Origin of the sequence: Streptomyces sp. NPDC050504 (genome assembly GCF_044458065.1) — a bacterium.
GTDB lineage: Bacteria > Actinomycetota > Actinomycetes > Streptomycetales > Streptomycetaceae > Streptomyces.
This window is the reverse complement of sequence record NZ_JBITHO010000008.1, coordinates 402,313-457,670: the sequence shown is the minus strand read 5'-3', so window position 1 is coordinate 457,670 and position 55,358 is coordinate 402,313. Positions and strand designations below refer to the sequence as shown.

Sequence of the window (55,358 nt, the reverse complement as noted above, 5' to 3'; positions counted from 1 at the left end):
TCGACGCCATGGCGCAGGACGACAAGGAGGCCGAGGTCTCCGACGAAGCCGGTGAGGTCGGCTTCTTCGCGCCGCACAGCTGGCAGCCGCTGTCGCTGGCCGTCGGCGGCGCACTCGCCTTCATGGGAGTCGTCTTCGGCTGGTGGCTGCTGTACTTCTCGCTGCCCGTCATCCTGGTCGGCCTGTTCGGCTGGGTCTTCGAGTTCTACCGCGGCGAGAACCAGAACCAGTAGGTTCCCCCGCACGGCCCGAACGAGGGGCCCGGCATCTCACCCGAGATGCCGGGCCCCTCGTTTGCAGTCATTTGCGTGTGGCCGACGCGCTGGAACGGATGAATCTTCATACCGTGTGACCATGAGTCACGCGCCGCGCATCCGCACCGTACTGAGCTGCAGTCTGCTGGTCACGACCCTCGCGGTGGCGACGACCGCCTGTTCGGAGTCGGAGCCCCATCCGCTCTCGGCCAAGCCCTACGACGCGGCGGCCCAGATCTCCTTCAACGGCCCCGTGGGCAGCGCCAAGGCCGACCCGGACAAGCCGCTGGAGATCGGCGCCAAGGGCAAGGAGTCGCGGATCACCGACGTCACGGCCACCGACGCGCTCGGCCGTTACCTCGCGGGCGAGCTCACCGCCGACGGCACCCGCTGGCGCTCCACCGCCCCGCTCGTCGCGGGCGCCCACTACACGGTCAAGGTCAGCACCGAGGACGACGGAGGCGCGCCAGGCACCCGGACGCTGGCGTTCGACACGGCACCGGCCCGAAAGGTCCTCAAGGTCGAGTTCGGCCCCGAGAAGGGCACCTACGGCGTCGGACAGCCCCTTACGGCGGAACTCAGCGCTCCGGTGAAGACGAAGGCCGCCAGGGCCGTCGTCGAACGCGCACTCAAGGTCAGCTCGAAGCCCGCCGTGCAGGGCTCCTGGTACTGGGTCGACGACGAGGTCCTGCACTACCGGCCCAAGAGCTACTGGCCCGCGAACGCCACCGTCACCGCCGAGAGCTCCCTGGAGGGCATCAAGGTCTCCGACGGACTCCACGGCGGCGCGTCCGAGCCCCTGAGGATCTCCATCGGCGACCGCGTCGAAGCGATCACCGACGCCTCGTCGCACTACATGACCGTCAAGCGCAACGGAAAAGTGATCAACACCATTCCGGTGACCACGGGCAAGCCCGGATTCTCCACCCGCAACGGCGTCAAGGTGGTGCTGGGCAAGGAGTACTTCGTACGGATGCGCGGCACCAGCATCGGCATCCCGACCGGCAGCCGCGACTCCTACGACCTGCCCGTCTACTACGCGACCAGGGTCACCTGGAGCGGCGAGTACGTGCACGCCGCGCCCTGGTCCGTGGGCTCGCAGGGCTACGCGAACGTCAGCCACGGCTGCACCGGAATGTCCACGGGCAACGCGGCCTGGTTCTACGAGAACGTCCGCGAGGGCGACCTCGTCGAGGTCGTCAACAGCTGGGGCGACACCATGACGCCCTTCGACAACGGCTTCGGCGACTGGAACGTCCCCTGGGCCAAGTGGCGCAAGGGCAGCGCCCTCGACACCGGCGCCCGGGAGGGCCGCACCGCGACCGACGCGGCGCGGCTGCGCCCGGAGATCTGAGCGGGCCCGGCGCGCCCCCGGCCCCGACGGGACCGGGGGCGCCGTCGTCAGGCGCGCACGGTCCCCACGGCCCCCGCGGCCCCCGCGCCCGCCCCGCGGCGCAGCAGGGCGGCCAGGGACTGCGCGAACTCCACCGGCTCCACCGGCAGGGTCACCGCCGCGTCCGCCCGGCTCCAGGTGGCCAGCCAGGAGTCCTGCGGGCGCCCGATCAGCACCAGCACCGGCGGGCAGCGGAAGACCTCGTCCTTGATCTGGCGGCACACGCCCATGCCGCCGGCGGGCGCCGCCTCGCCGTCCAGCACGCAGACGTCGATGCCGCCCCCGTCCAGCGCCTTGAGGACCGCGGGCAGCGTGGCGCACTCGATGAACTCGACCGGGGGAACGTCGGCGGCCGGCCTGCGCCCCGCCGCCAGCCTGACCTGCTCGCGGGTGTTGGCGTCGTCGCTGTAGACCAGCACGGTGGCGCTCGACTGCATGGTTCCTCCGCGTCATTGGGGCACGAGTCGTTGCGCGGATGCTACTCCGTCCGACAGGCCGTCAACACCGGTTCGGACCGTGCTTCGATGGGCCGTTCGGGCTGGACACACCACCCAGACACTCCGAACGGCACCCCCCGGAGTGAGGGCGGGATAAGCGACCGACATAATGTCGGTCGTGGCGACAGCAACGACAGTAGAAACCGGGCACGCGCACCCGTCGGTCAATCGGCCGAACCTCACCAGCGTCGGAACCATCATCTGGCTGAGTTCCGAGCTGATGTTCTTCGCGGCCCTCTTCGCGATGTACTTCACCCTGCGATCGGTGACGGGCGCAGAGCACTGGAAGGAAATGGCGTCCAGCCTGAACTTCCCGTTCTCCGCGACGAACACCACGATCCTGGTGCTCTCCTCCCTGACCTGCCAGCTCGGCGTCTTCGCCGCCGAGCGCGGGGACGTGAAGAAGCTCAGGACCTGGTTCATCATCACGTTCGTGATGGGTGCGATCTTCATCGGCGGTCAGGTGTACGAGTACACCGAGCTGGTCAAGCACGAGGGCCTCTCGCTCTCGTCCGACCCGTACGGCTCGGTGTTCTACCTGACCACCGGCTTCCATGGTCTGCACGTGACAGGCGGTCTCATCGCCTTCCTGCTGGTACTCGGCAGGACGTACGCGGCCAGGAGATTCACCCACGAGCAGGCAACCGCCGCCATCGTCGTGTCCTACTACTGGCACTTCGTCGATGTCGTGTGGATCGGCCTCTTCGCCACGATCTACATGATCAAGTAATCGGGCCAACCGCCCGAACACATCCCGCAACATCGACGCAGAAGATCCTGACACCGGGGTAATCCGTGAAAAAGCTCTCCGCACGACGACGCCATCCGCTGGCGGCGGTCGTCGTCCTACTCTTCGCGCTGGCGGCCACTGGGGGGCTGTACGCCGCGTTCGCGCCCGCGGGCACGGCGAAGGCCGATGACACCGCCCAGTCCCTCGCCATCGAGGAGGGCAAGAAGCTCTACACCGTCGGCTGCGCCAGCTGCCACGGCACCGGCGGTCAGGGCACCACTGACGGCCCGTCCCTGGTAGGCGTCGGCTCCGCGGCCGTGGACTTCCAGGTCGGCACGGGCCGCATGCCGGCCCAGCAGCCCAGCGCCCAGGCCCCGCGCAAGAAGGTCATCTACGACCAGGCGCAGATCGACCAGCTCGCGGCCTACGTGGCATCGCTGGGCGCCGGTCCGATCACGCCCAAGCCGGGCCAGTACAACCCCGCGGGAGCGGACATCGCCAAGGGCGGCGAACTCTTCCGCACCAACTGCGCGCAGTGCCACAACTTCACCGGTGAGGGTGGCGCCCTCACCAACGGCAAGTACGCCCCGAGCCTCGAAGGCGTCTCGCCGAAGCACCTCTACGAGGCCATGCAGACCGGCCCGCAGAACATGCCGTCCTTCCCCGACACGACGATGCCGGAGAAGGAGAAGAAGGACATCATCGCGTATGTCAACGCCGTGAACGGTGACCAGACCCCGAGCCCCGGCGGCTTCGGTCTCGGTGGTCTCGGACCGGTCAGTGAGGGTCTGTTCGCCTGGATCTTCGGTCTGGGTTCGCTCGTCGCAGTCGCCGTCTGGGTCGCGGCCCACACCGCTAAGGCCAAGAAGTCATGAGTAGCCAAGACATTTCAGAAGAGAACCTGCCCAGTGAGCAGGGCTCCGCGCACGGCGCGGTAGAGGTCGCGGACGACCCGTTCGCCGACCCGGGGCTGCCGGCCCACAAGCCGCGCATCCAGGACATCGACGAGAAGGCCGCCCGGCGCTCCGAGCGCACGGTCGCGTTCCTCTTCACGCTGTCGATGCTGGCGACGATCGGCTTCATCGCCTCCTACGTGGCGTTCCCGGTCGACAAGATCGTGTACATCTGGCCGCTGGGCCACGTGAGCGCGCTCAACTTCGCCCTGGGCACGACGCTGGGCGTCGCGCTGTTCTGCATCGGCGCGGGCGCGGTCCACTGGGCCCGCACCCTGATGTCCGACGTGGAGGTCGCCGACGAGCGCCACCCGATCGCGGCCGAGCCCGAGGTCAAGGCCAAGGTCATGGCCGACTTCAGGGCCGGTGCCGAGGAGTCCCAGCTGGGGCGCCGCAAGCTGATCCGCAACACCATGTTCGGCGCGCTGGCCCTCGTACCGCTCTCCGGCGTCGTGCTCCTGCGCGACCTGGGCCCGCTGCCCGAGGACAAGCTCCGCAAGACGCTGTGGGCCAAGGGCAAGCAGCTCATCAACATGAACACCAACGAGCCGCTGCGTCCCGAGGACGTCGCCATCGGCTCGCTGACCTTCGCCATGCCCGAGGGCCTGACGGAGGAGGACCACAACTTCAACAACGAGATCGCCAAGGCCGCCCTGATGATCGTCCGGATCCAGCCGGCCGACATCAAGGACAAGCGCGAGCTCGAGTGGTCCCACGAGGGCATCGTCGCCTTCTCCAAGATCTGCACCCACGTGGGTTGCCCGATCTCCCTGTACGAGCAGCAGACCCACCACGTCCTCTGCCCGTGCCACCAGTCCACCTTTGACCTCTCCGACGGCGCCAAGGTCATCTTCGGCCCGGCCGGTCACGCCCTTCCGCAGCTGCAGATCGGCGTGAATGACGAGGGATATCTCGAAGCGCTCGGCGACTTCGAAGAGCCCGTCGGTCCTTCCTTCTTCGAGAGGGGCTGAACTGATGAGCACCGCGACCGAAACCCAGAACAAGAAGAAGGCTCCCGCCGGTGAGCGGGTGGCCGACTGGGCGGACGGCCGACTGGGGATCTACTCCCTGGCCAAGGCCAACATGCGCAAGATCTTCCCGGACCACTGGTCCTTCATGCTCGGCGAGATCTGCATGTACAGCTTCATCATCATCATCCTCACGGGTGTGTACCTGACGCTGTTCTTCCACCCGAGCATGAACGAGGTCGTGTACCACGGCTCGTACGTGCCGATGCAGGGCATCCGGATGACGGAGGCCTACGCGTCGACCCTGGAGATCAGCTTCGACGTCCGCGGCGGTCTGCTCATCCGGCAGATCCACCACTGGGCGGCGCTGATCTTCCTCGCGGCGATGTTCGTGCACATGATGCGCGTCTTCTTCACGGGTGCCTTCCGCAAGCCGCGCGAGGTCAACTGGCTGTTCGGCTTCCTGCTGTTCGTCCTGGGCATGTTCACCGGTTTCACCGGCTACTCGCTCCCGGACGACCTGCTCTCCGGCACCGGTGTCCGCTTCACGCAGGGCGCGATCCTGTCCATGCCGGTCGTCGGCACGTACATCTCGATGTTCCTGTTCGGCGGCGAGTTCCCCGGTCACGACATGGTGGCCAGGTTCTACTCGATCCACATCCTGCTGCTGCCCGGAATCATGCTCGGCCTGATGGTGGCCCACCTGATCCTGGTCTTCTACCACAAGCACACGCAGTTCGAGGGTCCGGGCCGGACCAACAAGAACGTCGTGGGCATGCCGCTGCTGCCGGTCTACATGGCCAAGGCCGGAGGCTTCTTCTTCCTGGTCTTCGGCGTCATCGCGGTCATCTCCGCGATGTTCACCATCAACCCGGTGTGGGCCATCGGCCCGTACCGCCCGGACCAGGTGTCCACCGGCGCCCAGCCCGACTGGTACATGGGCTTCGCCGAGGGCCTCGTCCGCGTGATGCCGGGCTGGGAGATCGTCATCTGGGGCCACACCCTGGCCCTGGGCGTCTTCATCCCGCTGGTGGTCTTCGGTCTGGTCCTGGTCCTGATCGCGGTCTGGCCGTTCCTGGAGTCGTGGGTCACGGGCGACAAGCGCGAGCACCACATCGCGCAGCGTCCGCGCAACGCGCCGACCCGCACCGCCTTCGGCGTCGCCTGGATCACCGCGTACATGATCATGCTCGTCGGTGGTGGAAACGACCTCTGGGCGACGCACTTCCACCTGTCGATCAACTCGATCACCTGGTTCGTGCGCATCGGCTTCTTCGTCGGCCCGGTCGTCGCGTTCATCGTCACCAAGCGGATCTGCCTGGGTCTCCAGCGCCGCGACAAGGACAAGGTGCTGCACGGCCGCGAGTCGGGCATCATCAAGCGCCTGCCGCACGGTGAGTTCGTCGAGGTCCACGAGCCGCTTTCGCAGGGCGAGCTGCACCGCCTCACCGCGCACGAGCAGTACGAGCCGCTGGAGATCGGCCCGACGGTCGACGAGAACGGCGTCGAGCGCAAGCCTTCGGCGCTGCTCAAGGCCAGGGCCAAGCTCAGCAAGGGCATGTACGGAGAGGGCAACCAGATCCCGAAGGCCACTGCCGAGGAGTACAAGGAGATCACCAGCGGCCACGGCCACCACTGATCTCCCGCCTGTTCGCCACAGCCGGAGCCCCCGTCCACGCAATGGACGGGGGCTCCGGCCGTTCCCGGGCTGGATAGGGTGGGTTCCACCATTCAGGCGCACACGACAGGAGCGGCCATGAGCGCTTTGACCCCCGCAGGAGGCGACACCGCGGCGGGCCGGTCCTGGCCCTCCGTGCTCAACGGCATCCTCACCGGACACGACCAGAGCGCGGACGACACCGCGTGGGCGATGGACCGCATCCTGCGGGGCGAGGCGACCGACGCGCAGATCGCCGGGTTCATGGTGGCGCTGCGGGCCAAGGGCGAGACCGTCGAGGAGATCACCGGCCTCGTGCGGACCATGTACGCGCACGCCAACGTCATCGAGGTGCCGGGCCCGAGCGTCGACATCGTCGGCACCGGGGGCGACGGCGCCAAGACCGTCAACATCTCCACGATGGCCTCGATCGTCGTCGCGGGCACCGGCGCGAAGGTCGTGAAGCACGGCAACAGGGCCGCCTCGTCGGCCTCCGGCTCCTCCGACGTGCTGGAGAAGCTCGGCGTCAACCTGTCGCTGACCCCCCAGCGGGTCGCCGAGGTCGCCGAAGAGGCCGGCATCACCATGTGCTTCGCGGTGAAGTTCCACCCCGCGCTGCGGCACGTGGCGGCGGCGCGCGGCCAGCTCGGCATCCGGACCACGTTCAACGTGCTCGGTCCGCTGACCAACCCGGCGAAGGTGACGGCGCAGGCCGTGGGCGTCGCCGACGCGCGGATGGCGCCGATCGTGGCCGGGGTCTTCGCCGAGCGCGGCAACTCCTCGCTGGTGTTCCGCGGCGACGACGGGCTCGACGAGCTGACGACCACCGGCACCTCCCGGGTGTGGGTGGTGCGGGACGGCGCGGTGACCGAGGAGGTCTTCGACCCCAGGGACGTCGGCATCGACCTGGTGCCCATCGAGGCGCTGCGCGGCGAGGACGCCTCGTACAACGCGGACGTGGCGCGGCGGCTGCTGGCGGGGGAGACCGGTCCCGTGCGGGACGCCGTACTGCTGAACGCGGCGGCGGCGCTGGTGGCGCTGGAGCGCGGCGAGGGCACGCTGGAGGAGCGGATCGCGGCGGGCATCGCCAAGGCGGCCGAGTCCATCGACTCGGGCGCGGCACGCACGACACTCGAACGGTGGATCGCGGCGAGCAATCGCTAGGAGCGGTCCGTACGGCCCTGCGGGGCAAGGGAGTTGAGAGGCGGGCGCCGGTGTGGCGCCCGTCTCTTCGCGTTCCGCGATGCGGTACGGGGTTGCGTGCGGGCGATCACGTGACGTACGTTCTCGACAGGTCATGAGTGACAGCGACTACGGCCCCGGCCCGCTGTCCGGCAACCCTCCGTCCGTGGCGGGGTGCCCCGGGTGAAGACCAGGTCGCAGGCAGCGAGGTCTGCGGCAAGCGCGGACCCCTGCACACCCTGGGGTCCTGGTCCCGAGGGAGCAGTCTCGTGAGCAAGCGAATGCGATAGGGCTTTCCGGCCCCTTTTCCATGACACCCTCCGTGCGGCGCCCTTCCGTCGCGCGTTGAGCAACACCCGTGTACGGCACGGTGGTTCGTGCTGCCTCCGCGGGTCCTTCATGCCTTCGTTCGCCCTGGCCCACCGGGAGATTCCGCCATGTCCGCTCAGCCGACCGCCGCCGCCGTTTCCGCCGCCCCCGCCGCTGCCGCGGGCTCCGCCGACTGCTCCGCCGACCCCTCCTGCGAGCCGCTGCCGGTCCTCGGCCGGGACGTCACCGTGCCGCTGGTCACCGGCGGCGAAGTCACCTACGCGGCCCTCGACTACGGCGCCAGCGCCCCCGCCCTCCAGCGCGTCTGGGACGACGTCGCGGCCTACGCCCCGTACTACGGCAGCGTCCACCGCGGCGCCGGATACCTCTCGCAGCTCTCCACCGACCTCTTCGAGAACAGCCGCGAGGTCGTCGCCGACTTCCTCGGCTGCCGCCCCGGCGACCAGGTCGTCTTCACCCGCTCCACCACCGACTCGCTGAACCTGCTGGCCCAGGTGCTGCCCGCCGACTGCCAGGTCTTCGTCTTCGAGACCGAGCACCACGCCTCGCTGCTGCCCTGGCGCGACGCCCGCGTCACCTACCTCAACGCCCCGCGCACCCCGCAGCAGGCCGTCGAGACCCTGGAGCGCGCCCTCGCCGACCGCGACCCCCACGGCCCCGCGCTGGTGTGCGTGACCGGCGCTTCCAACGTCACCGGCGAGCTGTGGCCCGTGCGCGAGCTGGCCGCCGCCGCGCACGCCCACGGCGCCCGCATCGTGCTCGACGCCGCCCAGCTCGCGCCCCACCACCCGGTGGACATCGCGGAGTTGGACGTCGACTGGGTCGCCTTCTCCGGCCACAAGCTGTACGCGCCCTTCGGCTCCGGCGTCCTCGCGGGCCGCGCCGACTGGCTCCAGGAGGCCGAGCCGTACCTCGCGGGCGGCGGGGCCTCCCGCAAGGTCGCCCGGCGCACCGACGGCGGCGTGGACGTCGAGTGGCACACCACCGCCGCGCGCCACGAGGCCGGCTCGCCCAACGTCATCGGCGTCTACTCCATCGCCTCCGCCTGCAAGGCGCTGACCGAGGCCGGGTTCGACGCGCTCGTGGAGCGCGAGCAGCGGCTGGTGCGCCGGGTGCTCGACGGGCTCGCGGAGGTCGAGCAGGTCAAGGTGCTCTCGCTGTTCGGCGAGGACGCGGCCCGGGTCAGCGTCATCTCCTTCGTGGTCGAGGGCTGGAACTCCTCGCACTTCGCCGCCGCGCTCTCCGCCGAGTACGGCATCGGCGTGCGCGACGGCCTGTTCTGCGCCCACCCGCTGGTCCGCACCCTGCTCGGCAGCTCCCCGCAGGACCCGGGCGAGTGCGGCGCGCCCGAGGGCGACCCGGGCGAGCGGTCGCTGAACGCGATCCGTGTCTCCTTCGGCGCGGGCACGCCCGACGAGCACCTGGAGCGCTTCCTGCGCGCGGTGAAGGAGCTCGTCACGGACGGGGCCCGCTGGAACTACCGTACGGAGGAAGGGCGTTGCGTGCCCGACACCTCCGCTGCCGGGACGGCCGGCGCGGCTGCCTGAAGCGTCGCCGCCCGGGGCAGGCCCGCGCCGAGCAGGACCATCCGCAGGGCCCGCTCGGTGGCGTCGGTCAGGAACTCCGCGCCCCGGTCCAGCGCCTCGTCCAGCGATACAGGGGCGGGCAGGATCGAGCTGTAGGCGTCCACGCCGACGTCCCGCACGGACTGCGCGCCCGCCCCGATCGTGCCCGCGAGCGCCAGCACCGGGCGGCCGAACCGCTTGGCGCGGCGCGCGACCTCGGCCGGGACCTTGCCGCGTCCGCTCTGGTGGTCGATGGCGCCCTCGGCCGTGACGACCAGGTCGGCGACGGCCAGGCGGGTGTCCAGGTCCAGGTGGTCGAGCAGCACGTCGAAGCGCGGGCGCAGCCGGGCGCCGAGCGCGGCGAGGCCCGCGCCGAGCCCGCCGGACGCGCCGGTGCCGGGCGCGGTGCGCAGATCGACCGCGGGGGAGAGGTCCCGGGTCAGGACGTGTGCCCAGCGCTCCAGGGCCGTCGACAGCTCCTCGACCCGGCCGGGGCTCGCGCCCTTCTGGGGGCCGAAGACCCGGGCGACGCCGCGCTCGCCGCACAGGACGTTGTACGGGTTGCAGGCGACGAGCAGTTCGGCGGCGGCGAGCCGGGGGTCGAGGCCGCTCGGGTCGATGTGGTGAAGCTCCGTCAGGTACCGTCCGCCGTGCGGGAGTTCGTGTCCGTAGCGGTCCAGGAGGCGGGCGCCGAGCGCCTGGAGCGCGCCGGCGCCGCCGTCCGACGTGCCGGAGTCGCCGCAGCCGACCAGGACGCGGCGCGCGCCGGTGTCCAGCGCGGCGCGGATCAGTTCGCCGACGCCGTACGTGGTGGTGGCGCCGGGGTCGCGGGCGGTGCGCGGGACGAGCGAGAGGCCCGCGACGGCGGCCATCTCCACGACGGCGGTGTCGTCGTCGAGCAGCGCGAAGTGGGTACCGACCGGCTCGCCGACCGGGCCCGTCGCGGCCAGGGCGACCAGCCGTCCGCCGGTCGCGGCGGCGAGCGCGGTCGCGGTGCCCTCGCCGCCGTCCACCAGCGGGATCTCGTCGACGACCGCCGAGGGCAGCACCCGGCGCACGCCCGCGGCGATGGCCCTGGCGGCGGCCTGGGCGGACAGCGACTCCTTGAAGCCGCTGGGGGCCACGGCGATGCGGGTGATCGTGCGGTCGGTCATGGCTGGGTCTCCAGGTGTACGGGCACGCCGAGCAGCGGCCAGAGGGTGAGGGCGAACAGCAGGACCACCCCTGCGGTGAGCGGTGCCAGCACGGCGGACAGCCGCAGCAGGTCGCGGGGCGTGTAGGTGGGGACGGATTCCGGCAGGTCGGCGTAGAGCGCCACCGGTTTGGCGGACGCGGGCAGGGTGTGGCAGAAGCCCGCGGCGGCGGTGGAGGCGAGGGCGGCGGCGACCGGGTTGACCCCGGCGCCGACGGCCGCCGCGACGACCAGCGGGATCAGTACGGAGGAGCGGGCCGAGCGGGACTGGAGCACGAGGTGGGCCGCCGTGCTGACGGCGACGACCGCCGCGAGGAACGCCCAGGCGGGCACGGACGACCCGCCGGGCACCCCGCCGACCAGCCACTTCGCCGCGCCCGACGAGGCCAGCGCGGCGCCCATCGCCATGGTCGCCGCCATGAACAGCAGCAGCGGCCAGGGCACCGTCCTCAGCCCGTCCTTCATGCGGACGGTGCCCAGCGCGGGCGAGGCCGCGACCACCGCGCCGATCAGCGCGACCACCGCGGGCGACACCCGGTGCACCGGCTCGCTGCACCACAGCAGCACCACGGTCCCCAGCAGCAGCACGCAGCGCGCCTCCGCCGTGGTCAGCGGCCCGGTCACCGGGGTGTCGCTCTGCTCCTGGAGCCGCTCGGCCGTGATCCGCACCCGACCCTTCCGGTCGGCCCGCCGGGTGGTCGTCAACAGCACGGCCTCGGCGGCCAGATGGGACGTGACGACCGCCAGCGGCAGCCCGAGCAGCAGCCACTCCACGAACCCGATGCGCTCCCCGGCCTGCTCCCACAGCACCTTCACGGTGATCAGGTGCGCGCCCGCGCCGATCAGCGTGGCGACGGCGGAGAGCAGGATGACGGTCGGGAAGAGCAGCGCCAGCATCACCACGAGGCGGCGCCGCTCGGCCAGCGCGTGGGCGAGCGCCAGGAAGACGGGGAGCGCGAGGGCGGCGCGGCCGGACGTCGCGGGGACCGCGAAGGCCGTGACGAGCAGTGCGGCGGTCGTCAGGTGCGTCAACTGCCGTACGGTACGGGCCCCGGTGACCAGGAACGCGGCCGCGCGCCCCGCGAGCCCGGTCCGCGCGACGGCGGCCGCCAGCACGAACGAGCAGATCAGCAGCCACACCGTCTCGTCGCCCAGCGTCGAGAACAGCGTCTCGCTGCTGATCACTCCGGTGACGGTCAGCGCGAGGCCCGCGCCCAGGGCTATGTAGGTGTCGTCGATCGACGTGCCGATCCAGGCGCAGGTCGCGGCGGTGAACACGGCGAGCGTGAGCCGCCCCTCGCCGCTCAGGCCCGGCGTGGCGCCGGGCACCAGGAGCAGGGCGCAGACCGTGAGCGCGGCACACAGGCCGAGGGCTCGTCGGAGGTTCGGGGTCGCCAGGTTCACACCGAAAGCCTCGCGGGGCGCCGTGAGTCCCTGATGAGCCGTGAATGAAGGGAAGTTCACCTGGGGCGGGCCGGGGGCCCGGCCCTATTCGCTGGGCAGCCGGTACCCCATGCCCCGTACCGTCTCCACGCGCTGCGCGCCCAGCTTCTTGCGCAGCGCGCGGACGTACACGTCGACGATGTTCGAGCCCGGGTCGAAGTCGTACCCCCACACGTGGGAGAGGATCTGCTCGCGCGAGAGCACCTGGCCCGGGTGCCGCAGGAACAGTTCGAGCAGGACGAACTCGCGTGCCGTCAGGTCCACCGTCCTGCCGTCCGCCCGCGCCCGGCGCGTGCGCAGGTCGAGGCCCAGGTCGCCGCAGCGCAGCACCGTCACCTCGGGGGCGCGGGCCGCGGTGCGCAGCCGCAGCCGGATCCTGGCCAGCAGCTCCTCGAAGCGGAACGGCTTGGTCATCCAGTCGTCCGCGCCGCCTTCGAGGCCCGCGACCGTGTCCCGTACGGAGTCCCGCGCCGTCAGCACGATCACCGGCAGCGTCGCCCGCGCCTCGCGCAGCTGGCGCAGCACCGTGAAGCCGTCCCTGCCGGGCAGTCCGATGTCCAGGACCAGCAGGTCGAAGCCGCCGGTCAGGGCGTAGTCGAGGGCGGTGTCGCCGTCGTGCGCGACGGTCGTGGTGAAGCCGTTGGCGCGCAGGCCCTTCTCGACGAAGGAGGCGATGCGCTCCTCGTCCTCGGCGATGAGGATGCGGTTCATGGCAGCTGCTTCCCTTGTCTCTCCGGGGCCGGCAGATCGAGGACGAAGGTGGCCCCGCCGCCCTCCGTCGGGCGCAGTTCGACCTCGCCCCTGTGGCCCTGGGCGATGGCCCTGACGATGGCGAGCCCGAGCCCGGCGCCGCTGGTGCGCGAGCCGCGTCTGGTGGTGCCGCGCCGGAAGCGCTCGAAGATGAGTTCGGCGTCCTCGGCGCGGACGCCCGAGCCGCTGTCGGCGACGTACAGCTCGATGCGGCCGGGCCGCGCCACCCGCGAGCCGATGCGGATCCGCCGGCCGGGCGCGGTGTGCTGCACGGCGTTCTGCGCGAGCTGGACCATCGCCTGGGTGATGCGCTGTGCGTCCAGCTCCACCTCCAGGTCGGCGACGCCGTCCAGCTCCCACGCGCGCTCGCCGAGCGCCCGCGCCTTGACGAAGACGTCCGCCGTGAGTTCGCCGAGCTGGACGGGTCCGGGGGTGACGAAGTCGGGGCGCTCGGCCTTGGCGAGGAGCAGCAGGTCCTCCACGATGCGGCTCATCCGGTCGAGTTCGTCGGTGACCAGGCGTACGGTCTCCTCGCGCTCGGCGGGGTCGTCGCCCATGAGTTCGAGGTGGCCGCGGACGATGGTGATGGGGGTGCGCAGCTCGTGCCCGGCGTCGTCGACGAAGGTCCGCTGCGCGGCGAAGGCCCGCTCCAGGCGGTCCAGCATCGCGTTGAACGTCGCGGCGAGCGCGGCGATGTCGTCGCGGCCCTGGACGGGGATGCGCCGGGTGAGGTCCTGCTCGGTGAGCTGGGCCGCGGTCGTCCGCACGAGGCGCACGGGGGCGAGGATGCGGCCCGCGACGGCCCAGCCGATGCCGGTGGTCATCAGGAGCGCGAGTCCCGAGATGGCCAGCAGGGTGCGGAACGCCTCGTCGGCGACGGCCCGTTCGGCGTCGGCGTGGAAGGCGACGACGAAGGCGGCGGGCGGGGCGGCGCGCCCGGATCCGGTGGTGTCCGGCGTCGCCGTGTCGCCCTTGAGGGTGATGGGCACCTTGGCCCAGCGCACCTCGCCCCGGGGGCGGTCCAGGGTGCCGGACGGGTCGGTGGACTCGAAGATCTCCACGAGCGCGTCGCGGTCCTCGTGGAGCGCCACGTGGGCGGGGATGTCGCGGTTCTGCCGGATCACGTAGGGGGCGGCGCCCGGGGCGTGGTCCCGGCCGGGCGTCAGGCCGAGCAGTTCCTCGTCGGGATCGGCGTACTGGCGCCTGAGGAAGACGTTGAGCAGGGTGCGGGGGTCGGTGAAGCGCTCGCCCGTGCCGGGGTCCCGGCCCTCCTCGACGAAGTTCGCGAACTCCCCGCTCTCCTGGGTGAGCAGGCCGCTGATCCGGTGGTCCACGTCGCGCAGCAGGATCGAGCGGGTGGCCGTGGCCACGGCGGCGAGGGCGACGGCCATCACGAGGAGCAGCCAGAGCAGGATCCGTACGCGGGCGGAGACCACCGGCCTCCTGCGCGGGTCAGTTGTCGTCACCGCGGTCGTCACCGGGGCCTTCACCCCGGTCGTCGGCGTCGTCGTCGCCGGTGGTGGAGGGGCCGGGGACGACCGCGTCGGTGGGGGCGGAGGTGGGCGTGCCCGCCGGGCTCCGGGTCGGGGCCGGGCCCGGGGTCGTCGGGGCCGGGCTGGTGTCCAGCTCCACTTGGGCGGGGACCTCGGGCTTCTCGGGGTCGTCGGTGAGGAGGTAGCTCGTGGCGGCTATGCCGACGGGGATCGCTACGACGGCGGCGAGGGTTGCCAGGCGGTGGGTGAAGGCGGCCATGGCGTCATCGTCGCGGGGCGGGGTGGGGCGCGGGTGAGGAGAAGATGAGGGCTTCTTCATGTCGCCGTGCCCCCGGGGCGCTCCGTCGGGGGCGCGGGGAACTCCGCGACCGGCCGGCCACCGGGCCGCGGGCGGACGCCCGCCGCGCGCGGGACCGGCGCCCCGCGGGGCCCCGCGCCGTCCCGGGCCGCCCGCCGTGCGTCCCGGTCCCCGCGGGCGCGGCCGGCTACGCGTCGAGGCCGATCGCGAACGCCGCCTCCAGGTCGTGCTGGGAGTACGTGCGGAACGCCACGTGCGTGTCCGTGCCCTCCACCCCGGGGATCTTGCTGATCCGGCCCGGGATCACGTCCGCCAGGTCGTCGTGGTTCGCGACCCGGACCATCGCGATCAGGTCGTACGTCCCGGTCACCGAGAACACCTCGCTGACGTTCTCCAGCGCGGCGATCGACTCGGCGATCTCGGGGATGCGGTCCACGCTGGTCCTGATGAGCACGATGGCTGTGATCACGGTTGACTGTCTCCCTCGGTGGCCGACGCTGAAATCCTCACTCTAGCCGCACCCCGGAAACGCCCCCAGGCGAAGAGGAAGCCGATCGCGAAGCCCAGGAGGTGGGCCAGGTACGCCACCCCCGGCCCGCTGCCCGCGCCCCTGGCCGCCAGCCACTGGAGGGCGAACCAGAAGAGCAGCACGATCCACGCGGGGAAGCGCAGGGGCAGGAAGAAGAGGAACGGGAAGAGGCTGGTGACCCGCGCCCTGGGGAAGAGGTAGAGGAACGCGCCGAGCACCCCGGAGATCGCCCCTGACGCGCCGACCAGCGTCTGCTCCGACTCCGCGTTCGCCGCCGCGTAGCCGAGCAGGGCCAGGTAGCCGCAGCCGAGGTAGAAGAGCGAGAACTGGACGCGCCCCATCCGCTCCTCGGTCATGGCGCCGAAAACGTACAGGAAGAGCATGTTGCCGAGCAGATGCAGCCAACTTCCGTGCACGAAGAGTGCGGTGAGGGGAGTGAGCGCGGCGCGCGGCGCGCCCCCGAAGAGGTCGGCCGGGACCACGCCCCAGCGTTCGAAGTAGGTGTTCTGCGCGGCGAGCAGCGCGTCGCCCGTGCCGTACGCCGGATTGAGGCCGGAGACCGGACCGGTCACGAAGAGCAGACAGCACGCTCCGATCAGGCCGTACGTGACCACGGGCCCTTGCGCCGCGACGCCCCGCCAATTGATCATGGACACAGCATGCCGCAATAGGGGCGAAGGGGACAGAGTGCCTCGCCGGGGCGCGGGGTACCCGCAAGGCCGTAGGGTTGCGGGGAGTACATCCGCAGTTCGAGGGCGCACCGCGGCATCCCGTGACGACCGCACGACGAAAGAGGACGCACGATGACGACGGTTCCCCAGCCGACCGCCGAGACCCGGTGGCGCTGCACCCTCTGCGGAAACCTCACCCGTTTCGACGTCACGCGTTCGTCGAAGGTGGTCGAGTACGTCCATCTGGACCTCGCGGGCGAGCCCAGCGTGGAGGAGCGGGAGGTGGTCAGTGAGACCATCGAGTCGGTCCGCTGCCGCTGGTGCAACGCCGTGGACCAGATCGAGCTGGTGGCCCGGCCCGGCGCCGAGGTCTGACCGGCGGGCCGGCCGGGCGGCCGGGGCAGACAGAGACAGACAGCGATGGGGTGACGGATGGTGGAGCAGCCCGCGAGCGGCGCCGAATCGGCCGACGCGGCCGACGGCGTTGCCGAGGCGCTCGACCGGCCCCTGCCCGAGGGCGTGCGGCGCCGGGTCGTCGCCCTCGTCTCGGACGCCTTCGGCGGCCTGACCGTCGGGGAACTCCCGGCGCAGCTGAGGCAGTACGCCCGGTTCACCCCGACCCGCAGGGCGAAGTTCGCGGGCAACGCCATGGCGGCCGCGCTGGAAGGTGACACGCTCTTCCGCCAGCGCATCGCCGAACGGCTCAAGGAGTCCCAGCCCGAGCTGGCCGGGGCGCTCGAAGCGGGCTCGCCGCCCGCCGCCGCCGACCCGGTCGACGTGGCGGCGGCGGCCTACGTGCTGCGCCCGGTCGGCTGGGTCAAGCTGGTGGCCGCGGCGGGCGAGGAGGCCCAGCGGGCCGACGCCGAGCGCGCGGACGAGGCCTCCCAGCGAGAGCTGGAGCGCCTCCGCGAGGAGCTGGCGCAGGCGCGCGCCCACACCAGGAGCGAGACCGAACGGCTGCGTACGGAGCTGGACTCGGCCCGCAAGGAGGCCGAGGCGGCCCAGCGCAAGCTGCGCGGCGCGCTCAGCGACGTCAAGCGCGGCGAGGCAGCGCTGCGCCGCAGGGACTCCGAGACGGACGCGATCAGGGCCGAGGCCCAGGCGCAGGTCTCGGCGGCGGAGAGCGAGACGCGCCGGCTCAAGACGCGGCTCGGCGAGGTCGAGGCCGCCCTGGAGGCCAGTCGCAGGGCCGCCCGCGAGGGGCGCTCGGTCGAGGACATGCGCCTGCGGCTGCTCCTGGACACCGTGCTGGACGCCGCGCAGGGGCTGCGGCGCGAACTGGCGCTGCCGCCCGCCTCGGTGCGGCCCGCCGACACCGTGGACGCGGTCGAGCCGGGGCGCATGTCGCCCAAGGACATCGCGGCGCGCGCCCTGTCGGAGACCGATCCTGCCCTGCTCGACCAACTGCTCGCGCTGCCGCAGGCGCACCTGCTGGTCGACGGCTACAACGTCACCAAGACCGGCTATCCGCAGATGCCGCTGGAGAAGCAGCGGCTGCGGCTGCTCGGCGGGCTCTCGATGCTCGCGGCCCAGACGGGCGCCGAGGTCACCTGCGTCTTCGACGGCGCGGAGCTGGCCGCGCCGGTGCTGCTCGCGCCGCCGCGCGGGGTGCGGGTGCTCTTCTCCAAGGCGGGCGTCACCGCCGACGAACTGATTCGCCAACTGGTGCGCGCCGAACCGCCCGGCAGGCCCGTGGTGGTCGTCTCCACCGACCGCGAGGTCGCCGACGGGGTGGCGAAGGCGGGCGCCAGGCCCGTCGCGTCCCTGCTGCTCCTGAAGCGGCTTTCACGCGTCTCGTAACTCCTGTGTGCAATGCACCTTTTGGGCCTTTCATGGGAAGGCCGGTCGAGACGTACCGTCAAACGGCCATTACTACGCGTGTGATGAAAGTAAAGAATGAGATCCCTGAGCGAGATTTTTCGCATGAGGATTTGAACTGATCACAGACAGGTCACTAGGGTCGGGGCTCGAACCTTCGCGCAGTTGATCACTCATCCGGGGTGGCAGTGGAGGTACCGCCGCGTCCGCAGCAGTTCAGCGGAGCCGGGGAGTCAACCCCCCACAGGCCCGGTAGGCGGCTCTGAGGAAGAAGGAGCTCGCCTTCGTGGCGTCCCACCGTCGTCCCAAGCAGCCGAGCCGCACCCGCGTGACCGTGCTCACCTCCGTCGCCGCCGCAGCGGTCGCCCTGACCTCGCAGGCGGCGCACGCCGACCCGAAGCCGAGCAAGAAGGAGGTCAAGGCCCAGGTCGACGACCTCTACCACGAGGCCGAGGTCGCCAACGAGCAGCACAACGCGGCCAAGGAGAAGCAGGAGAAGCTCTCCAAGCAGGTCGGCACGCTGCAGGACAAGGTGGCCCGCAGCCAGGCCGAGCTGAACAAGATGCGCAACGGCCTCGGCGCGCTCGCCGCGGCGCAGTACCGCAGCGGCGGCATCGACCCGGCCGTGCAGCTCTTCCTCTCCTCCGACCCGGACGGCTTCCTCGACAAGGCGTCCACCGTCGACCAGATCTCCGCCAAGCAGGCCGAGGCCCTGCGCACCGTGCAGGAGAAGCAGCGGGTCCTCGCGCAGCAGCGCAAGGAGGCCCAGGACAAGCTCGCGGAGCTGGAGAAGGTCCGCAAGGAGATGGGCGCCAAGAAGCGCGCCCTGCAGACCAAGCTCGGCGCCGCGCAGAAGCTCCTCAACTCGATGACCGCGCAGGAGCGCGCGGCCATGAAGCAGGAGGAGCAGCGCGCCAGCCGCGCCGCGGGCGACCGCGTCGAGCTGGGCAACGAGGTGCCCGCATCGCAGGTCGGCGCCGCCGCCATGGCCAAGGCCGCCACCCAGGTCGGCAAGCCGTACCGCTCCGGCTTCGAGGGCCCCGACGCCTACGACTGCTCCGGGCTGACCCAGTGGGCCTTCGCCCAGGTCAACGTGCACATATCCCGGGTGACGTACACCCAGCAGAACGACGGCCCGAAGGTCGGCCGCAGCGAACTGCGCCCCGGCGACCTGGTGTTCTTCAACGGCCTGTCGCACGTCGGCTTCTACGCCGGCAACAACCAGGTCCTGCACGCCCCGAAGCCCGGCGCGTCCGTCCGCTACGAGTCCATGGACTACCTGGGCAGCTTCCAGTTCGGCGTCCGCATCGGAGGCTGACACCGCTGTACGGCGCGGCCGCACGAGCCCGCGGGACCACCCCGCGACTTCTGCGCCGCGCCCCGGCCACACCCGCCCATCCGGGCGAATTTCGAGGCCGCAGACTGACTCCCCGCCCCGCCCATGACCTGTTGGTCTGAGGCGGGGCGGCCCTTTTGCCGCAGAACGCGGGCGCCGGTCGTCGTTGGTCGGGGTGTGGTCGCCCGGCTACTGTCTGCCCCTGTCCTGACAGCAGATCAGCGGAAGGGAGTGCGGCTGCCCGTGGCGTCCCATCGTCGTCCCCCCACAGCTTCCGGCCTCACGCAGAGCGCCCGGGTCAAGGTCACCGTCCTGTCCGCCGCGGCGGCCACCGCGGCGGTCTGCGGCACGGCCCCGGCCAACGCGGACCCGCAGGCCGACACCGTCACCACCCAGGCGAAGGTCGACCGGCTCTACGCCGAGGCCGAGAAGGCGACGGAGCGGTACAACAAGGCCGAGGAGAACGCCGACCGGCTGCGCACCCAGGTCGCCGAGGCCCGCGACCGCACCGCGCGGGGCCAGGAGCGCATCAACCGCATGCGCACCGCGCTGGGCGCCATCGCCGGGGCCCAGTACCGGGCGAGCGGCATGGACCCGGCGCTCACCCTGCTGCTGTCCGACGACCCCGACTCCTACCTGGAGAAGGCCGCGGCCCTCGACCGGATCAGCCTGCGCCAGGCGGGCGCCCTGCGCGAGGTGCAGCAGGCCCAGCGCCAACTGGGCCAGGAGCGCGCCGAGGCCGCCCGCAAGCTCGCCGAACTGGAGCGCAGCCGCGCCGAGGTGGCCGGCCAGAAGCGCGCCGTCACCCGCAAGCTCGCCGAGGCGCGGCGCATGCTCAACGCCCTGCCCACCGAGGAGCGCGCGGAGTTCGACCGGGCCTCCCGCTCGGGCCGCGACGCGATGCCCGCGCTCTCCGGCACCCCGTCCTCCTCGCGCGCCGCCGCCGCGGTGACGGCCGCGCGGCAGGCGGTGGGCCGCCCGTACATCTGGGGCGCCAACGGGCCGAGCGGCTTCGACTGCTCGGGGCTCACCCAGTGGTCGTACGCCCAGGCGGGCGTCGGACTGCCGCGCACCTCGCAGGCGCAGCGGTACGCGGGGCGCCAGGTCCCCCTCTCCGAGGCGCAGCCGGGCGACCTCGTGGCCTACCGGGACGACGCCAGCCACATCGGGATGTACATGGGCAACGGCCAGGTCGTGCACGCCCCCTACCCCGGTGCGGCGGTGCGCTACGACCCCGTCGGAATGATGCCGATCTCGTCGGTGACCCGCGTCTGACCCGCACCGCATTCCGTACGATCGGCCCTGTGGCTGGTCACGGAGGCGCGCGAGGTGCGGCGAGGCGCAGGGGCGGTGCGGGACTCGGGGGCGCACTGCTGCTCCTGGCGTCCGCCTGTGGCGCGCCCGGCACGGCCCCCGACACCGTCGCGCGCGACATCCAGCACACCCTGGACGGCCGCGCCGCCGCCGTCCTGGCCCGGGACGCCGACGGCTACCTCGCCGCCGTCGACCCGGGCGCGACGGGGCTGCGGGCGGCGCAGCGCACGGAATTCGCCAACCTCGCGGACGTGCCGCTGAGCTCCTGGGAGTACCGCGTCGCGGGCGTGGAGCGCGAGGGCGGCGACCGGGCCACCGTCCGGGCCGAACTGCGCTACCGCATCACCGGGTACGACAGCGTCCCGGTCACCGCCGAGCGCGAGCTGGAGCTGGGCCGCAGGGACGGGCGGTGGTACGTCACCGCGGACCGGCCCGGCGAGGACGGCGGCCGCCAGCTGTGGCAGCAGGGCGACGTACAGGTGGTGCACGGCGCCCGCAGCCTGGTCCTCGGGGTCGGGCAGAGCCGGGCCAGGCTCAAGGGGATCGCCGGGGACGCCGACCGCGCGGTGCCCGCCGTCAGCGCCGCCTGGCCCGGCGCCTGGGCCCGGCGCGTGGTCGTCCTGGTGCCCGCGTCGCTCGACGGGATGGCGGGCCTCCTCGGGGCCCCCGCGGCCGGCTACCGGGGCATCGCCGCGGTCACCACGGGCGAGGCGGGCGGGTCGGGGACCGCGCCCGCCGACCGGGTGATCGTGAACCCGGAGGCGTACGGCCTGCTCGGCGACTTCGGGCAGCGCGTCGTCCTCACCCACGAGACCGCCCACGTCGCGACCCGTACCCACACCTCGGCGGCCACGCCCATGTGGCTCTCGGAGGGCTTCGCGGACTGGGCGGCGTACCGGGGCACGGGGCGCAGCGCCGCGCAGGCCGCGCCCGAGCTGCGGCGCGCGGTGCTGGGCGGCACCGGGCCCGTCGAGCTGCCGGGCGACGCGGAGTTCGGCTTCGAGGGGGACGCCGAGGACCCCGACCGGCTGGCGCGCGGCTACGAGGGCGGCTGGCTGGCGTGCGAACTGATCGCCGAGGAGTGGGGCGAGGCGAAGCTGACGGCCTTCTACCGGGCGGTCGGCGCGCACCCGAGGCGCGAGGGCGCGGTGGAGAAGGCGATGAACGACGTCCTCGCCACCACGCCCGCGGAGTTCACCGCCCGGTGGCGCGACTACCTGCGGGAGCGGCTGGGCTGACGCGGGGGCGCCCGGTACTGTCGGCGGCGATGCACAAGACCTTGATCGTGACCAATGACTTCCCGCCCCGCCCCGGTGGCATCCAGGCGTTCCTGCACAACATGGCGCTGCGGCTGGACCCGGCCGGGATCGTCGTCTACGCGTCGACGTGGAAGCGGGGCGAGGAGGGCGCCCTGGCGACCGCCGCCTTCGACGCGGAACAGCCCTTCCGGGTGGTGCGGGACCGTACGACGATGCTGCTGCCGACGCCCGGGGTCACCCGGCGCGCCACCGAGCTGCTGCGCGAACACGGCTGCACGTCGGTGTGGTTCGGCGCGGCGGCTCCGCTGGGCCTGATGGCGCCCGCGCTGCGGAAGGCGGGCGCGCGGCGTCTCGTCGCCACGACGCACGGCCACGAGGCGGGGTGGGCGCAGCTGCCCGCGTCCCGGCAGCTGCTGCGGCGGATCGGCGATGCCACGGACACGATCACCTATCTGGGCGAGTACACGCGCTCGCGCATCGCGTCCGCGCTGACGCCGGAGGCGGCCGGGCGGATGGTCCAGCTGCCGCCCGGCGTGGACGAGAAGACCTTCCACCCCGGGTCGGGCGGCGACGCGGTGCGCGCGCGGCTCGGCCTGAGCGAGCGCCCCGTGGTGGTCTGCGTCTCGCGCCTCGTGCCGCGCAAGGGCCAGGACACGCTGATCAGGGCCCTGCCCTCGATCCTGCGGCAGGTGCCGGAGACGGTGCTGCTGATCGTGGGCGGCGGGCCGTACGAGGCGGACCTGCGGCGGCTCGCCGCGGACACCGGGGTCGCGGAGTCCGTGCGCTTCACCGGCGCGGTGCCCTGGGCGGAGCTGCCCGCGCACTACGGGGCGGGCGACGTCTTCGCGATGCCGTGCCGCACGCGGCGCGGCGGGCTCGACGTGGAGGGCCTGGGCATCGTCTACCTGGAGGCGTCCGCGACGGGCCTGCCGGTGGTCGCGGGCGACTCGGGCGGGGCGCCGGACGCGGTGCTGGACGGGGAGACCGGGTGGGTGGTGCGGGGCACCGAGCCCGAGGAGTCGGCGGAGCGGATCGTGGCGCTGCTCCAGGACGCGGAGCTGCGGGCGCGGATGGGGGCGCGGGGGCGGGCGTGGGTGGAGGAGCGCTGGAGGTGGGACCTCCTGGCGGAGAGGCTGCGCGCGCTGCTGTAGCCCCTGGACCCCGGGGTGGCGAGCCCGCTCGCGCGGGGTGGTCACCTGCGGGCCGGTGGAGGGCTGGTCGCGCAGTTCCCCGCGCCCCTGACGGGGCGCCTGTGCTGAACGGCCCCGGTACGACGGACCACCTAGGGGCGCGGGGAACTGCGCGGGAGTGGGGCACACGCCGCGCGTGCCCACCCAGCGCGAGCGGGCTCGCCACGAGCACCCCACCCACCTAGCCCCCGGCAGGGTTTCGGGAAGGGGCGGGGTGGGGTGCCGCCCGCCGCAGGCGAAACGGCGCCCCCCCCCGGGGCACCCGGGTGTACACCCGTGCCCCGGACGTTCTCAGAAGTGACGGTCACTCCGATCTGAGGCGACGTCCACCCTTCGCGGAACCCCGCCCTCCGCCCATGCTCCGCACATGACAAGAAACCTGACGCGTCGTCACCTTCTGGGCCTCGCCGCCCTCCAGACCGCCGCCGCCATCGGCGCGACCCGCATCACCCTCGCCCCCGCCCGAGCGGCCGACGCGGCGACCACGCCCCCCGACCACGCCCCCGCCCTCGTCATAGGCTCCGGCTACGGCGCCTCCGTCGCCGCCCTGCGCCTCGCCGAGGCCGGCGTCCGCACCACCGTCCTGGAGATGGGCCGCCTCTGGAACACCCCCGGCCCCGACGGCAAGGTCTTCTGTCCCATCACCGCCCCCGACCACCGCTCCATGTGGTTCCGCACCCGCACCGAGGCCCCGCTCGCGACCTTCCTCTGGTTCGACATCAACAAGGACATCAACCCCTACCCCGGCGTACTCGACCGGGTGAACTACGGCGACATGTCCGTCTACCTGGGCCGCGGGGTCGGCGGCGGCTCCCTGGTCAACGGCGGCATGTCCGTGGTCCCGTCCCGCGCGTACTTCTCCGAGGTGCTGCCGCGCGTCGACGCCGCCGAGATGTACGCCACCCACTACCCGCGCGCTCTGCGCACCCTCGGCGTCAACACCATGGACCAGGCGTGGTTCGAGTCGACCGAGTGGTACCGCTTCAGCCGCGTCTCCCGCGCGCACGCCCACAACACCGGCCTCAAGACCGTCTTCGTGCCCAACGTGTACGACTTCGGGCACATGCGCCGCGAGGCGGACGGGCAGGCCCCGAGGTCCGCGCTCGGCGGCGAACTGCTCTACGGCAACAACCACGGCAAGCGGAGCCTCGACAAGAGCTACCTCGCCGCCGCCCTCGGCACCGGCCGCGTCACCATCGAGACCCTGCACCGCGCCAGGGCGATCCACCGGGGGCCCGGCGGCACCTACGTCGTCACCGCCGAGGTGACCGACGCGGCGGGCCGGGTCACCGCCGTCCGCGAGATCAGCTGCGACCGGCTCTTCCTCGGCGCGGGCAGCGTCGGCACCACCGAACTCCTCGTACGGGCCAGGGAGACCGGCGCCCTGCCCGCGCTCAGCGAGCGCGTCGGCACCAACTGGGGCACCAACGGCAACGTCATGACCGGCCGCGCCAACCACATCTGGGACACCACGGGCGTCAACCAGTCGACCGTGCCCGTCATGGGCATCGACGACTGGGACAACCCCACCCACCCGGTCTTCGCGGAGATCGCCCCGCTGCCCACCGGCATCGAGACCTGGGCCAGCCTCTACCTCGCGATCACCAAGAACCCCGAGCGCGGCACCTTCCGCTACGACGCGGCCACCGACTCGGCGCGGCTGAACTGGACCGCGTCCCAGAGCGAGCCCTCGGTCACCGCCGCCAAGTCGCTCTTCGACCGCATCAACCGCAAGAACGTCACGATCTACCGGTACGACCTGTTCGGCGACAACAAGCCCTTCCAGGCGAGCTTCACCTACCACCCGCTCGGCGGCTGCGTGCTCGGCGAGGCCACCGACGACTACGGCCGGGTCAAGGGCTGCCCCGGGCTGTACGTCACCGACGGGGCCCTGGTCCCGGGCTCCATCGGCGTCAACCCGCTGGTCACCATCACCGCCCTCGCCGAGCGGACCATGGCGCGCGTCATCGCGGAGGACGTACCGGACGCCTACGCCCGGTAGATCGCCTCGATCTCGTCGGCGAAGTCCTTCGCCACCACGTTGCGCTTCAGCTTCAGGGACGGGGTGATGTGCCCCGCCTCCTCCGTGAACTGGGAGGTGAGCACGCGGAATTTCCGCACCGATTCCGCCTTTGAGACCGCCGCGTTCCCGTCGTCCACCGCCCGCTGCACCTCGGCCAGCAGCTCCGGGTCGTCGCGCAGCGTCGCCGCGTCCGCCCCCGCGGGCTTGCCGTGCTCGACCGCCCAGCGCCCCAGGAACTCCTCGTCCAGCGTGATCAGCGCGCCGACGAACGGCCGCCCGTCGCCGACCACCATGCACTCGCCGACCAGCGCGTGCGCCCTGATCCGGTCCTCGATCACCGCGGGCGCGACGTTCTTGCCGCCCGCCGTCACCAGGATCTCCTTCTTGCGGCCCGTGATCGCGAGGTAGCCGTCCTCGTCCAGGGTGCCGATGTCCCCGGTGTGGAACCAGCCGTCGGCCAGCGCCTCGGCGGTCGCCGCCGGGTTGTTCCAGTAGCCCGTGAACAGGTGCTCGCCGTGCAGCAGCACCTCCCCGTCGTCCGCGATCCGCACCACGGAGCCCGGCAGCGGCTGCCCGACCGTACCGATCTTCTGCCGGTCCCACGGGTTGAACGCGGTCGCCGCGCACGACTCGGTCAGGCCGTAGCCCTCCAGGACCGTGAAGCCGATGCCCCGGAAGAAGTGGCCCAGGCGCTCGCCCAGCGGCGCGCCGCCGGAGATCGCGTACTCGCCGCGCCCGCCGAGCACCGCGCGCAGCTTGGAGAAGACCAGCTTGTCGTAGACCTTGTGCTTGAGCCGCAGCCCGAAGGACGGGCCCGCGGGCGTGGAGATCGCCCGGCTGTACGCGATGGCGGTGTGCGCGGCCCTGTCGAAGATCTTGCCCTTGCCGTCGGCCTGCGCCTTGGCGCGCGCCGAGTTGTAGACCTTCTCGAAGACCCGCGGCACGCCGAGGATCAGCGTCGGCCTGAAGGACGCCAGGTCGTCGGTGAGGTTCTTGATGTCCGGCACGCAGCCCAGCTTGATCGGCGCCATCACCGACGCGACCTCCACCAGCCGCCCGAAGACGTGCGCGGCCGGGAGGAAGAGCAGCACCGAGCACTCGCCCGTACGGAAGAGCGGCTTCAGGCGCTCCACGACGTTGCCGCACTCCGCGAAGAACGAGCGGTGGGTGAGCACGCAGCCCTTCGGGCGGCCCGTCGTGCCCGAGGTGTAGACGATCGTCGCCGGGTCGTCCGCGTGCGCCGAGGACATCCGCTCGTCCAGCAGCGCGTCCGGCACGTCGCCGCCCGCGGCCGTCAGCCGCCGCACCGCGTCGCCCTCCAGCTCCCAGACGCCCTCCAGGGCGGGCAGGGCGCCGCGCACGGACTCCACCGACGCCGCGTGCGCCGCCGACTCCACGACGCACACCCGGGTGCCGGAGTCGCCGAGGATCCACTGGATCTGCTCGGGCGAGCTGGTCTCGTACACCGGCACGGTCACCGCGCCCGCGCTCCAGATCGCGAAGTCGAAGAGCACCCACTCGTAGCGGGTGCGCGACAGCAGGGCGACCCGGTCGCCCGGCTCGACGCCGGAGGCGATCAGGCCCTTGGCGACCCCGCGGACCTCGGCGAGGAACTGCTTGGCGGTGACGTCGGCCCAGGCGCCGGCGACCTTGCGGCTCATCACCGCCACGTCCGGGTGCTGAGAGGCGTTGCGGCGGATGAGATCCGTCAGGTTGCCGTCCGAGGGGACCTCGTACAGGGCCGGAAGGCTGAACTCGCGCAAGACTGCTGCTCCTCATCGGGCGCCGGCGCCACGGCTCTGTGTTCCACCGGCTGCGGTCCAAGGTCGGGCAGGTGCTCAGTGGGGGTAGAGCACGACTGGACTGCCCGGACGTTACCCACCAGTACTCACTTACCGATAGGGGGTCCTGGCCAGATGTTCTCTGCGTCACACGATTGTGGCGGTGCATCGGGAACAGTAGTCGACCCCTTCGGCGACTCGGAAGTAACCGCAGGTCCGGCCCCCTCTATCCAGTCACCCCCGGGCCGCCTAGGGTGATCGGCATGCGAGTGAACGTGGTCAGTGACGTGCACGGGAACGCCGAGGACCTCGCCCGTGCGGGGGACGGCGCCGACGCACTGATCTGTCTGGGCGACCTGGTCCTCTTCCTGGACTACGCCGACCACTCGCGCGGCATCTTCCCCGACCTCTTCGGCACCGAGAACGCCGACCGGCTCGTCGAGCTGCGCACGGCGCGCCGCTTCGACGAGGCCCGTGACCTGGGGCGCGAGCTCTGGGCCGGGCTGACGGCCCGGGGCGTGGAGAAGGCGAGCGCCATCGAGGCGGCCGTCCGCAGGCAGTACGCCGAACTCTTCGCGGCCTTCCCCGCTCCGACGTACGCCACCTACGGCAACGTCGACATGCCGGACCTGTGGCCGGAGTACGCCGCCCCGGGCACCACCGTCCTGGACGGCGAACGCGCCGAGATCGGCGGCCTCGTCTTCGGCTTCGTCGGCGGCGGCCTGCGCACCCCGATGCGCACCCCGTACGAGATCTCCGACGAGGAGTACGCCGCCAAGGTCGAGGCGCTCGGCGAGGTCGACGTCCTGTGCTCGCACATCCCGCCGGACGTCCCCGAACTGACCTACGACACCGTCGCCCGCCGCTTCGAACGCGGCAGCCGCGCCCTCCTGGACGCCGTCCGCCGCACGCGCCCCAGGTACGCGCTCTTCGGCCACGTCCACCAGCCACTCGCCCGCCGCATGCGCATCGGCGCCACGGAGTGCGTGAACGTCGGGCATTTCGCGGCGACCGGACGGCCCTGGGCCCTGGAATGGTGACCCGCGCACACGCGATAGCCTGCACGCTGCACACCCAGCCGCACATCCAGATGCCCAGCGGACGACCGGGCTGGACGACGACCGGACCATGAGGAGCCATGGCGATGGCGGAACACACCAGTTCGAGCATCACGATCGAGGCGGCACCCGCCGACGTCATGGGAGTGATCGCCGACTTCGCGCGCTACCCCGAGTGGACCGGCGAGGTGAAGCTGGCCGAGGTGCTGGCCGCCGACGACCGGGGCCGCGCCGAGAAGGTCAGGCTGGTGCTCGACGCGGGCGCCATCAAGGACGACCACACCCTCGCGTACACCTGGACCGGTGAGAACGAGGTCAGCTGGACCCTGGTCAAGTCCCAGATGCTCCGCTCCCTGGACGGCTCCTACCGGCTCGCGCCCGTCGGCGGCGACCGCACCGAGGTCACCTACCGGCTGACCGTCGACGTCAAGATCCCCATGCTCGGCATGATCAAGCGCAAGGCCGAGAAGGTCATCATCGACCGCGCGCTCGCCGGGCTGAAGAAGCGCGTCGAGTCGGGCCCCAAGCCGGTCGAGTCGGACCCCAGGGCGTAGGGGCCGCACCGATGCGTACGGTCCTGGTCACCGGACTCGGCGGTGCGGGCCGTACCACCCTCGCGGCCGCCACCGCGCTCGCCGCCGCCCGGCGCGGCGAGCGCGTGCTGCTGCTCTGCGCCGACCCCGGCGACTCGCCGGCCGACGTGCTCGCCGTCCCGCTCCCCGGGGCCCAGGACGGGCCCTGGGGCGAACCGGTCGAGGCGGCGCCCGGCCTGTGGGCCGCGCGCATCGACTCCGGCGCCCAGTTCCGCACGGACCTGCTCGCCCTCCAGGAGCGCGGCGCGGCCCTGCTCGACCTGGTCGGCGCCGACCGCCTCGAAGGCGAGGAGCTGACCGAGCTGCCCGGCGCGGACCGGCTCGCCCTGCTGCGCGCCCTGCGGGCCGCCCCCGGCTCGGGCCACGACCTGGTCGTCGTCGACCTGCCGCCGGTCCACGACACCCTCGCCACCCTCGCGCTGCCCGAACAGCTCCGCCGCTACCTGCGCAGGCTGCTGCCGCCCGAGCGGCAGGCCGCGCGCGCCCTGCGCCCGATGCTCGCCCAGCTCGCCGGGGTCCCGATGCCCGCCCAGTGGCTCTACGGGACCGCCGCGCGCTGGGCGGACGAGCTGGCCGCGGTCCAGGCCGTCGTCGAGGCGCCCACCACCTCCCTGCGCCTCGTCGCCGAACCGGGCCCCGCCGCCGCGCGCGCCCTGCGCGCCGCCCGCACCGGCCTCGCCCTGCACGGCCTCGCCGTCGAGGCCGTCCTCGCCAACCGGATGCTGCCGACCGGCTCGCCCGACCCCTGGCTCGCCGGCCTCGCCGCACAGCAGCAGGCGTACGCCAAGGAGCTCGCCGGACCCGTGCACGAGGTGCCGCACCTGGGGCGCGACCCGCGCGGCCCCGAGGACCTGGCGCTCCTCGACCCCGGCGAGCCCGCGCCCGCCGCGCCCGTCCGCTCCACCGTCGAGGACCGGCGCGCCGCCGACGGCCTCCTGGTCTGGCGGATCCCGCTGCCCGGCGCGGTCAAGTCCGACCTCGGCCTGGTCCGCAAGGGCGACGAACTGCTGCTCACCGTCGGCCGCTTCCGCCGAGTCCTGCCGCTGCCGTCCGCGCTGCGCCGCTGCGACGTCGCGGGCGCGGGGCTCGCGGACGGCGTCCTGAGCGTGCGGTTCAGGCCCGACCCCGGGCAGTGGCCCCGTACGCCCTGAACGGCATACGGCCGTTCGGGTAACGTCGGTGGTACGGCCCGCACTCCGCGGGCGACGGCCGCCCGGCCGCGACACGTCCACCGCACACCCGCCGCGCAGGAGCCCGCAATGAGCGAAGCCACCGACCGCCCCGTCGACTCCGACGCCTGGGCCAGCGCCTGCGCCGAGGACCTGGAGGCGGAGAGGGCCAGGCGCCGCGCGCAGTACGGGCCGCCGCCCGGCTCGGCCGCCGAGGAGCTGCGCAAGCTGGCCGAGGCCGTCACGGACAAGCTCGCCGCGTTCCAGTCGAGCCTGCCCGGGATGGCCGCGACGGGCATGGTCAACCAGCTGATCAACCAGGCCAAGTCGGCCGTCGAGCCGGTCGTCAGGCGCAACCCCGAGGTCTTCGACCACCTCGCCCAGGCGGGCGGTGAACTGCTGGCGGCCTACCGCTCGGCCGTCGAGGGGCACGAGCGCCGCTGGACGCAGGGCGAGGAGCGCGCCACGCCCGCCGGCCGGACGGACTCGGCCGCCCCGTCGGCTGACCCGTCCGCCGACCCCTCCGCGGGGAAGGACGAGGGCCAGGGACCGGGCGAGCCCATCGACCTCGACTGAGGCGCGGACTCGGGGCGCCGGTCCCCGAGACGGACCGCGGGAGGGCCCGCTCGCTCGGGTACGGTTGGCCGCAGCGGGGCTCGACCGAAAACTGAGGGACACATGGGACTCACCATCGGCGTCGACATCGGCGGTACGAAGATCGCGGCCGGAGTGGTCGACGAGGAGGGCCGGATCCTCTCCACCCACAAGGTGCCCACCCCGGGAACCCCCGAGGGCATCGTGGACGCGATCTGCACCGCGGTCGCCGGCGCCGGCGACGGCAGTGACATCGAGGCCGTCGGCATCGGCGCGGCGGGCTACGTCGACGACAAGCGCGCGACGGTGCTCTTCGCCCCCAACATCGACTGGCGCCACGAGCCGCTGAAGGACAAGGTCGAGCAGCGCGTCGGCCTCCCCGTCGTGGTGGAGAACGACGCGAACGCCGCGGCCTGGGGCGAGTACAGGTTCGGCGCGGGCCAGGGCCACGACGACGTCATCTGCATCACGCTCGGCACGGGCCTGGGCGGCGGCATCATCATCGGCAACAAGCTGCGGCGCGGGCGCTTCGGCGTCGCGGCGGAGTTCGGGCACGTCCGGGTCGTCCCGGACGGGCTGCTGTGCGGCTGCGGCAGCCAGGGCTGCTGGGAGCAGTACGCGTCGGGGCGCGCCCTCGTGCGGTACGCGAAGCAGCGCGCCCACGCGACGCCGGAGAACGCGGAGATCCTGCTCGGGCTCGGCGACGGCACGCCCGACGGCATCGAGGGCAAGCACGTCTCCGCCGCCGCCCGACAGGGCGACCCGGTGGCCGTCGACTCCTTCCGGGAGCTGGCGCGCTGGGCGGGCGCGGGCCTGGCGGACCTGGCGTCGCTCTTCGACCCGTCGGCGTTCATCGTGGGCGGCGGCGTGTCGGACGAGGGCGAGCTGGTGCTCGATCCGATCCGGAAGTCGTTCCGGCGGTGGCTGATCGGCGGGCAGTGGCGCCCGCACGCGCAGGTCCTGGCGGCGCAGCTCGGCAACAAGGCCGGCCTGGTGGGCGCGGCTGACCTGGCGAGGCAGGGGTAACGGGAGTTCCCCGCGCCCCCTCCCGGGGGCGCGGGGAACCGCGCGGGAGCGGTCCTGACCCGGCACCCGCCCACCGGGCCCGCCCGCGCCGCACCCCCAACTCCCGCCCCGGCGCCGTATCTTGATCCCCATGGTCGCCGCGCACCTTCCTCCGCTGCCCCCTTCCCGCACCGACCCCGACGGCTCCGCGGTCCTGAGGGTCCTCAGCTACAACATCCGCTCGATGCGCGACGACGAGGACGCCATCGCCCGCGTCATCCGCGCCTGCGAACCCGACCTCGTCTTCCTCCAAGAGGCCCCCCGCTTCTTCCGCTGGCGCAAGCACGCCGCCCGCCTCGCCGCCAAGAGCGGCCTCTACGTCCTCACGGGCGGCGCCACCGCCACGGGCCCGATGCTGCTGTGCTCGCTGCGGGTGGGCGTCGAACGCACCGAGGACGTGCTCCTCCCGCTCACCCCCGGCCTGCACCGCCGCGGCTTCGCCACCGCCGTCGTCCGCGTCGCGGGCACCCGCATCGGCCTGCTCAGCTGCCACCTCAGCCTCCAGACCGACGAGCGGTACGCCCAGGCGGGCATGCTGCTCGACCGGCTGGAGGCGCTGGGCACGGAGCACGCGCTCGTCGCGGGCGACCTCAACGAACGGCCCGGCGGCCGCACGTTCCGCCGGCTCGCGGGCGAGCTCCAGGACTGCTGGGCGGTACGCCCCTGGGGCGGCGAGCACACCTCGACCCCAGCCGACCCCCACCAGCGCATCGACGCGGTCCTCGCGACCGGGGGAGTGGAGGTGCTGGGCTGCGGCGTGCCGCACGGCCTGCCCGGCATCTCGGAGGCGGACCTGCGCGCCGCGACGGACCACCTCCCGGTCCTCGCCGCCCTCCGGGTGCCCGCGGCCACCGCGCCCGCAGGCCGATAACCGGATGCGGGCGCGCCGCACGCCACGTACGGTCGACCCCCGTGAAACCGCTCAGCGAGAAGCAGATCCGCGCCTCCTTCGTGAACTCCACGAAGGGCGAGGCGGCCCGCCTGAAACTACCCCTCGACTTCGCCGAACTCCCCTGGGACGACCTGGACTTCCTCGGCTGGATCGACCCGGGCGCGCCGCTGCGCGCGCACCTCGTGCTGGCGGGCCCCGAAGGGCCGCTCGGCATCGGCCTGCGGGTCCCGGGCGCCACCCGCACCAGCGCGGTGAAGTCCAGCATCTGCCAGCTCTGCTACACCGGCCACGCCTCGTCCGGCGTCACCCTCCTCGCGGCCCCGCTCGCGGGCCCCAGGGGCCGCTCGGGCGACACCGTCGGCATCTACGTCTGCGCGGACCTGGCCTGCTCCCTGTACGTACGGGGCAAGCGGCAGCCCAAGCTGCGCACCGGGCGGTACGAGGAGAGCCTGACGACCGAGGAGCGGATCGCCCGCATGCTGGGCAACCTCGAAGCCTTCGTGGCGAAGGTGGTCGGGGGCCGGGACGGGAACGGCGGCGCGGCGGCATGATCGTCCGGCCCGCGGTCGAAGCGGACTTCCCCGGCTTCCTCGCCCTCGCCGCCGAGGTCGAGCACTGGTTCGGCGCCATGGTCGAGGAGCCCGGCTTCCACGACGCGGTGCGCGGGAGCATCCGGGGGTCGGCCGCCCTCGTCGCACAGGAGCCCGGCGCCCGGCCGGGCGCCGGGCTCCTCGGCGGCCTGCTGTTCGGGGCGGACGCGGGCGCGGACGCGGGCGGGGGAGACGGCGGGGGCGAGGGCGAGGGCGCTGCGACGTACCACCTGCACTGGCTGGTCGTCGCCGAGCGGGCGCGCGGCACGGGCGCGGGGCGCGCGCTCGTCGACGACGCCGTGCGCAGGTACGTGACGGGCCCCGCGGTCGTTGAGGTGATCACCTTCGGGGCCGACCACCCCGGCGCGGTGACCAGCGGGGCCCGGGTCTTCTACGAGCGCCTGGGCTTCACCCCGGGCGAGGCGGCCGGGCCCGGCCCCGAGGGCGGCTCGCGCCAGGTCTACCGGCGCACGGTCGTCTGACGCCCGTACGGCGGTGGGCCCGCCCGCCCGGGAAGGGCGGGCGGGCCCGGACACCGGCGCTCAGACCACCGCGCCCCGCCCCGGGTCGTCGTAGTCCTCGTCGTCGTCGCTCTTCATCCGGGCCACCAGCGTCGCGAAGCCGCCCAGGAAGCCGCCGATGCACACCGTGGTCAGCCACCACGTGAGCTCCCAGCGGAACAGCACCGCGAGCAGCATGAGCACCGGTCCGCCGATCACCGCGAGCCAGGCGAACTTCGCCGTGACGTCGGCCTCGGGCAGCGGCGGGGGCTCCGGCGGCACGAAGTGCCCCTCGTCGCTCCCGTCGAGGTCGTCGTCCTTGGGCTGGGCCACCTCGTAGTCGCGCGGCCCGCCCACGCCGGGGGCGAAGACCACCGAGCTGCCGAGCGGCTTCTCCGGCGGCTTCGGGCGGTCCTTCGCCTTCGCGCCCTCCTCGCCGTTCAGCTCGTCCGGCTCCAGCAGCGCCAGGTCCTCCACCGACTTGAACGGCTTCGCGCCCGGCGGGTCCGCGGGCTCCTCGCCGTACCCCGCGACGATCGCGGCCCAGGCCGCGTCCTCGTCGATCGGCTGCGGCTCGGGCCCGCCGCCCACGCCGTCCTTGGCGCCCAGGTCCGCGCCGCCGCCGGTGACGCTCTCCGGCTCGCGCTCCCGCGCGCGCTCCCGGTCCGGTTCGTGCGCGTCGTGCTGCTCAGGCTCAGCCACCGCTCGTGCTCCCCTTCTTCCCGATGCTCGGAGCGAGGCGGCAGATGAACGCGTGGCTCTCGTCGAAAATCCGCTCCGCATCGTGGTCCAACGTCGCGACGTGGTAGCTCTGTTCCAGCACGATCTCCTTGACATCCGACGAGGAGACGCGGCTGAGGACCCGGGCGGTGTCGACCGGCGGCACCACGTGGTCCTGCGGGCTGTGCAGCACCACCATCGGCTGGGTGACCTGCGGCAGCTCGCCGTCGACCAGCCGCAGGAACTGCCGCAGCGAGTGCGCGGCGTGCAGCGGCACCCGGTCGTACCCGACCTCCTCGACGCCCTCCTTGGCGATGTCGCTCGCCACGCCCTTGGTGGTGGGGACCAGATGGCGTACGACGGGCAGGGCGTGCGCCGCCAGGCCGTGCACCTTGTTCGCCGGGTTGACGACCACGATGCCGGAGACCGCTTCGCCGTGCTTGGCCGCCAGCCGCAGGGTCAGCGCCCCGCCCATCGAGAGGCCGAAGACGAAGACCTGCGAGCAGCGCTCCTGGAGGCCGCGCAGCTCGCGGTCGACCTCCGCGTACCAGTCCTGCCAGCCGGTGACGGCCATGTCCTGCCAGCGCGTGCCGTGCCCAGGCAGCAGGGGCAGCGACACGGTCAGACCGCGCTCGGCCAGGTACTCGGCCCAGGGGCGCAGCGACTGCGGGGAACCGGTGAATCCGTGGCAGAGGAGGACGCCGACCTCTCCGCCCTCGTGGCGGTACGGCTCGGCTCCGGGAAGGACCGGCACCGGGGTCTCCTGTTCGTGAGGTGGAACGGCTGGAAGAAGTACGGGAAGGAGGAACTGGGGAAGAAAGGCGAAGCGGGAACCGCGAAGGGAAACAGCAGCGGAAAGCTGTGTCTTCACCGTACGCGAGCGGACTGGCACCGACCAGGCTCCCACCGGCTCGCTGACGTCATCCAAAGGGGGAGCGGGGGCCACGATCGGGTTAAGGTCTGTTCGACGGACCTGAGGAAGGCAAGCGAGTGATCTACGGCGCCATGAAGTTCTCCATCGGAGGGTCGCTGAAGCTTGCCTTCCGCCCCTGGGTGGAGGGCCTGGAGAACGTGCCCGCCGAGGGTCCCGCGATCCTCGCCAGCAACCACCTCTCCTTCTCGGACTCCTTCTTCCTGCCCGCGGTGCTCGACCGCAAGGTCACCTTCATCGCCAAGTCCGAGTACTTCACCTCGCCCGGCGTGAAGGGCAAGCTCACCGCGGCCTTCTTCAAGGGCGTCGGCCAGCTCCCGGTGGACCGCTCCGGCGTCCGCGGCGCGGGCGAGGCGGCCATCCGCGCGGGCATCGAGGTCATCGAGGGCGGCGGGCTCTTCGGCATCTACCCGGAGGGCACCCGCTCGCCCGACGGCCGGCTCTACCGGGGCAAGCCCGGCGGCCTCGCGCGCGTGGCGCTGGCGACCGGGGCGCCGGTCATCCCCGTCGCCATGATCGACACCGAGAAGATCCAGCCGCCCGGCAAGGTCGTCCCGAAGCTGATGCGCCCCGGGATCAAGATCGGCAAGCCGCTGGACTTCAGCCGGTACCACGGCATGGACGGCGACCGCTTCATCCTGCGCTCGGTGACCGACGAGGTCATGTACGAGATCATGAAGCTCTCCGGCCAGGAGTACGTGGACATCTACGCGACCGCGGCCAAGCGCCAGATCGCCGAGGCCGAGAAGGCGGCGAAGGCCGCGGAGAAGGCGGCCAAGGGCGCCGAGGGCACCAAGGACGCCGAGGGTGCCCAGGACGCGGGGGAACGGCCCGCGGCCTGACCGCGTCGCTGTGGGGGTGGGGAGAATGGCGAAGCGCGAGCGCGTCGTGCGCATGTCGGTGGAGCTGCCGCTGTGGCGCGCCCTGGCCGGGTACCGCGTCCTGACGACCGGGTACGCGGTGGTGATCTTCATCCTGCACCGGGAGAAGTTCGAACGGCCCTGGGTGGGCGTCGCGGTGCTCGCGGTGATCGCGGTGTGGACCCTGGCGACCCTCCCCAAGGTCGCGAACGCGGCCGCCTGCACCAAGCGCTTCCTCGGCGTCGACCTGACCATCGCCCTGGTGGGCATCCTGCTCACGCCCGTCGCCGACGTGGACGCCCAGACCTTCGACGGCCCGACGCTGCCGACCATCTGGACCGCCGGGTCCGTGCTGGCCTTCGCCATCAAGGGCGGCTGGCGCTGGGCCGGGTTCGCGTCCTCGCTGGTCGCCGTCGCCAACATCATCGAGCGCGGCGAGCCCAGCAGGGACACCTTCCACAACGTCCTGCTGGTGTGGATCGCCTCCATCGCCATCGGCTACATCGTCGAGGTCGCCCGCGCCTCCGAGCGGACCCTGGCCCGCGCCCTGGAGATCGAGGCGGCGACCCGCGAGCGGGAGCGCCTGGCGCGCGACATCCACGACAGCGTCCTCCAGGTCCTGGCCATGGTGCAGCGCAGGGGCACGGCGCTGGGCGGCGAGGCCGCCGAGCTGGGCCGGATGGCGGGGGAGCAGGAGGTGGCGCTGCGCACCCTGGTCTCCAGCGGCCTGGTGCCCACCTCGCGCACCTCGGAGGACCTCTCGCAGGGCGCGGTGGTCCGCACCGTCGAGGTGGCCGACGAGCACGACGGGCCCGACGGGCACGACGACCCGGCCGCCGCCGGTCCGTGCGACCTGCGCGCGCTGCTCGCCCCGCACGCCGGGGCGAAGGTGACGTTCTCCGAGCCGGGCGCCCCCGTGCTGCTCGCCCCGGCGGCGGCGAAGGAGCTGGCCGCCGCCGTCAGTGCCGCCCTGGACAATGTCCGGGTGCACGCGGGCGAGGAGGCCCGCGCCTGGATCCTGGTCGAGGACTGGCCCGACGAGGTGATCGTGACCGTCAGGGACGACGGCCCCGGCATCCCGGAGGGCAGGCTCGCCCAGGCGGAGGGCGAGGGCCGGATGGGCGTCGCGCTCTCGATCAGGGGCAGGCTGCGCGATCTCGGCGGTACGGCCGAGCTGATCTCGGTCCCGGGCCAGGGCACCGAAGTCGAGTTGAAGGTTCCACGGGGGAAGGCGGTTTCCGGACGATGAGCGGGACGAGCGGCACGGCGGGCGGCGGTACGGGCGTCGGTACGGGTGTGGGTACGGGCGGCGGAGCGGCCGGGGAGGACCGGCCCGCGATCCGGGTGATGGTGGTCGACGACCACCCGATGTGGCGCAACGCGGTGGCCCGCGACCTGGCCGAGGCCGGGTTCGACGTGGTCGCGACGGCGGGCGACGGCCCGCAGGCGGTCCGCAGGGCGACGGCCGTCTCGCCCGACGTGCTGGTCCTCGACCTGAACCTGCCGGGCCTGCCCGGCGTCCAGGTCTGCAAGGAGCTGGTCGGCACCGACCCCCGGCTGCGGGTCCTGGTGCTGTCCGCCAGCGGGGAGCACGCGGACGTCCTGGAGGCGGTGAAGTCGGGCGCCACCGGCTACCTGCTGAAGTCGGCGAGCCCCGAGGAGCTGATCGACGCCGTGCGGCGCACGGCCGTGGGCGACCCCGTCTTCACGCCGGGGCTCGCGGGCCTGGTACTCGGCGAGTACCGCAGGCTCGCCTCCGAGCCCGTGCCCGCGGCCGGCGCCGACGAGCCGAAGGCCCCGCAGCTCACGGACCGGGAGACCGAGGTCCTGCGGCTGGTCGCCAAGGGACTCAGCTACAAGCAGATCGCCGAGCGCCTGGTCATCTCGCACCGCACCGTCCAGAACCACGTGCAGAACACCCTCGGCAAGCTCCAGCTGCACAACCGCGTGGAGCTCGTGCGGTACGCGATCGAGCGCGGCCTGGACGACGCGTAGGCCCGGCGGCCCGCCGCGCGGGACCGCCGATCCCCTTGATCCGCAAGGGAATTCACGGTTCCACCCATCCCGGAGTGACCTGCGTCACCACTAGCGTGGCGACCGTAGGCCACCACGCGAAGGGACGTGATTCCATGCGGGTCGGAGTACTGACCGGAGGCGGCGACTGCCCCGGTCTCAACGCGGTCATCAGAGCCGTCGTCCGCAAGGGCGTACAGGAGTACGGCTACGGGTTCGTCGGATTCCGGGACGGCTGGCGCGGTCCGCTCGAAGGCGACGCCGTGCCGCTCGACATCCCCGCGGTGCGCGGCATCCTGCCGCGCGGCGGCACCATCATCGGCTCCTCGCGCACCAACCCCTTCCAGGCGGAGAACGGGGTGCGCCGGGTCAAGGAGAACCTCGCGAAGTACGAGGTGGACGCGCTGATCACGATCGGCGGCGAGGACACCCTGGGCGTCGCCGCGCGGCTCGGCGCCGAGTGCGGCGTGCCCTGCGTCGGCGTGCCCAAGACCATCGACAACGACCTCTCGGCCACCGACTACACCTTCGGCTTCGACACGGCCGTGGGCATCGCGACCGAGGCCATCGACCGGCTCCACACCACCGCCGAGTCCCACATGCGGGTCCTCGTCGTCGAGGTCATGGGCCGGCACGCCGGATGGATCGCGCTGCACTCCGGGCTCGCGGGCGGCGCCAACGTCATCCTCATCCCCGAGCAGCCCTTCGACCTCGACCGGGTCTGCGCCTGGGTCACCTCGCGCTTCAAGGCCTCGTACGCCCCGATCGTCGTCGTCGCCGAGGGCGCCGTGCCCAAGGGCGGCGCGATGGTCCTCAAGGACGGCTCGACCGACTCCTTCGGCCACGTCAGGCTCTCCGGCGTGGGGGAGTGGCTGGCCGCCGAGATCGAGCGGAGGACCGGCAAGGAGGCCAGGACCACGGTCCTGGGCCACGTCCAGCGCGGCGGCACGCCGAGCGCCTTCGACCGCTGGCTGGCGACCCGCTTCGGGCTGCACGCCATCGACGCGGTCAGGGACGGCGACTTCGGCGCGATGGTCGCGCTGCGCGGCACGGACGTGGTGCGGGTGCCCGTCGCGGAGGCGACGGCGCGGCTGAAGACGGTCGATCCCGCGCTGTACGCCGAGGTCGGAGTGTTCTTCGGCTGACGCGCCCCGGCCCCGCCCGTGCGCGGGCGGGGCCGTCGGCGGACCCGTATATTCGCGGTACCGGGCAGACATCACTTCACGGGCCGGCATCACTTCAGGGGTGAAACGCGTGGAAATCCTGGCATTCGGCGTGCAGACCGACGAGAAGCCCCTGATCGAGAAGGCGTTCGAGGAGCTCCACGAGGCACGCTGTCTGGACGTCTTCCTCACCGAGGACACCGCGCCCATCGCGGCGGGCTACGCGGTGATCTCCACCAGCGTCAACTGCGACCTCGGCGCCCGCGTCCTGCGCATCCTCGCCGCGGGCGGCACGAAGATGGTCGCCCAGCGCTCCACCGGCTTCAACAACATCGACCTCGACGTCGCCCGGCAGCTGGGGCTGACCGTCGCCCGGGTCTCGTACTACTCCCCGTACTCCGTCGCCGAATTCGCCTGGACCCTGGCGATGGCCGTCAACCGCCGCGTCGTCCGCGCCGCGGGCCGCACCCGCGACTTCGACTTCCGCCTCGACGGGCTCCTCGGCCGCGACATGCGCGGCCGGACGGCGGGCGTGCTGGGCACCGGAAAGATCGGCGAGGCGTTCACCCGGATCGCCCACGGCTTCGGCATGGAACTGCTCGGCTGGGACGTCGCCCAGAACCCGGCGTGCGTGGAGCTCGGCATGAAGTACGTCGACAAGGACCGGCTCCTCGCCGAGTCCGACCTGGTCAGCCTGCACGTGCCGCTGCTGCCCGGGACCCGGCACATCATCGACGCGGACGCCCTGCGGTCCATGAAGGACGACGCGATCCTGGTGAACTCCAGCAGGGGCGGGCTGATCGACACGGACGCCCTGGTCACGGAGCTGCGCGCGGGGCGCTTCGCGGGGGTGGGGCTCGACGTGTACGAGGCGGAGGCGGGGCTCTTCTTCCACGACAGGTCGCTGGAGGGCGTCGCGGACGACACGCTGGCGCGGCTGATGACGTTCCCGAACGTGCTGGTCACGTCGCACCAGGCGTACTACACCGTGGACGCGGTGGGCCAGATCGTGGGGACGACGGTGGAGAACGTGACGGACTACCTCGCGGGCCGCCACACGGAGAACGTCCTGGTCCCGGAGGCCCCGGCGAGGTAGGGGCGACCCGCCGGGGCGCGGGGAACCGCGCGGCAGCGGGGCACGCACCGCGCGTACCCCCAGCCGCACCGCCCCGCGCCCCCGCCCCCAGCCCTCACCCCCGCACCGGAGCCACCGCTTCCAGCAGCCCCGCCACGATCTGCGGCCCGCGCAGCGTCAGCACCGACTCCGGATGGAACTGCACCCCGGCGAACCCCGCCCCCCGCAGCGCGTGCACCTCCCCGGTGCGCGGATCCCGGCTCACCTCCACCCCCGACGGCTCCCCGCCCTCGTGGCACACCGCGGTGAAGCTGTTGTAGAAGCCGACCGTCTCCGCGCTCCCGAACAGCTCGATCCGGGTCTGCGCCCCCTGGTACGGCACCTCCTTGCGCACGATCCCGAGCCCCAGCTCCGCCGCGATCAGCTCGTGCCCGAGGCACACGCCCAGCACCCCGTACGCGTGCCCGCGCAGCACCTGCGAGGTCAGTCCGCGCAGCATCCGCATCTTGGGGTCGGCCGCGTCGGACGGATCGCCGGGCCCGGGGCCCAGCACCAGCGGCCCCCGGTGCGCCAGCGCGGCCTCCCGCAGCCCCGGCTCGTCGTACCTCCGCACCGTCACGTCGAGGCCCGATGAGCGCAGCAGGTGCGCCAGCATCGAGGTGAAGGTGTCCTCCGCGTCCACGATCAGCGCGTGACCGCTCAGCCCGCCCGCGCCCACGGGACCCGCGGCCCCCTGCATCCGCAGCCAGAACGGCGAGAGGTCCGCCCGCCGCGCGTCCAGCGCCGCCCGCACCCGGGGATCGTCGGCCAGCCGGGGCCGTACCGCCTCCTCCTCGGGCCGCCCCGGCCGCACGCCCAGCGCGGCCAGCACGCCCGCCGCCTTGGCGTGGGTCTCGGCGACCTCGCCCGCCGGGTCGGAGTGCCGCACCAGCGTCGCCCCGACGGGCACCCGCAGCCGCCCGCCGGGCGAGACGTCGGCCGTGCGGATCAGGATCGGCGAGTCCAGGGTCTGCGCGCCGCCCGCGTCCAGCCCGAGCAGGGCCAGCGCCCCCGCGTAGTACCCCCGCGCCCGCCCGTCCCGCCCCAGCGGCTCGTGGCGCTCGATGACCCGGCAGGCGTTCTGCACCGGCGACCCGGTGACCGTCGCGGCGAACATCGTCTCGCGCAGCACCTCGCGCACGTCGAGCGAGGAGCGCCCGCGCAGCTCGTACTCGGTGTGCGCCAGGTGCGCCATCTCCTTGAGCCTGGGCCCGACGACGACCCCGCCCATGTCCCCGACGGTGCACATCATCTTCAGCTCCTCGTCGACGACCATGGAGAGCTCCTCGGTCTCCTTGCGGTCGCCGAGGAAGGCCAGCAGGTCCTCGGGGGTCGGCCCGTCGGCGGGATAGCGGTACGTCCCGGAGATCGGGTTCATCACGACCGTGCCGCCCGACATCCGCACGTGCACCTCCGGGCTCGCGCCCACCAGCGTGCGGTCGGGCGTGTGCACGACGAAGGTCCAGTACGCCCCGCGCTCACCGGCCAGCAGCCGCCGGAAGAGCGCCAGCGCGTCGGCCCGTCCGAAGCCGGGGACGTCGCCCTCGAAGGTCCGCCGGATGACGAAGTTGGCGCCCTCGCCGCTGCCGATCTCCTCGTCGATCACCCGCCGTACGATCCGGGCGTACTCCTCGTCGGACACGTCGAAGGCGCCGTCCTCGACCCGCACGCCGTGGGCGGGCAGTGCCGCCAGGGCGGAGGCGAGCGGCAGTTCGTGCACCTCGTCGGCGACCAGCACGGCGAGCGGCGTCCCGTCGTCGCGCACGTCGAAGCCGCGTTCCCTGATCTGGCGGAACGGCACCAGGGCGAGCGAGGGCCGCTCGCCGACGGGGATGTCGGCGAGTCTGTCCGCATGGCGGACGTCGCCGATCAACACCTCGACGGTGTCGCGGTCGCGTCCGGGCGTGCGGCGGCGGAGCAGGGCGAAGGGCGGGCAGTCGTCGCCGAGCAGCCGGTCGACGAGCCGGGAGGTCTGGGCGGAGTCGATGAACATTCGGGGTTCCTCTGCGGTAGCTGGGAGGAACGGCCCCGGAAAACACGGAAGGCCGCCCCTCGGGCGGCCTGTGCGTCGGTGTGCGAACGCGCGGATCAGTGGGCCGCCGGATGAGCGGTCCACCACCAGTTCTGGGTCGTCTGCGCGAACATGCCGGGGACTCTACAGCAGTTCGTCGGCTCCGTGGCCGGAAAAGGCATCTGACATATCCACGCGCTCCGGTGTTCTACTGAGCAGCCCCCACTGGACGAAGCACGGCCGAAGTGCGGATCAGGTACGAACCAAGTACGGCCGAGTCTCACCCATTGGGCCAAGTCCTGGACAGCTCCCAGAACCCCGTAATGTTGACGAGGTGACCGTGAACGCCAATACCTCCGTAGCCGGTGGAAACACCTGGCGAGACCTTCCCGCGGCGCAGCAGCCCGAGTACCCCGATGCCGAGGCGCTGCGCGATGTGATCGCGGACCTCGAATCGTATCCGCCGCTCGTCTTCGCGGGCGAGTGCGACCAGCTGCGCGCCCGCCTGGGAGCCGTCGCCAAGGGCGAGGCGTTCCTGCTGCAGGGCGGCGACTGCGCCGAGGCCTTCGACGCCGTGTCCGCCGACCACATCAGGGCCAAGCTCAAGACGCTGCTCCAGATGAGCGCGGTGCTGACCTACGCGGCCTCCGTGCCCGTGGTCAAGGTCGGCCGCATCGCGGGCCAGTACTCCAAGCCGCGCTCCAAGGGCACCGAGACCCGTGACGGCGTGACCCTGCCGACCTACCGGGGCGACTCGGTCAACGGCTTCGCCTTCAACGAGGCCGACCGCATCCCCGACCCCGAGCGCCTGAAGCGGATGTACCACGCGTCGGCCTCCACGCTGAACCTGGTGCGCGCCTTCACCACCGGCGGTTACGCCGACCTGCGCCAGGTGCACGCCTGGAACCAGGACTTCGTGAAGCAGTCGCCCTCCGGCCAGCGCTACGAGCAGCTGGCCCGCGAGATCGACAACGCGCTGAACTTCATGAAGGCCTGCGGCACCGACCCGGCGGAGTTCAAGGCCGTCGAGTTCTTCTCCTCGCACGAGGCGCTGCTGCTCGACTACGAGACCGCGCTGACCCGCGTGGATTCGCGCACCGGCAGCCTCTACGACGTCTCGGGCCACATGCTCTGGATCGGCGAGCGCACCCGGCAGCTGGACCACGCGCACATCGAGTTCGCGTCCAAGGTCCGCAACCCGATCGGGATCAAGCTGGGCCCGACGACCACCGTGGACGAGGCGCTGACGTACGTCGACCGCCTGGACCCGGACCGCGAGCCCGGCCGGCTGACCTTCATCGTCCGCATGGGCGCCGACAAGGTCCGCGACAAGCTGCCCGACCTGGTCGAGAAGGTCACCGCGTCCGGCGCGGTCGTCGCCTGGGTCACCGACCCGATGCACGGCAACACCTTCTCGGCCGCGTCCGGCCACAAGACGCGCCGCTTCGACGACGTGCTCGACGAGGTCAAGGGCTTCTTCGAGGTCCACAAGGGCCTCGGCACCCACCCGGGCGGCATCCACGTGGAGCTGACCGGCGACGACGTCACCGAGTGCGTGGGCGGCGGCGACGAGATCCTCGTCGACGACCTGCACCAGCGCTACGAGACGGCCTGCGACCCGCGGCTCAACCGCAGCCAGTCGCTCGACCTGGCGTTCCTGGTGGCGGAGATGTACCGCGACCAGTGATCCTCCGGTGTGCGTGACGGTGGGGCGCGGATCCTTGTGATCCGCGCCCCACCGGCGTAACGGGGGCTTTTACCGGCCCCGGGAGGCGGGTAAGGTTAGGTTAGCCTCACCGATCAATCGGACGGGCTCTACCTATCGATGCCCGCCAGAGACCCGCCGGGAGGTGAACCGCGTGTACGTCTGCTCCTGCTTCGGAGTCACCGACCAGCAGATCAAGGACCACGCGGCCGCCGGAGCCTGCACGCCGCGCCAGATAGCCTCGGCGTGCAAGGCGGGCACGGACTGCGGCTCCTGCGTGCGGCGCATCCAGGCGCTGCTCGGCCGGGGCGAGTGCCCGCGGCGCGAGCTGGCGGACCGGGGCGAACCGGTGCTCGCCGCGCTCGACGAGGCCGCCTAGACCCCGCGGCCCGGCCCCTCGGTTCAGCTCTCCGGCTGTTCGATCAGCTGGGCGATGTACAGCGGCTCGCCGAGCTTCTCCAGCAGTTCGAGCTGGGTGTCGAGGTAGTCGATGTGGTGCTCCTCGTCCGCCAGGATCGACTCGAAGATGGTGGCCGACGTGATGTCGCCCTTGCCGCGCATCACCTCGATGCCGCGCTTCAGCCGGTCGATCGCCTCGACCTCGACCTGCCGGTCGGCCTGGAACATCTCGCCGACCGTCTGGCCGATCCGCACGTGGAAGAGCCGCTGGTAGTTCGGCAGGCCTTCGAGGAAGAGGATCCGGTCGGTCAGCACCTCCGCGTGCTTCATCTCGTCGATCGACTCGGACCTGGTGAACTTCGCGAGCTTCGTCCAGCCGAAGTTCTCCTGCATCTTGGCGTGCAAGAAGTACTGGTTGATCGCGGTCAGTTCGGCGGTCAGCTGCTCGTTGAGGAATTCGATGACCTCGGGGTCGCCCTGCATCGCAGAGGCTCCTTCCAACAGGTGAACTGGGCAGGTTGCGCGCATCTTTGCATCGCTCTGGGAGCCCGTCCAGTAAGTGCATGCTTAGTAGGAGTTGCCCGAATCGGCGCAGAACTGGTCATGACCACCCCTCCCGGTCTGTCACCATGGAAGGCATGGGTCAGGCGGAGAACGGGGAACACCGGGCAGTGGACAGGTCCGGACTTCCGCCGGGGCAGCGCCTGCAGCGCGGCTGGCCGGTCACCCATTACGGGCCCGTACCGAAGTTCAAGCCGGACCGCTGGGAATTCCGGGTCTTCGGCGCCACCGCCGACGGCGAGAAGCACTGCTGGAACCACGAGGAGTTCTCGGCGCTGCCGTTCTCCACGGTCGTGGCCGATCTGCACTGCGTGACGAAGTTCAGCATGCTGGGCGCGGAGTGGGGCGGGGTGCTCGCCCGTACGGTGCTGGAGCTGGCGCCGCCCGCGCCGGACGTCTCGCACGTCATGGTCTGGGCGGAGTACGGCTTCAGCGCGAACCTGCGGCTCTCCGACTTCACCTCCGAGCGGACCGTCTTCGCGACCCACAAGGGCGGTGAACTGCTCACCGCCGAACACGGCTTCCCGCTGCGCCTCGTCGTCCCCCATCTGTACGCCTGGAAGGGGCCCAAGTGGGTCCGGGGCGTGGAGTACATGACCGCCGACAGGCGCGGCTTCTGGGAGGAGCGCGGCTACCACAACGTCGGCGACCCGTGGACCGAGCAGCGCTACTCCTACCAGGAGGTACCGGGGGACGGCCCGGAGCTCTGAGCCCCGGGCCGCGGGCGGATCACCCGGTCAGCGCAGGGCCTTCAGCCGCGCCACGTCCGCGGCGTGCCCCTCCTTGCCGCCCGGCGTCTCGATGATCAGCGGGACGCCCGCCGTCGCCGGGTGCCGCAGCAGCTCGCGGAAGGGCTCCGCGCCGATGTGGCCCGAGCCGATGTTCTCGTGCCGGTCCTTGTGCGCGCCGACCACGTCCTTGGAGTCGTTGGCGTGGATCAGCTTCAGCCGTCCCTCGCCGACCGTCTCCACCAGCAGGTCCAGCGTCTGCCGCATGCCGTCGGGGCCCGTCAGGTCGTGGCCCGCCGCGTAGACGTGGCAGGTGTCGAGGCAGACGCCCAGCTTGGGGTGGGAGTCCAGCGCCTCGAAGTACGGCGCGAAGTCCCACGTACGGGAGCAGAGCGAGGAGCCCTGGCCCGCCGTGGACTCCAGCAGCAGGAACGGGTCGTCGTCGTGCGTCAGTTCGTCGAGGAGCGGGAGCATGTGCGTACGGACCTGGGCGAGCGCCTCGGCCCTGGGGCGGCCGCCGGTCGCGGAGCCGGTGTGCACGACCACGCCGAGCGCGCCGATCTCCCGGCCCCTGCGCAGGCTGTGCCGCAGCGAATCCACGGACTTCTCGACCGTGGCCGCGGTGTGCGAGCCGAAGTTGATCAGGTACGGGGCGTGCACGTACGCCGGGACCGATTCGGCCTCGCACTCCGCCCGGAACAGTTCGTCCTGGGCCGGGTTCCCGGCGGGCGTCGCCCACCCGCGCGGATTGGCGACGAAGACCTGCACGGCCTCGGCGCCCATCTCGCGGGCGTAGGTCAGCCCGACCTTGGCGAGACCGCCGGCCACCGGGACGTGGCCGCCGACTGGATTGCGCATGTGGTGCTAGAGCCCCTTGGTCTTGATGGTGATGGTGCTGCCCTCGGGGGCCTGGTCGCCGCCGTCGACCGACTGGTCGGCGACGGTGTCGCCGAGGAACGGGAACGCCTTGTCGACCTTGACCTTGAAGCCCGCGTCCTCCAGCGTGCTCTTCGCCTCGTCGACCTTCTTGCCCGTGACGTCCGGGACGTCGATCATGCGCGGGCCCTTGGAGATCGTGAGCGTGACGGTGTCGCCCTCGGCCGCCTCGGTGCCCTCGGCGACGGACTGCCGGGCGACGTGCCCGGCCTCCTCGGGCGAGTCGACCCGCTCCGCCGCGATCTTGACCTTGAAGCCCTCGTCGACGAGCGTGGTGCGCGCCTCGGCCTCGGTCTCGCCCGTGACGTCGGGGACCTCGACGGGGGCGCCCTTGCTGACGGACAGGGCGACGGCGGAGTCCGGGTTGCGCTCGGTTCCGGCGTCCGGGGTCGACTCGATCACCTTGCCCCGGTCCACCTCGCGGCTGAACTCCCTGGTGATCATGCCGGGGACCAGACCGGCCTTCTCCAGCTCCGCCTTCGCCGCCTCCAGCGTCCTGCCGCGCAGCGCCGGGACCTTCACGACCTCGGGGCCGCGCGAGACGACGAGCGTCACCGAGCCGTTGCCCCTGATCCGCGCGCCCGACTTGGGGGCGCTGTCGACGACGGTGCCGCGCTTGACGGTGTCGCTGTACTCCTTCTTGACCGCCTTCACGTCCAGGCCCGCCGAGTCCAGCCGCTTCTTGGCCTCCGCCTCGGTCTGGCCGAGCACCGAGGGCACCCGGGTGAACTGCCCGGAGTTGATGTACCAGATCCCCACGCCGCCGCCCAGCACCAGCAGCACTGCCGTCACCAGCGCGAACAGCCGTCGCCGCGGCGAGAAGCGCGCGCCGGTGCCGCCCCTGCGCCGTCGGCCGGCCCCGGGGTCCGCGGGCTGTGCGGGGGGCGGGGGCAGCGGCGGGGGCATCTCCAGACGGCTGGTGTGCTGGACGCCGTCCTGCCCGGCCTCGGGCGGGAGGGCGCGGGGGATCACGCTCGTACGGTCGTCGGGACCGCCCTGCCCCGGCTCGGCGGATCCCGTGGTGATCGCCTGCGGCGGTACGGCGTCCAGCTGCTCGTCGCCGAGTGCGGCGCGCGCCTCGCGGGTCCGGGCGAGCAGGGCGACCGCGTCGGTCGGGCGGACGTCGGGGTTGCGCGCGGTGGCGCTCGCGACCAGCTCGTCCAGCTCCACGGCGAGCCCGGGAACGTCGGCCGACGGGGCCGGGACGTCGGCGTTGAGGTGCTGGTAGAGGACCTGGGCGGGCGTGTCGCCCGAGTGCGGCTTGCCGCCGGTCAGCATCTCGTACAGCACGACCCCGCAGGCGTACACGTCGACGCGGGTGTCCGCCGTGCCGTGCTCGATCTGCTCGGGCGCGAGGTAGGAGACGGTGCCGAGGACGGAGCCCGTGGTGTTGGTGACCGAGCCCACGGCCCGTACGAGCCCGAAGTCGGCGACCTTGACCCGGCCGTCGTCCCCTATCAGGACGTTCTCCGGCTTCATGTCCCGGTGCACGAACCCGGCGCGGTGCGCGGCGCCGAGCGCGGCGAGCACGGGCTCCAGGATGTCGAGCGCGGCCCGGGGCGCGAGCGCGCCGCGCTCGCGCAGGACGTCGCGCAGGGTGCAGCCCGCGACGTACTCCATCGCGAGGTAGACGTACGCGCCGTCGGCGCCCTGGTCGAAGACCCCCACGACGTTGGGGTGCGAGAGGCGGGCGACGGACTTGGCCTCGCGGATGAAGCGCTCCACGAAGGAGGCGTCGGTGGCCAGCGCGGGGTGCATCACCTTGAGGGCGAGCACCCGGTCGAGACGGGTGTCCACGGCCCGGTAGACCGTGGCCATGCCGCCGACGGCGATGCGCGCATCGACGCGGTAGCGGCTGTCGAGCACGTGCCCGACGAGGGGGTCCTGGAGGGTCGTATCCACGCAGGTGAGTGTACGAGGCGCGGGGCCACCCGGATGGAGTACGGCGGGCGGCTCCGCCGGAATGCAGCCGACCTGTGACGCGGCGCCCCCCGGGCGCGGGGCCCTGCGGGGGTTCCCGTCGCCAGGGGCGCCGTTCTCGCCTGCGGCGGGCGGCACCCCGCCCCGCCCCATTTAGGGGCGCGGGGAACTGCGCGAGGGTGGGGCACACGCGCAACGTGTCCACCGCCCCGCGCAGCGGGGCCCCTCAGAACGCCGGGCGTTCCGGATCCAGGGCCGGCATCCCGCTCACCGGCGACGACGCCTCCGCGAAGTGGCGTCGGGGGATCCGCCCGCCCCGCCACGCGAGCCGTCCCGCCTCCACCCCGTGCCGCATCGCCTCGGCCATCAGCACCGGCTCCCGCGCCCGCGTCACCGCCGACGCCAGCATCACCGCCGCGCACCCCAGCTCCATCGCGAGCGCCGCGTCGGACGCGGTCCCCGCCCCCGCGTCCAGGATCACCGGCACCCCGGCGCGCTCCACGATCAGCTGGAAGTTGTGCGGGTTGCGGATGCCGAGCCCGGACCCGATGGGCGAGCCCAGCGGCATGATCGCCGCGCAGCCCACGTCCTCCAGCTTCCGCGCGAGCACCGGATCGTCGTTGGTGTACGGCAGGACCGTGAAGCCGTCGTCCACCAGGGTCTCCGCCGCGTCCAGCAGCTCCACCCCGTCGGGCAGCAGCGTCCGCTCGTCGGCGACGACCTCCAGCTTGATCCAGTCCGTGCCCAGCGCCTCCCGCGCCAGCCGCGCGGTCAGCACCGCCTCGCCCGCGGTGAAGCAGCCCGCGGTGTTCGGCAGGACCCGGATGCCGAGCCGGTCGAGGACGGAGAGGACCGAGCCCTGCACGGTCGGGTCGAGGCGGCGCATCGCCACCGTCGTCAGCTCCGTGCCGGACGCGGTCAGGGAGCGCTCCAGCACGTCGAGGCTGGGCGCCCCGCCCGTACCCATGATCAGCCGGGAGGCGAACGTGGTGTCCCCGAGGACGAAGGGGTCGTCGGACATCGGTCAGCCTCCCTGTACGGCGGTGAGCACTTCCACGCGGTCGCCGTCCGACAGCGCCGTGCCCGGCCACTGGCTGCGCGGGACGACGGCCTCGTTGACGGCGGCGGCGACCCCGCCCCGCGCGGTGGTGAGCGTCGCGACGAGGGCGTCCAGCGTGGTGCCCGGCGCCAGCTCGCGCACCTCGCCGTTGACGGACACGGTCATGCGGACACCTCCAGGGGGCGCGAGGGGCCGGGGACCCGCGCGAAGCGGCCCGGGGCGAACGGGCGCGCCTCGTCGGGCAGCTCCCCGGTCGCGAGGTACGCCGCCAGCGCGTCGCCGGTGACGGGCGTGAGCAGCACGCCGTTGCGGTAGTGCCCGGTCGCCAGGGCGAGGCCGGGCAGGGCGGTCGGGCCGAGCAGCGGGGCGTTGTCGGGGGAGCCCGGCCGCAGCCCCGCCCTGGTCTCGGTGAGCGGCAGCTCGGTGATGCCGGGCACCAGCTCGTGCGCGTCGCGCAGCAGTTCGTACACCCCGCCCGCCGTGACGGTGGTGTCCCAGCCCAGCTCCTCGCTGGTGGCGCCGACGACCAGCTCGCCGTTCTCGCGCGGCACCAGGTAGACGTGGCTGCCGCGCACCACGGCCCGTACGGTCCGCGACAGGAAGGGCGCGTACGCGCGCGGCACCGTCAGCCGCAGCACCTGCCCCTTGACCGGCCGCACCGGCGGCAGCACGTCGGACGGCACCCCGCCCAGCTCGCCGCTCAGGCTGCCCGCCGCCAGCACCACCTGGTCGGCCGCGAGTTCGGTGCCGTCCACCAGGACGGCTCCGGCGGCCCGGTCCCGCACCACCGAGAGGCGCTCCACCCAGCCGCGCGCGAAGGCCACCCCGGCCCGCTCGCAGGCCGTCAGCAGCGCGGCCGCCAGCCTGCGCGGATCGACCTGGTGGTCGCCCTCGACCTGGAGCCCGCCGCGCACGCCGGGGGCGAGCATCGGCTCCAGGCGGCGGCACTCCCGGCCGGTCAGCCACTGCGACTCCAGGCCCGAGCGGTGCTGGAGGGCGTGGAGTTCGCGCAGGTGGGCGCGGTCGTCGGCGTCCAGCGCGACGGCCAGGGTGCCGCAGGCGCGGTAGCCGACCGACCGGCCGCACGCCTCCTCCAGCTCCGCGACGAAGCCCGGATAGCGGCGCGCGGACTCCAGGTTGAGGCCGAGCAGCGTCTGTTCGCCGTGGTGCAGCTCGGTGACGGCCGCGAGCATTCCGGCCGCGACCTGCGCCGCCCCGCCGCCGGGGTCCGGGTCGGCGACGGTGACCGCGAGGCCCCGTCCCGCCGCCCGCCAGGCCGTGACCAGGCCGATGATGCCGCCCCCGATGACGAGGACGTCGCTTGATCGAGATCGAGACATGGGCGTCCAGCCCCTCCCTTCGCCGGCATGACCCGGATCAGGTTCTTACGGTCGGAGGCCGCCCAGCCTCCCTCTCAGCCCGGTGCGTTCGGGCTCCCGCGAGTGCTTTACCTTGGCCACCCTAAACCCCGGGCTCGACCCTCAGTAAGGGAGCATTCGCCGTGGCACGCACCAGCGCCCCTTCGCTCGACGGACTCGTCCTCGCACCGGTCGCCGACCAGGCGCCGGGCCAGGTCGGTACGCGGACCAGGTTCACCTACCACGAGCGGGACGGCCGGATATGGGCCGAGTACGAGGGCGGTGACGTGGTCCGCGGGCACCTGGTCGGCACCCGGGACGGCGACCGCCTGGACTTCCGCTACGTCCAGTTGAAGCACGACGGGGGAACCTCGTCGGGCCATTGCGTGTCCATGGTCGTGGAGCTGCCCGACGGCCGGGTGCGGCTGGAGGAGACCTGGCGGTGGGAGTCCCAGGAGGGCAGCGGAACCAGCGTGGTCGAGCAATTGTGAGACGGACCGCTACTGACGGACCGTCAGATGAGTAGGGTGGTGCGGATGAGCGAGCAGAAACGAATCGTCGTCGTGGGCGCGGGCATGGCGGGGGCACAGACCGCCGTCGCCCTGCGCGAACAGGGCTTCACCGGGCCGATCACCCTGGTCGGCGCCGAACCCCACCGGCCGTACGACAGGCCGCCGCTGTCCAAGGCGGTCCTGCTCGGCAAGGCGGAAGCGGCCGACGTCGCCTTCGAGATCGACTACGAGGCGCTCTCGGTGGAGCTCGTGCTGGGCCGCGAGGTGACCGGGCTGCGCCCCGGCGACCGCGAGGTCGACACCGCCGAAGGGCCCCTCCCGTACGACGTGCTGGTGCTGGCCACCGGCGCCGAGCCCGTCGTGCTGCGCGGCAGCGAGGACGTCCCCGGCGTCCACCTGCTGCGCACCGTCGAGGACGCCGAGCGGCTGCGCCCCGTCCTCGACGGGCAGCGGGACGTCGTGGTCGTCGGCGCGGGCTGGATCGGCGCCGAGTTCGCCACCGCCGCACGCCAGGCGGGCTGCGCGGTCACCGTCGTGGAGGCCGCCGAGCACCCGCTCGCCGGGGCGCTGCCCGCCGAGGTCGCGGCCCCGATGGCCGCCTGGTACGCGGAGAGCGGCGCCGAACTCCTCACCCGCGCGCGCGTGGCCGCGGTCGAGCCGGGCGCGGTGGTCCTCGCGGACGGCCGCAGGCTCCCGGCGGCCGCCGTGGTCGTGGGCATCGGCGCCCGCCCGGCGACCGGCTGGCTCGCGGGCTCCGGGATCGAGCTCGGCCCCGACGGTTCGGTGACCGCCGACGCGCACCTGCGCACCTCGCTCCCCGACGTGTACGCGGTCGGGGACTGCGCCTCCTTCCCCTCGGCCCGCTCCGGCGCGCGCCTGCTGGTCCACCACTGGGACAACGCCCTCCAGGGGCCCCGTGCGGTCGCGGCCGACATCATCGGCGAGGGCGCCGACGGCGGGCGGGGGAAGGCGTACGACCCCGTCCCGTACTTCTGGTCCGAGCAGTTCGGGCGCTTCGTCCAGTACGCGGGCCACCACGCGCCCGGCGACACGCTGGTGCGGCGCGGCGACCCCGACGGCGCCGCCTGGTCGGTGCTCTGGCTGCGCGAGGGCGCCCTGGCCGCGCTGCTCGCCGTCGGCAGGCCGCGCGACCTGGCGCAGGGCCGCAGACTGATCGAGTCGGGCGTCCCGCTCGACCCGGAGCGCGCCGCCGACCCCGACGTACAGCTGAAAATCGCAGTGCAAAAGCCGTAATCAGGGTCGTTTCGCGGCGTGGCGATTGGCGAACTGTCCCGTTCGCCCGACCCGGCTACCCACTGTCAGTGGGGGATGGCACGCTTGTCCTGTGACCGAGATTGACGCAAACACCGATGCTCTCGTCCCCGCCTGGCTCCACCTCCCCGACATCGCAGAGATGCTCGGCATCGAGGTGACGCGCGTGCGGCAGCTGGTCAAGGAGGGCCAGCTCATCGCCGTGCGCCGTGGGGAGAACCGGACGCTCCAGGTGCCGGCCGCCTTCATCGACGGCGACAAGGTGGTGAAGGGGCTCGTGGGGACCCTGACGCTGCTGAAGGACGACGGCTTCTCCGACGAAGAGATGCTGGAGTGGCTGTTCACTCCGGACGACAGCCTGCCGGGCACGCCCGCGCAGGCCCTCAGCGAGAATCGCGGCACGGAGGTGAAGCGCCGCGCCCAGGCGCTCGCCGTCTGACGACACCGCACGCCGCACACCACGCGCGGTGGTGCGGGGCCGTGTCTCCCACGGCCCCGCACCACCGCCCCATCACGACGGGGGAGTACCACCTGATGCTGTCCGACGCCCGGCTCTACCTCTGCACGGACGCCCGCAAGCGGCAGGGTGACCTCCCCGCGTTCCTCGACGCCGTCCTCTCCTCCGGCGTGGACGTCGTCCAGCTGCGGGACAAGGGCATGGAGGCGGCCGAGGAGCTGGAGCACCTGGCGGTCTTCGCCGACGCCTGCCGCAGGCACGGCAAGCTCCTCGCCGTGAACGACCGGGCCGACGTGGCGCACGCCATCGGCTCCGACGTGCTGCACCTGGGGCAGGGCGACCTGCCGGTCCCCGCGGCGCGCGCCGTCCTGGGACGGCGGGTGCTCATCGGCCGCTCCACGCACGCCGAGGCCGAGGTGGACGCCGCGGCCGCCGAGCCCGGCGTGGACTACTTCTGCACGGGCCCCTGCTGGCCGACGCCCACCAAGCCGGGGCGGTACGCCCCCGGCCTCGGCCTCGTGCGGTACGCCGCCTCGCTCGCCCAGGACCGGCCCTGGTTCGCGATCGGCGGGATCGACGCGGGCAATCTGGACGAGGTGCTCGACGCGGGCGCGCGCCGCATCGTGGTGGTCCGGGCGATCACCGAGGCGGACGACCCCGGGGCGGCGGCCGCCGCCCTCGCGAAGCGCGTCGCCGAGCGGGCCGCGTCGGCGTAGCGGAGGGGGTCGTACCGCCGTACGGTCACAAGTCTGTCCGAGGGGTGGACAACAACCCGGCAAAACCGGCATATCCCATACGCCTGGTTGGGGGACCGGGCTGCCCTGGTTAACCTGCCGGTATGGCCCTTGGTACAGCTTCGACCAGGACAGATCGTGCCCGCACGGTGCGCGAAATGCTTGCGACCGGCAAAACTTCGTATTCCTTCGAATTCCGCGCGCCCAAGACGGAGAAGGGCGAGCGGAACCTCTGGAGCGCGCTACGTCGGGTCGAGGCGGTGGCCCCCAGCTTCGTCTCCGTGACCTACGGAGCGGGCGGTTCCACCCGCGCCGGCACGGTCAAGGCCACGCAGCAGATCGCCGCCGACTCCACGCTCACCCCCGTCGCGCACCTCACGGCCGTCGACCACTCCGTGGCCCAACTGCGCAACATGGTCGGGCAGTACGCCGACGCCGGAATCAGGAACATCCTCGCCGTGCGCGGCGACCCGCCGAACGACCCGATGGGGGAGTGGGTCCAGCACCCCGAGGGCGTGCGGTACGCGGCCGACCTGGTCCGCCTCATCAAGGAGGCCGGGGACTTCTGCGTGGGCGTCGCCGCGTTTCCCGAGATGCATCCGCGCTCGGAAGACTGGGACACCGACGTCCGCCACTTCGTGGACAAGTGCCGGGCGGGCGCCGACTACGCGATCACGCAGATGTTCTTCGACCCCGAAAAGTACCTGCACCTGCGCGACCGGGTCGTTTCGGAGGGCTGCGAGACCCCCATCATTCCCGAGGTCATGCCGGTGACCAGCGTGAAGATGCTGGAGAAGCTCCCCGAACTGAGCAATGCCGTCATCCCGACAGGGCTGAAAGAGCGGATCCTCGCGGTCAAGGACGATCCAGCCGCTGTACGCTCCATTGGCATCGAGTTCGCGACGGAATTCTGCGCGAGGCTGCTTGCCGAGGGCGTCCCCGGTCTGCACTTCATCACGCTGGGCAATTCCACGGCAACGCTCGAAATCTACGACAATCTCGGACTGCACGCGCAGTCGTGACCGGCCGTACCCGCCGACACCCGGGGCGGAGGCCGTAGGAGAGGGGCGGGCATGGGCTGGACGGTCCTCTACATCGCGTTCGGCATCGTCGCGCTGTGGTTGCTGGGCGAGGTGCTGCTCCAGTACAAGGCCCGGCTGCGGTACCGACTGCTGGCGTTCACGGGCTTCGTGGGCGTGGTCATCGGCGTGCTGGTGCCGTCCGTCGTCGTGATCGCGCTCGGCGCGATCATGTTCGCCGTCGGCCAGACGTACGTCACGCTGTCCTTCCGGCGCGGCTTCTCCACGGGCTGGGCGCTCGGCGGCCTGCCCGGCGTGAGCAAGCGGCGCAAGGGCGGGGCCGCGGACCGCGAGCCCGTCCTTGAGGTCTCCGACCTGGAGTACGGGCCGGACGAGCGGGAGCGGCACGAGGCCCCGGCGTTCGAGCCGCAGCCGCTGCCCGACGAGACCGGCCAGTACGGGGTCTACGACGCCACGGCCTACCAGGCGCAGCGCCACGGCGAACAGGGGCTCGGGGAGCAGGGTCTCGGGGAGCGGGGGCAGGGCGAGCAGGGGCAGGGCGAGCAGGGGCAGGGCGTCGGCCACGGCTTCGACCAGGGCTTCGACCAGGGCGGGCTCGGGGCCGAGCCCCAGCCGCAGCACGCCGCGTTCGGCGACGACCCGTTCGGCGGCACGGGCGGCTACGACACCGGCGGCTTCGGCGGTACCGGCCACGCCGGTGACGGGCTCGGCGGCCACGGCGGCCAGCCCGACCACACCGGTCACACCAGCCACTCCGGCCACGACACCTACGCGGGC

At 72.6% G+C, this 55,358-nt stretch carries 56 protein-coding genes and 2 riboswitches (2 of these 58 only partly in view); of the genes, 37 read left to right on the top strand and 19 right to left on the bottom strand.

Features of this window, described 5'->3' with window-relative positions; translation table 11 throughout:
* Together ACIBNE_RS30220 and ACIBNE_RS30215 are read left to right on the top strand one after the other, a co-directional pair.
* A protein-coding gene (locus ACIBNE_RS30220; RefSeq protein WP_399277089.1) for a cytochrome c oxidase subunit 4 crosses the window boundary here: on the top strand, positions 1 to 233 show its 3' portion. Its footprint begins 166 nt before the window's first position; the window shows 233 of its 399 coding nt (coding positions 167–399); its start codon lies off the left edge, out of view; its stop codon occupies positions 231 to 233.
* Positions 234 to 354: 121 nt separating this feature from the next.
* Positions 355 to 1,608, top strand: coding sequence for an Ig-like domain-containing protein (locus tag ACIBNE_RS30215; protein ID WP_399277088.1), 1,254 nt, complete (start codon positions 355 to 357; stop codon positions 1,606 to 1,608).
* Positions 1,609 to 1,655: 47 nt separating this feature from the next.
* Here ACIBNE_RS30215 and ACIBNE_RS30210 read toward each other — a convergent pair whose 3' ends face one another.
* Complete coding sequence (locus ACIBNE_RS30210; protein WP_399277086.1) at positions 1,656 to 2,084, bottom strand: hypothetical protein; 429 nt, start codon at positions 2,082 to 2,084, stop codon at positions 1,656 to 1,658.
* Positions 2,085 to 2,253: 169 nt separating this feature from the next.
* On the opposite strand from ACIBNE_RS30210, the gene ACIBNE_RS30205 reads away from it, so the two are divergent.
* The 6 genes from ACIBNE_RS30205 (at position 2,254) to ACIBNE_RS30180 (ending at position 9,511) form a co-directional block, all read left to right on the top strand.
* Entirely contained in the window at positions 2,254 to 2,874 is a 621-nt protein-coding gene (locus ACIBNE_RS30205; protein ID WP_399277084.1) for a heme-copper oxidase subunit III, read from the top strand.
* A gap of 65 nt (positions 2,875 to 2,939) precedes the next feature.
* Complete coding sequence (locus ACIBNE_RS30200; RefSeq protein ID WP_399277082.1) at positions 2,940 to 3,749, top strand: c-type cytochrome; 810 nt, start codon at positions 2,940 to 2,942, stop codon at positions 3,747 to 3,749.
* On the top strand, positions 3,746 to 4,798 hold the full coding sequence (locus ACIBNE_RS30195) for a Rieske 2Fe-2S domain-containing protein (RefSeq protein WP_399277080.1): 1,053 nt from the start codon (positions 3,746 to 3,748) through the stop codon (positions 4,796 to 4,798). Before ACIBNE_RS30200 ends, ACIBNE_RS30195 begins: the two co-directional genes overlap by 4 nt.
* A 4-nt stretch (positions 4,799 to 4,802) precedes the next feature.
* Positions 4,803 to 6,434 (top strand): cytochrome bc complex cytochrome b subunit, encoded by a 1,632-nt coding sequence (locus ACIBNE_RS30190; RefSeq protein ID WP_399277078.1) that lies wholly within the window; start codon positions 4,803 to 4,805, stop codon positions 6,432 to 6,434.
* Between the two features lie 117 nt (positions 6,435 to 6,551).
* The gene (trpD, locus tag ACIBNE_RS30185; RefSeq protein WP_399277076.1) at positions 6,552 to 7,616 is read left to right on the top strand and encodes an anthranilate phosphoribosyltransferase; all 1,065 of its coding nucleotides are present in this window, start codon (positions 6,552 to 6,554) and stop codon (positions 7,614 to 7,616) included.
* 129 nt (positions 7,617 to 7,745) lie between these two features.
* Positions 7,746 to 7,863: riboswitch (SAM riboswitch) on the top strand.
* Between the two features lie 208 nt (positions 7,864 to 8,071).
* Positions 8,072 to 9,511 carry an aminotransferase class V-fold PLP-dependent enzyme gene (locus tag ACIBNE_RS30180; protein WP_399277074.1) on the top strand — a complete coding sequence of 480 codons (1,440 nt, stop codon included), beginning with the start codon at positions 8,072 to 8,074 and terminating at the stop codon, positions 9,509 to 9,511.
* Here the strand turns inward: ACIBNE_RS30180 and ACIBNE_RS30175 are convergent.
* The 7 genes from ACIBNE_RS30175 to ACIBNE_RS30145 all read right to left on the bottom strand — a co-directional run bounded on the left by ACIBNE_RS30175 (position 9,442) and on the right by ACIBNE_RS30145 (position 15,884).
* Positions 9,442 to 10,683: a glycerate kinase gene (locus ACIBNE_RS30175; RefSeq protein ID WP_399277072.1), complete on the bottom strand. Its 1,242-nt coding sequence runs from the start codon at positions 10,681 to 10,683 to the stop codon at positions 9,442 to 9,444. The two genes, ACIBNE_RS30180 and ACIBNE_RS30175, sit on opposite strands and share 70 nt — an antisense overlap.
* Complete coding sequence (locus ACIBNE_RS30170) at positions 10,680 to 12,119, bottom strand: SLC13 family permease (RefSeq protein ID WP_399277186.1); 1,440 nt, start codon at positions 12,117 to 12,119, stop codon at positions 10,680 to 10,682. The genes ACIBNE_RS30175 and ACIBNE_RS30170 overlap by 4 nt, the downstream gene beginning before the upstream one ends.
* A gap of 90 nt (positions 12,120 to 12,209) precedes the next feature.
* A complete protein-coding gene (locus tag ACIBNE_RS30165) occupies positions 12,210 to 12,875 on the bottom strand; it encodes a response regulator transcription factor (RefSeq protein ID WP_399277069.1) in 666 nt (221 codons plus the stop codon).
* Entirely contained in the window at positions 12,872 to 14,305 is a 1,434-nt protein-coding gene (locus ACIBNE_RS30160) for a sensor histidine kinase (protein ID WP_399277184.1), read from the bottom strand. Before ACIBNE_RS30160 ends, ACIBNE_RS30165 begins: the two co-directional genes overlap by 4 nt.
* A 61-nt stretch (positions 14,306 to 14,366) precedes the next feature.
* Entirely contained in the window at positions 14,367 to 14,666 is a 300-nt protein-coding gene (locus tag ACIBNE_RS30155) for a small hydrophilic protein (protein ID WP_399277067.1), read from the bottom strand.
* Positions 14,667 to 14,892: 226 nt separating this feature from the next.
* The gene (locus tag ACIBNE_RS30150) at positions 14,893 to 15,174 is read right to left on the bottom strand and encodes an Lrp/AsnC family transcriptional regulator (RefSeq protein ID WP_399277065.1); all 282 of its coding nucleotides are present in this window, start codon (positions 15,172 to 15,174) and stop codon (positions 14,893 to 14,895) included.
* On the bottom strand, positions 15,171 to 15,884 hold the full coding sequence (locus tag ACIBNE_RS30145; RefSeq protein ID WP_399277063.1) for a rhomboid family intramembrane serine protease: 714 nt from the start codon (positions 15,882 to 15,884) through the stop codon (positions 15,171 to 15,173). The genes ACIBNE_RS30150 and ACIBNE_RS30145 overlap by 4 nt, the downstream gene beginning before the upstream one ends.
* A gap of 153 nt (positions 15,885 to 16,037) precedes the next feature.
* On the opposite strand from ACIBNE_RS30145, the gene ACIBNE_RS30140 reads away from it, so the two are divergent.
* The 7 genes from ACIBNE_RS30140 to ACIBNE_RS30110 all read left to right on the top strand — a co-directional run bounded on the left by ACIBNE_RS30140 (position 16,038) and on the right by ACIBNE_RS30110 (position 24,824).
* Positions 16,038 to 16,280, top strand: a complete 243-nt coding sequence (locus ACIBNE_RS30140) for a hypothetical protein (protein ID WP_399277061.1) — start codon at positions 16,038 to 16,040, stop codon at positions 16,278 to 16,280.
* A 60-nt stretch (positions 16,281 to 16,340) separates the two neighbouring features.
* Positions 16,341 to 17,705, top strand: coding sequence for an NYN domain-containing protein (locus tag ACIBNE_RS30135; RefSeq protein ID WP_399277182.1), 1,365 nt, complete (start codon positions 16,341 to 16,343; stop codon positions 17,703 to 17,705).
* A 304-nt stretch (positions 17,706 to 18,009) separates the two neighbouring features.
* Complete coding sequence (locus tag ACIBNE_RS30130; RefSeq protein ID WP_399277059.1) at positions 18,010 to 19,041, top strand: NlpC/P60 family protein; 1,032 nt, start codon at positions 18,010 to 18,012, stop codon at positions 19,039 to 19,041.
* A 261-nt stretch (positions 19,042 to 19,302) separates the two neighbouring features.
* Positions 19,303 to 20,334, top strand: a complete 1,032-nt coding sequence (locus ACIBNE_RS30125) for an NlpC/P60 family protein (protein WP_399277057.1) — start codon at positions 19,303 to 19,305, stop codon at positions 20,332 to 20,334.
* A 29-nt stretch (positions 20,335 to 20,363) separates the two neighbouring features.
* Complete coding sequence (locus ACIBNE_RS30120; protein WP_399277055.1) at positions 20,364 to 21,611, top strand: hypothetical protein; 1,248 nt, start codon at positions 20,364 to 20,366, stop codon at positions 21,609 to 21,611.
* Positions 21,612 to 21,640: 29 nt separating this feature from the next.
* Entirely contained in the window at positions 21,641 to 22,783 is a 1,143-nt protein-coding gene (locus ACIBNE_RS30115; RefSeq protein WP_399277053.1) for a glycosyltransferase family 4 protein, read from the top strand.
* Between the two features lie 406 nt (positions 22,784 to 23,189).
* Positions 23,190 to 24,824: a GMC oxidoreductase gene (locus ACIBNE_RS30110; protein ID WP_399277051.1), complete on the top strand. Its 1,635-nt coding sequence runs from the start codon at positions 23,190 to 23,192 to the stop codon at positions 24,822 to 24,824.
* Here ACIBNE_RS30110 and ACIBNE_RS30105 read toward each other — a convergent pair.
* Positions 24,812 to 26,608 (bottom strand): AMP-dependent synthetase/ligase, encoded by a 1,797-nt coding sequence (locus ACIBNE_RS30105; RefSeq protein ID WP_399277049.1) that lies wholly within the window; start codon positions 26,606 to 26,608, stop codon positions 24,812 to 24,814. The genes ACIBNE_RS30110 and ACIBNE_RS30105 overlap by 13 nt on opposite strands.
* A 281-nt stretch (positions 26,609 to 26,889) precedes the next feature.
* On the opposite strand from ACIBNE_RS30105, the gene ACIBNE_RS30100 reads away from it, so the two are divergent.
* The 8 genes from ACIBNE_RS30100 to ACIBNE_RS30065 all read left to right on the top strand — a co-directional run bounded on the left by ACIBNE_RS30100 (position 26,890) and on the right by ACIBNE_RS30065 (position 33,069).
* Positions 26,890 to 27,666, top strand: coding sequence for a metallophosphoesterase (locus tag ACIBNE_RS30100; protein WP_399277047.1), 777 nt, complete (start codon positions 26,890 to 26,892; stop codon positions 27,664 to 27,666).
* A 104-nt stretch (positions 27,667 to 27,770) separates the two neighbouring features.
* Positions 27,771 to 28,238, top strand: a complete 468-nt coding sequence (locus ACIBNE_RS30095; protein WP_399277180.1) for an SRPBCC family protein — start codon at positions 27,771 to 27,773, stop codon at positions 28,236 to 28,238.
* 11 nt (positions 28,239 to 28,249) lie between these two features.
* Positions 28,250 to 29,428, top strand: a complete 1,179-nt coding sequence (locus ACIBNE_RS30090) for an ArsA family ATPase (RefSeq protein WP_399277045.1) — start codon at positions 28,250 to 28,252, stop codon at positions 29,426 to 29,428.
* Between the two features lie 108 nt (positions 29,429 to 29,536).
* Entirely contained in the window at positions 29,537 to 30,022 is a 486-nt protein-coding gene (locus tag ACIBNE_RS30085) for a DUF5304 domain-containing protein (protein ID WP_399277043.1), read from the top strand.
* A 102-nt stretch (positions 30,023 to 30,124) separates the two neighbouring features.
* Positions 30,125 to 31,066, top strand: a complete 942-nt coding sequence (locus ACIBNE_RS30080) for an ROK family glucokinase (RefSeq protein WP_399277041.1) — start codon at positions 30,125 to 30,127, stop codon at positions 31,064 to 31,066.
* Positions 31,067 to 31,196: 130 nt separating this feature from the next.
* Entirely contained in the window at positions 31,197 to 31,976 is a 780-nt protein-coding gene (locus ACIBNE_RS30075) for an endonuclease/exonuclease/phosphatase family protein (protein WP_399277039.1), read from the top strand.
* Positions 31,977 to 32,017: 41 nt separating this feature from the next.
* Complete coding sequence (locus tag ACIBNE_RS30070; RefSeq protein WP_399277038.1) at positions 32,018 to 32,548, top strand: FBP domain-containing protein; 531 nt, start codon at positions 32,018 to 32,020, stop codon at positions 32,546 to 32,548.
* A complete protein-coding gene (locus tag ACIBNE_RS30065) occupies positions 32,545 to 33,069 on the top strand; it encodes a GNAT family N-acetyltransferase (protein WP_399277036.1) in 525 nt (174 codons plus the stop codon). The genes ACIBNE_RS30070 and ACIBNE_RS30065 overlap by 4 nt, the downstream gene beginning before the upstream one ends.
* A gap of 60 nt (positions 33,070 to 33,129) precedes the next feature.
* On the opposite strand, the gene ACIBNE_RS30060 is transcribed toward ACIBNE_RS30065, so the two are convergent.
* Both ACIBNE_RS30060 and ACIBNE_RS30055 read right to left on the bottom strand, forming a co-directional pair.
* Complete coding sequence (locus ACIBNE_RS30060) at positions 33,130 to 33,789, bottom strand: hypothetical protein (RefSeq protein WP_399277034.1); 660 nt, start codon at positions 33,787 to 33,789, stop codon at positions 33,130 to 33,132.
* Positions 33,782 to 34,561: an alpha/beta hydrolase gene (locus ACIBNE_RS30055; protein WP_399277032.1), complete on the bottom strand. Its 780-nt coding sequence runs from the start codon at positions 34,559 to 34,561 to the stop codon at positions 33,782 to 33,784. Before ACIBNE_RS30055 ends, ACIBNE_RS30060 begins: the two co-directional genes overlap by 8 nt.
* A 251-nt stretch (positions 34,562 to 34,812) precedes the next feature.
* On the opposite strand from ACIBNE_RS30055, the gene ACIBNE_RS30050 reads away from it, so the two are divergent.
* The 5 genes from ACIBNE_RS30050 to ACIBNE_RS30030 all read left to right on the top strand — a co-directional run bounded on the left by ACIBNE_RS30050 (position 34,813) and on the right by ACIBNE_RS30030 (position 39,870).
* Positions 34,813 to 35,580 (top strand): lysophospholipid acyltransferase family protein, encoded by a 768-nt coding sequence (locus ACIBNE_RS30050; RefSeq protein ID WP_399277178.1) that lies wholly within the window; start codon positions 34,813 to 34,815, stop codon positions 35,578 to 35,580.
* Positions 35,581 to 35,605: 25 nt separating this feature from the next.
* Positions 35,606 to 36,847, top strand: coding sequence for a MacS family sensor histidine kinase (gene macS / locus ACIBNE_RS30045; protein WP_399277030.1), 1,242 nt, complete (start codon positions 35,606 to 35,608; stop codon positions 36,845 to 36,847).
* A 98-nt stretch (positions 36,848 to 36,945) separates the two neighbouring features.
* Positions 36,946 to 37,593, top strand: coding sequence for a response regulator (locus ACIBNE_RS30040; RefSeq protein ID WP_399277176.1), 648 nt, complete (start codon positions 36,946 to 36,948; stop codon positions 37,591 to 37,593).
* A 134-nt stretch (positions 37,594 to 37,727) separates the two neighbouring features.
* Positions 37,728 to 38,756, top strand: a complete 1,029-nt coding sequence (locus tag ACIBNE_RS30035) for a 6-phosphofructokinase (protein ID WP_399277028.1) — start codon at positions 37,728 to 37,730, stop codon at positions 38,754 to 38,756.
* A gap of 109 nt (positions 38,757 to 38,865) precedes the next feature.
* Positions 38,866 to 39,870, top strand: a complete 1,005-nt coding sequence (locus ACIBNE_RS30030; protein WP_399277026.1) for a 2-hydroxyacid dehydrogenase — start codon at positions 38,866 to 38,868, stop codon at positions 39,868 to 39,870.
* A 94-nt stretch (positions 39,871 to 39,964) separates the two neighbouring features.
* On the opposite strand, the gene ACIBNE_RS30025 is transcribed toward ACIBNE_RS30030, so the two are convergent.
* Entirely contained in the window at positions 39,965 to 41,881 is a 1,917-nt protein-coding gene (locus ACIBNE_RS30025) for an anthranilate synthase family protein (RefSeq protein WP_399277024.1), read from the bottom strand.
* 95 nt (positions 41,882 to 41,976) lie between these two features.
* Positions 41,977 to 42,033 carry a trp operon leader peptide gene (locus ACIBNE_RS30020; RefSeq protein ID WP_078513512.1) on the bottom strand — a complete coding sequence of 19 codons (57 nt, stop codon included), beginning with the start codon at positions 42,031 to 42,033 and terminating at the stop codon, positions 41,977 to 41,979.
* A 200-nt stretch (positions 42,034 to 42,233) separates the two neighbouring features.
* Between ACIBNE_RS30020 and ACIBNE_RS30015 the strand changes: the two genes are divergently transcribed.
* Together ACIBNE_RS30015 and ACIBNE_RS30010 are read left to right on the top strand one after the other, a co-directional pair.
* Positions 42,234 to 43,586, top strand: a complete 1,353-nt coding sequence (locus tag ACIBNE_RS30015; protein ID WP_399277022.1) for a class II 3-deoxy-7-phosphoheptulonate synthase — start codon at positions 42,234 to 42,236, stop codon at positions 43,584 to 43,586.
* Positions 43,587 to 43,749: 163 nt separating this feature from the next.
* Positions 43,750 to 43,983, top strand: coding sequence for a bacterioferritin-associated ferredoxin (locus ACIBNE_RS30010; RefSeq protein WP_399277020.1), 234 nt, complete (start codon positions 43,750 to 43,752; stop codon positions 43,981 to 43,983).
* Positions 43,984 to 44,006: 23 nt separating this feature from the next.
* On the opposite strand, the gene bfr is transcribed toward ACIBNE_RS30010, so the two are convergent.
* Entirely contained in the window at positions 44,007 to 44,486 is a 480-nt protein-coding gene (bfr, locus tag ACIBNE_RS30005) for a bacterioferritin (protein WP_399277018.1), read from the bottom strand.
* A 155-nt stretch (positions 44,487 to 44,641) separates the two neighbouring features.
* Here bfr and ACIBNE_RS30000 point away from each other — a divergent pair, with 155 nt between their 5' ends.
* On the top strand, positions 44,642 to 45,274 hold the full coding sequence (locus ACIBNE_RS30000; RefSeq protein WP_399277016.1) for a sulfite oxidase-like oxidoreductase: 633 nt from the start codon (positions 44,642 to 44,644) through the stop codon (positions 45,272 to 45,274).
* Between the two features lie 27 nt (positions 45,275 to 45,301).
* On the opposite strand, the gene ACIBNE_RS29995 is transcribed toward ACIBNE_RS30000, so the two are convergent.
* The 5 genes from ACIBNE_RS29995 to thiO form a co-directional block, all read right to left on the bottom strand.
* Positions 45,302 to 46,150, bottom strand: a complete 849-nt coding sequence (locus ACIBNE_RS29995; RefSeq protein ID WP_399277014.1) for a deoxyribonuclease IV — start codon at positions 46,148 to 46,150, stop codon at positions 45,302 to 45,304.
* Positions 46,151 to 46,156: 6 nt separating this feature from the next.
* The gene (gene pknB, locus ACIBNE_RS29990) at positions 46,157 to 48,130 is read right to left on the bottom strand and encodes a Stk1 family PASTA domain-containing Ser/Thr kinase (protein ID WP_399277012.1); all 1,974 of its coding nucleotides are present in this window, start codon (positions 48,128 to 48,130) and stop codon (positions 46,157 to 46,159) included.
* Between the two features lie 244 nt (positions 48,131 to 48,374).
* Positions 48,375 to 49,169, bottom strand: a complete 795-nt coding sequence (locus ACIBNE_RS29985) for a thiazole synthase (RefSeq protein WP_399277010.1) — start codon at positions 49,167 to 49,169, stop codon at positions 48,375 to 48,377.
* A gap of 3 nt (positions 49,170 to 49,172) precedes the next feature.
* Positions 49,173 to 49,373 (bottom strand): sulfur carrier protein ThiS, encoded by a 201-nt coding sequence (gene thiS, locus ACIBNE_RS29980; RefSeq protein WP_399277008.1) that lies wholly within the window; start codon positions 49,371 to 49,373, stop codon positions 49,173 to 49,175.
* Positions 49,370 to 50,548, bottom strand: coding sequence for a glycine oxidase ThiO (thiO, locus tag ACIBNE_RS29975; RefSeq protein ID WP_399277006.1), 1,179 nt, complete (start codon positions 50,546 to 50,548; stop codon positions 49,370 to 49,372). The genes thiS and thiO overlap by 4 nt, the downstream gene beginning before the upstream one ends.
* Positions 50,546 to 50,658, bottom strand: a riboswitch (TPP riboswitch). It overlaps the preceding gene by 3 nt.
* 51 nt (positions 50,659 to 50,709) lie before the next feature.
* Between thiO and ACIBNE_RS29970 the strand changes: the two genes are divergently transcribed.
* The 6 genes from ACIBNE_RS29970 to ACIBNE_RS29945 all read left to right on the top strand — a co-directional run.
* Positions 50,710 to 51,057 carry a hypothetical protein gene (locus ACIBNE_RS29970; protein ID WP_399277003.1) on the top strand — a complete coding sequence of 116 codons (348 nt, stop codon included), beginning with the start codon at positions 50,710 to 50,712 and terminating at the stop codon, positions 51,055 to 51,057.
* 45 nt (positions 51,058 to 51,102) lie between these two features.
* Positions 51,103 to 52,332: an NAD(P)/FAD-dependent oxidoreductase gene (locus ACIBNE_RS29965; protein WP_399277001.1), complete on the top strand. Its 1,230-nt coding sequence runs from the start codon at positions 51,103 to 51,105 to the stop codon at positions 52,330 to 52,332.
* 91 nt (positions 52,333 to 52,423) lie between these two features.
* Complete coding sequence (locus ACIBNE_RS29960) at positions 52,424 to 52,789, top strand: Rv2175c family DNA-binding protein (protein ID WP_399276998.1); 366 nt, start codon at positions 52,424 to 52,426, stop codon at positions 52,787 to 52,789.
* 95 nt (positions 52,790 to 52,884) lie between these two features.
* Entirely contained in the window at positions 52,885 to 53,523 is a 639-nt protein-coding gene (gene thiE / locus ACIBNE_RS29955; protein ID WP_399277173.1) for a thiamine phosphate synthase, read from the top strand.
* 122 nt (positions 53,524 to 53,645) lie between these two features.
* Positions 53,646 to 54,563, top strand: a complete 918-nt coding sequence (gene metF / locus ACIBNE_RS29950; RefSeq protein WP_399276996.1) for a methylenetetrahydrofolate reductase [NAD(P)H] — start codon at positions 53,646 to 53,648, stop codon at positions 54,561 to 54,563.
* A 51-nt stretch (positions 54,564 to 54,614) separates the two neighbouring features.
* Positions 54,615 to 55,358 carry the 5' portion of a hypothetical protein gene (locus tag ACIBNE_RS29945; protein WP_399276994.1) on the top strand. It continues 294 nt past the right edge of the window, so the window shows 744 of its 1,038 coding nt (coding positions 1–744); the start codon lies at positions 54,615 to 54,617; its stop codon lies off the right edge, out of view.

Excerpts from the sequence above, each read along its gene's own strand:
- bfr (WP_399277018.1), bottom strand. The coding sequence starts at position 44,486 with ATGCAGGGCGACCCCGAGGTCATCGAATTCCTCAACGAGCAGCTGACC.
- ACIBNE_RS30100 (WP_399277047.1), top strand. The coding sequence starts at position 26,890 with ATGCGAGTGAACGTGGTCAGTGACGTGCACGGGAACGCCGAGGACCTC.
- ACIBNE_RS30180 (WP_399277074.1), top strand. The coding sequence starts at position 8,072 with ATGTCCGCTCAGCCGACCGCCGCCGCCGTTTCCGCCGCCCCCGCCGCT.
- ACIBNE_RS30025 (WP_399277024.1), bottom strand. The coding sequence starts at position 41,881 with ATGTTCATCGACTCCGCCCAGACCTCCCGGCTCGTCGACCGGCTGCTC.
- ACIBNE_RS30165 (WP_399277069.1), bottom strand. The coding sequence starts at position 12,875 with ATGAACCGCATCCTCATCGCCGAGGACGAGGAGCGCATCGCCTCCTTC.
- ACIBNE_RS30210 (WP_399277086.1), bottom strand. The coding sequence starts at position 2,084 with ATGCAGTCGAGCGCCACCGTGCTGGTCTACAGCGACGACGCCAACACC.
- thiO (WP_399277006.1), bottom strand. The coding sequence starts at position 50,548 with ATGTCTCGATCTCGATCAAGCGACGTCCTCGTCATCGGGGGCGGCATC.
- ACIBNE_RS30205 (WP_399277084.1), top strand. The coding sequence starts at position 2,254 with ATGTCGGTCGTGGCGACAGCAACGACAGTAGAAACCGGGCACGCGCAC.
- ACIBNE_RS30095 (WP_399277180.1), top strand. The coding sequence starts at position 27,771 with ATGGCGGAACACACCAGTTCGAGCATCACGATCGAGGCGGCACCCGCC.
- trpD (WP_399277076.1), top strand. The coding sequence starts at position 6,552 with ATGAGCGCTTTGACCCCCGCAGGAGGCGACACCGCGGCGGGCCGGTCC.
- ACIBNE_RS30160 (WP_399277184.1), bottom strand. The coding sequence starts at position 14,305 with ATGGCCGTCGCCCTCGCCGCCGTGGCCACGGCCACCCGCTCGATCCTG.
- ACIBNE_RS30110 (WP_399277051.1), top strand. The coding sequence starts at position 23,190 with ATGACAAGAAACCTGACGCGTCGTCACCTTCTGGGCCTCGCCGCCCTC.
- ACIBNE_RS30035 (WP_399277028.1), top strand. The coding sequence starts at position 37,728 with ATGCGGGTCGGAGTACTGACCGGAGGCGGCGACTGCCCCGGTCTCAAC.
- ACIBNE_RS30085 (WP_399277043.1), top strand. The coding sequence starts at position 29,537 with ATGAGCGAAGCCACCGACCGCCCCGTCGACTCCGACGCCTGGGCCAGC.
- ACIBNE_RS30090 (WP_399277045.1), top strand. The coding sequence starts at position 28,250 with ATGCGTACGGTCCTGGTCACCGGACTCGGCGGTGCGGGCCGTACCACC.
- ACIBNE_RS30115 (WP_399277053.1), top strand. The coding sequence starts at position 21,641 with ATGCACAAGACCTTGATCGTGACCAATGACTTCCCGCCCCGCCCCGGT.
- ACIBNE_RS29965 (WP_399277001.1), top strand. The coding sequence starts at position 51,103 with ATGAGCGAGCAGAAACGAATCGTCGTCGTGGGCGCGGGCATGGCGGGG.
- ACIBNE_RS30140 (WP_399277061.1), top strand. The coding sequence starts at position 16,038 with ATGACGACGGTTCCCCAGCCGACCGCCGAGACCCGGTGGCGCTGCACC.
- thiS (WP_399277008.1), bottom strand. The coding sequence starts at position 49,373 with ATGACCGTGTCCGTCAACGGCGAGGTGCGCGAGCTGGCGCCGGGCACC.
- ACIBNE_RS29985 (WP_399277010.1), bottom strand. The coding sequence starts at position 49,169 with ATGTCCGACGACCCCTTCGTCCTCGGGGACACCACGTTCGCCTCCCGG.
- ACIBNE_RS30000 (WP_399277016.1), top strand. The coding sequence starts at position 44,642 with ATGGGTCAGGCGGAGAACGGGGAACACCGGGCAGTGGACAGGTCCGGA.
- ACIBNE_RS30050 (WP_399277178.1), top strand. The coding sequence starts at position 34,813 with ATGAAGTTCTCCATCGGAGGGTCGCTGAAGCTTGCCTTCCGCCCCTGG.
- metF (WP_399276996.1), top strand. The coding sequence starts at position 53,646 with ATGGCCCTTGGTACAGCTTCGACCAGGACAGATCGTGCCCGCACGGTG.
- ACIBNE_RS30145 (WP_399277063.1), bottom strand. The coding sequence starts at position 15,884 with ATGATCAATTGGCGGGGCGTCGCGGCGCAAGGGCCCGTGGTCACGTAC.
- ACIBNE_RS30065 (WP_399277036.1), top strand. The coding sequence starts at position 32,545 with ATGATCGTCCGGCCCGCGGTCGAAGCGGACTTCCCCGGCTTCCTCGCC.
- ACIBNE_RS30190 (WP_399277078.1), top strand. The coding sequence starts at position 4,803 with ATGAGCACCGCGACCGAAACCCAGAACAAGAAGAAGGCTCCCGCCGGT.
- macS (WP_399277030.1), top strand. The coding sequence starts at position 35,606 with ATGGCGAAGCGCGAGCGCGTCGTGCGCATGTCGGTGGAGCTGCCGCTG.
- ACIBNE_RS30080 (WP_399277041.1), top strand. The coding sequence starts at position 30,125 with ATGGGACTCACCATCGGCGTCGACATCGGCGGTACGAAGATCGCGGCC.
- ACIBNE_RS30175 (WP_399277072.1), bottom strand. The coding sequence starts at position 10,683 with ATGACCGACCGCACGATCACCCGCATCGCCGTGGCCCCCAGCGGCTTC.
- ACIBNE_RS29995 (WP_399277014.1), bottom strand. The coding sequence starts at position 46,150 with ATGCGCAATCCAGTCGGCGGCCACGTCCCGGTGGCCGGCGGTCTCGCC.
- ACIBNE_RS30155 (WP_399277067.1), bottom strand. The coding sequence starts at position 14,666 with ATGGCCGCCTTCACCCACCGCCTGGCAACCCTCGCCGCCGTCGTAGCG.
- thiE (WP_399277173.1), top strand. The coding sequence starts at position 52,885 with ATGCTGTCCGACGCCCGGCTCTACCTCTGCACGGACGCCCGCAAGCGG.
- ACIBNE_RS30040 (WP_399277176.1), top strand. The coding sequence starts at position 36,946 with ATGGTGGTCGACGACCACCCGATGTGGCGCAACGCGGTGGCCCGCGAC.
- ACIBNE_RS30215 (WP_399277088.1), top strand. The coding sequence starts at position 355 with ATGAGTCACGCGCCGCGCATCCGCACCGTACTGAGCTGCAGTCTGCTG.
- ACIBNE_RS30075 (WP_399277039.1), top strand. The coding sequence starts at position 31,197 with ATGGTCGCCGCGCACCTTCCTCCGCTGCCCCCTTCCCGCACCGACCCC.
- ACIBNE_RS30195 (WP_399277080.1), top strand. The coding sequence starts at position 3,746 with ATGAGTAGCCAAGACATTTCAGAAGAGAACCTGCCCAGTGAGCAGGGC.